Here is a 57,671-nt window from a genome sequence, read left to right as displayed (position 1 = left end):
ACCGACAGGGTTTGCTGAACTGGACCGAATGACAGCAGGGTTCCAACGTAATGACCTCATCATAGTGGGGGCCCGTCCTTCGGTTGGTAAAACCGCTTTTGCATTGAATATCGCTCAAAACGTTGCGACCAAAACGGAGGAGAATGTAGCGATTTTCAGTCTTGAAATGGGTGCAGAGCAACTCGTTATGCGTATGCTCTGTGCTGAAGGGAATATCAACGCCCAGAATTTACGGACAGGTTCCTTAACTGATGAGGATTGGCGTAAACTGACGATGGCAATGGGAAGCTTGTCTAATGCCGGCATTTATATCGATGATACGCCAGGTGTGAGGATTGGTGAAATTCGTTCTAAATGCCGTCGTTTGAAGCAGGAACATGGCCTTGGCATGATATTGATCGATTACCTGCAGTTAATTCAAGGCGATGGTCGTTCAGGCGATAACCGTCAGCAAGAGGTATCCGAGATTTCGCGTTCACTCAAAGCGCTCGCTCGTGAACTTAAAGTGCCCGTCATCGCCCTTTCACAGCTATCGCGGGGAGTGGAGCAGCGTCAGGATAAGCGTCCGATGATGTCTGATATCAGGGAATCCGGAAGTATCGAGCAAGATGCCGATATCGTCGCATTCTTATACCGTGATGATTATTATGATAAAGAATCCGAGAATAAAAATATTATCGAAATCATTATAGCGAAACAGCGTAATGGTCCAGTAGGCACGGTTTCGCTTGCATTCGTAAAAGAATATAATAAATTCGTCAACCTTGAACGCCGCTTCGATGATGATTCGATGTCTCCCGGCGCATAGGGAACGGCCTGCCATTTTTGCAATGGCGGGCTTTCTCTGTTTTTGGAAAAAGAAAAGGCCTTTGATAATAGAAAAATAAATCAACGGGTACAATAATGATTGACAATCCAAAACCAAATGTAAAGCCGGAAAGAATTTTCTCATATTTACGAACAAAGTATTTACTAAAAAGTATATTGTTCGGATTTTGTATTGACTTCCAGTTTGGATTATTGATAAAATAGGTTTGTTTGATAAGAACCGGTTAAAATGATCGGTATTACGTGAACCTTTGGAGGTGCTTTATTCAGATGTCATCAGTTGTAGTAGTCGGTACACAATGGGGAGACGAAGGTAAAGGTAAAATAACAGATTTTCTATCCCAGAATGCGGAAGCCATCGCTCGTTATCAAGGTGGGAATAATGCAGGGCATACAATAAAATTTAACGGCGTTACCTATAAACTGCATTTAATTCCGTCAGGGATTTTTTATAGTGATAAGATTTGTGTCATTGGAAATGGTATGGTGGTTGATCCAAAAGCTCTTGTAGAGGAGCTTGCTTATTTACATAGCCACGGGGTGAGTACGGATAATCTTCGTATTTCGAACCGTGCACATGTCATTCTTCCTTACCATATTAAATTGGATGAAGTCGAAGAAGACCGTAAAGGCGCCAACAAAATTGGAACGACTAAAAAGGGAATCGGCCCTGCATATATGGACAAAGCTGCTCGTAACGGAATCCGCATGGCAGACCTATTGGACCGTGAAATTTTCGAGGAAAAATTGTCTCAAAATCTTGTCGAAAAAAATCGTATGTTTGAACGTTTCTATGAAACGGAAGGTTTCAAGATTGAAGATATCTTGGAAGAATACTATGAGTACGGACAACAAGTGCAGAAATATGTTTGTGATACATCCGTTGTATTGAATGACGCACTTGATGAAGGAAAACGGGTATTATTCGAAGGGGCACAAGGTGTCATGCTTGATATCGATCAAGGAACATACCCATTCGTCACTTCATCTAACCCGGTTGCAGGTGGAGTTACAATCGGTTCTGGTGTAGGTCCTACGAAAATCAACCATGTGGTTGGAGTATGTAAAGCATACACAAGCCGTGTGGGCGATGGTCCTTTCCCTACAGAATTGCATGATGAAGTCGGCAATCAAATCCGGGAAGTTGGCCGTGAATATGGTACAACTACAGGCAGACCGCGCCGTGTAGGCTGGTTCGATGCTGTTGTCGTTCGCCATGCTCGCCGTGTCAGCGGGATTACCGATTTATCATTGAACTCGATTGACGTATTATCAGGTCTTGATACGGTCAAAATTTGTGTGGCTTATGAATACAAAGGCGAGATCATTCATGAAGTTCCAGCGACTTTGAAAGCGATTGGCGAATGTAAACCAGTCTATGAAGAACTACCAGGCTGGTCAGAAGACATTACAGGTTGCAAATCATTGGATGAGCTTCCAGAGAACGCTCGCCACTATGTAGAGCGCGTATCTCAATTGGTTGGCATTCCTTTGACTACTTTCTCTGTCGGTCCTGACCGTAACCAAACAAATGTCGTGAGAAGCCCTTGGCGTCTAGCGTAATTCTTGAAAAGGAGCTGGCTTTTTTGCCGGCTCTTCTTTCGTTATTAATATCCATCCATTATATGTCACGTTCGGGAGGTCCCGGATGCCGAATGAATGGATTAGACTGTTGGAAAATGAAAAAAATAAGAAAAAAATAATTTTATTTCAAAAAAATTATTGCCTAAACTATATGAACCATGATATTATAAAAAGCGTCGTCACAATAGAAGTTAACATCTTGAAAAGAAACATTACATTAGTACGAGCCATTAGCTCAGTTGGTAGAGCATCTGACTTTTAATCAGAGGGTCGAAGGTTCGAATCCTTCATGGCTCACCATTTTTTCCGGCCCATTGGTCAAGCGGTTAAGACACCGCCCTTTCACGGCGGTAACACGGGTTCGAATCCCGTATGGGTCACTTCTTTATATAAAAGCTTTACTGGTCCCGTGGTGTAGCGGTTAACATGCCTGCCTGTCACGCAGGAGATCGCGGGTTCGATTCCCGTCGGGACCGCCATTTTATTTTTCCTAAAATAGAATATTTGGCTCAGTAGCTCAGTCGGTAGAGCAAAGGACTGAAAATCCTTGTGTCGGCGGTTCGATTCCGTCCTGAGCCATCCTTTTATAAACGCCTTTCTTTTAGGGCGTTTTTTGTTTTGTTTCCAGATGTATTTTGAATGAAATCTTGTTAATAGATTGTTAACAATTTGTAATATACCAATTGTGTCCAGTTCGGCATATAACTCGCTTTTAACCTTACTGGGCCTAGGCCCACTCCTTTTTCTGCAGTTTATTGAACTTACCCCATTCCTATATTTATTGGTACATGTTGTCACCATTTATACAGTTCCATTACATTATGAAGTCTGTTTCTTGTTTTTTTTCTTAATATGGTAGAGTTATGAGTGATAAAAATCATTATAGAAATCAGTCATATGCATGTGGATATTTAAATTGGACTAATAATTCTCGAAATAAAATTGATTAGTTTCTTAATTGGTGACTGAGCCGTTAAGGAGGACAATATATGTTTAGCTCAAAGGGCAAGGGGATCATCCTGTTGACGGTTTCCGTCATTTTAATGCTTGCAGGAAACCGGGCAACTGCTGCTGGGATATCGGAAACTACAACCACCATTCAGCATGTTTATCTTAACGATGAGTTCGTTGGAAGTGTTACGGATGAAACGGAAATTGAAAAGATCGTAGCCGATAAGGTAGAGGCAGCACAGGAAGATTATCCGGACTTTACATTCGATAAAGAGACACAGCTAATGTTTGTACCTGAAGAGGTATTCGATGAAGAGGTAAAAGAGGAACAGGCTGTTAAGGGAATTCAAGATCAGTTGAATGTGAAGGCAGAGGCGTATGAAATCGACATAGATAATCAGGCGGTCGCTTATGTTGCGTCAAAGGAAGATGCCGAGGCCGTTATGGAGAAAATCACTCTATTATATGTGAATGAAGAGGAATACGCTGAATATGAATCAGGTAAAAAGGAAAGTGAAAAAGATGCAGGTCCGTTAAAAGAGCCAGGAAGTAGAATTCTGGACATCGAATTTTCACTGCCCGTCACATTTAAAGAGACAATGGTATATCCAGACAAAATCAAGAGCGTCGATGAAACCCTTTCCATGATAGAAGAAGGAAAGGAAGGGACGATGATCTATGAGGCTAAGGAAGATGAGGATCTTGAAACGATTGCCACTAGGCATGATATGGACCTGGATCAACTGCTGGAGCTAAATCCGGGACAGGATGAGAACAAAGGTGTTAAAGAGGGCGAGCGGCTCTATGTGACCCAACGTATCCCCTTTGTGAACGTAAGGGTAGAAAGAGAAATATATAAGGAAGAGAGGATTCCTTTTGAAAAGAAAGTGAAGGAGGATGACGAACTTCCAAAGGGCGAGCTCATTACTGAACAAAAAGGGAATGAGGGGATTCTTGCGTTCACCTATAATGTATCCGAAACAAATGGAAAGAAAATCAGTGAAACGATTGCAAAAAAAGAAGTCACGGAAAAAGCCAAAACAGAAATCACCAGAAAAGGAACCAAGGTCATTCCTTCACAGGGCAGCGGTACATATTCCTGGCCTGCGGATGGGGGCTATATTTCCAGTAAGCAGGGTCAGCGCTGGGGGAAACTGCATAAAGGTATAGATATTGCCCGGCCAACCACCAGGATGATAACTGCAGCAGATCATGGGATAATCGAAACTGCCGGAAACTCCGGAGGATATGGAAATAAGATAACGATCAATCATAATAACGGGTATAAGACAGTGTATGCCCATTTGGACTCAATAGATGTACAAGCAGGACAAAAGATTGAAAAAGGCATGAAAATTGGCATGATGGGTTCAACGGGGAACTCGACCGGTGTCCACCTCCATTTTGAAATATATAAAAACGGGTCTCTCGTTAATCCGCTAAACTATATAAGCCAGTAATCGATGGAAGTCTTCGAAAATTATTCGAAGACTTCTTTGCTTCATACATAGATGAGAATAATAGGAAAAAGGTGATTTAATGCCTATAAAATGATAAAGTAGAATAGAGACAATTTGCTTTCATTCCGGTGTTCAGCCCCCCTTTTATTGGGTATATATATGTAACTTTGCTTAAAATTAGGTTGCCGGCGTTGTGCAAGCAGAAGGAAAAGTGAATAAGGTCCCGGATAAGGACACGGTTTTTAATAGATTCAGTTCAGTTATTATAAAGGAGATAAGTACATGGATAAAAAGATTCTGGTAGTGGATGACGAAAAGCCAATTGCTGATATATTACAATTCAATCTGAAAAAAGAAGGCTATGAAGTTTTTTGTGCTTATGATGGCAATGAAGCCCTCAAAATGGTAGAAGAACGGCAACCCGATTTGATTTTACTTGATATCATGCTACCGCAGCGCGATGGCATGGAAGTTTGCAGGGAAGTAAGGAAGAAGTATGAAACGCCGATCATCATGTTAACGGCAAAAGATTCAGAGATTGATAAGGTCTTAGGGTTGGAGCTTGGTGCAGACGACTATGTGACAAAACCATTTAGTACCCGGGAAATAATTGCCCGCGTTAAGGCGAACCTAAGACGTCAGCAAGCTGTTCCGGTTCCCGATCAAGAAAATGAACCGAAGGAAATTACGATAGGAACGCTCACTATCCATCCGGATGCCTATGTAGTATCCAAGCGGGGCGATACGATTGAATTAACGCATCGCGAATTTGAGTTGCTTCATTACTTAGCGAAGCACATCGGTCAGGTCATGACAAGGGAGCACTTATTACAAACCGTGTGGGGCTATGATTATTTTGGTGATGTGCGGACGGTCGATGTAACGGTCAGACGTCTTCGTGAGAAGATTGAAGACAATCCAAGCCATCCTGGCTGGATTGTAACTAGAAGAGGGGTCGGTTATTACCTGCGTAACCCTGAACAGGAGTAGTTTCTATGAAAAAGGTTGGTTTTTTTCGCTCAATTCATTTTAAATTTGTTCTGATTTATGTATTGCTCATTTTCGTAGCTATGCAAATAATCGGGGTATATTTTGTTGGGGAATTGGAAGAAAATCTTGTCGGGAACTTTACGAAATCAATAAAAGGCCACGTTAACCTGCTTACCTACAGTATTGGTGAAGAAATGGAAAAAGAGAGGGGAGAGGAAGACCCAACCCTCGAAGAAGCGATTGATACGATATTGAAAGACCGGGATAATTCATCGAATGATATTTCGGAAGTACGTGTCATCGACACCCGCAGCAGACGCGTGATCGGGACTTCAGCTCCAAGTAACCAGGATATTGTAGGGAAGAAGACAACGGAGGTCCTTATTAAGAATACGCTCATTTATGGAAAAGAAGATAGTGATATATTTCGGGACAAGAAAACAGGCAGGCGGCTCTGGGTCCTTTCGACACCCATTGAAGCAAATGGGGAGGTCATTGGCGCCGTCTATGTAATAGCAGAGATGGAAAATGTCTTTGAGCAGATGGATGAAATCAATAGCATCTTCATGACGGGTACGGCCATCGCCCTAGCCATTACGGCCATCTTGGGGATCCTGCTCGCACGAACGATCACAAGGCCGATGTCCGATATGAGAAAACAGGCCCTGGTGATGGCGAAAGGGAATTTCTCCAGAAAAGTTAGGGTATATGGCGATGATGAAATTGGTCAGCTTGCCGTCACTTTCAATAATTTGACCAAAAAGCTTCAAGAGTCGCAATCAAGCACAGAAGGAGAGCGGCGCAAGCTTTCTTCTGTACTTTCCAATATGACCGATGGCGTAATTTCAACGGATAGGCGCGGTCGGGTGAACTTGATCAATGAACCGGCGGCACAATTATTGGATGTCTCGAGTGAAACCGTCATGAACCAACCGATCATTGAGGTTTTGGGTCTTGAAGAAGAATATAAATTTGAGGATTTACTGGAAGAGCGAGAGTCCATTATCCTTGATTACAGCAAAAAAAATCGGCCTTTCATTTTGAGGGGAAACTTTTCGGTCATTCAAAAGGAAACGGGATTCGTCAATGGTTTGATTACTGTTTTGCATGATATAACAGAGCAGGAAAAAATCGAGAGCGAACGCAGGGAGTTTGTTGCCAATGTATCACATGAACTGCGAACACCGTTAACGACGATGAGAAGTTACCTGGAAGCATTGGCTGAAGGTGCATGGAAGGACGAGGAAATCGCTCCATCCTTTTTAAGCGTTACCCAAAATGAAACGGAGCGAATGATCAGGCTTGTTAATGATCTGTTACAGCTTTCGAAAATGGACAGTAAAGATTACAGGCTTAAAACGGGCTGGGTGAATTTCAATAAATTCTATGACCACATCATCGATCGTTTTGAAATGTCGAAAAATGATGACATAACGTTTAAACGTGATTTGCCGAAGGAAGCTTATTTTGTGGATATTGATGAAGATAAAATCACCCAGGTTCTCTATAATGTAATCTCCAACTCCTTAAAGTACTCACCTGAAGGGGGTCAAGTGACTTTCCGCGTCAGGGCATCTGATGGCTTTATCATTGTGAGCATTACAGATCAAGGAGTGGGTATCCCGAAAAACGTCATTGATAAAATATTTGACCGCTTCTACCGTGTGGATAAAGCAAGGGCCCGTAACTTAGGCGGGACAGGACTTGGTTTAGCCATTGCAAAAGAGATGGTCGTGGCGCATGGCGGGAAAATATGGGCGGAAAGTGTGGATGGAAAAGGAACTACCGTGTTCTTTACACTTCCTTACGAACAGGAAGAAGAGGATGATTGGTCATGAATTTTGAACGTGCAAAAAGTATCATACTGACTATTTTGGTTGGGACAAGCATTTTTTTGACATGGAGCATTTGGACGTACGAGCCTGAATATGACCAATTTGACCAATCGAATTATATAAAGATTAAAAGCGATGTCCAGATTGTCAGTGATGTCATTAAACCAGTCAGTATCCTTTTCCATGGCAGTGGGCAGCATTTCCAGACTTCCAATCCGGCAGAAATGAATGAAATGGAAAAGGAATTTTCGCAATGGCGTTTCAGAGGCTTAAAAGAGGTATCCGTAAAAAGGCTGCAAAGGAAATTTGACGATTTTGTCCATGAAGATGGGTCGATTGAAATCGAATTTTCCGATGATATACCCATCGCCCTTTATAAAACGGTATTGAATATAACGGATAAGGAAGTGCCTGAATTTTCATTTGATCGAATGATCATTAAACAAAAGGATATCAGCGGTAAGGAATCTCCCGTTTATTTTGTTTCCTATGATCATGAGAAGATTTATCAAGGTATGGTCGACACTAAAAAACTAAGGAATTTCATGGATTCATTTTATAAGGGTTCATACGATAAGCACCCTGAATATATGGCCGAAACGATAAACAGCAAAAGGACGCTGTTCGTCCCGGAAAACCCAGTGGAGATCAACAGACTTGAATATTATATTGACGATTTGGATATTGGAAACTTGAAAAATGCGTTATTTAATTATCCGAAGTTCGTACGCCAGGAATCCGTTTCGGTCGGTGAGGAATACACGGATGGAACAAGACTTATGACGGTCAATAAAGAGAATTACTTAATTTCTTATATCAATCCAGCACAAAAGAGCAAGCCATTTGGCCGTTCCAGTGACCTTTTGCAAAAAAGCATCGATTTCATCAATGATCATGCCGGCTGGGAAGATAACAATTACCGCTTTGCCTATATGTCGGAGAATGAACAACGAGTGGTATTCCGCTTATTCATAAACGGTTATCCGGCCTTCAATGAATCGGGAATGACAGAAATCGAGCAAATTTGGGGGAAAGAAGAAATTTATAGTTATGACCGCCCATACTTTTCACTTGACTCAGTCCTCCCGTCAGAAGGAGCGGCAGTGATCTTACCAAGCGGAAAAGAAGTATTGAATAAGCTGAAATCGAAAGATAATATCGATTTCAAAAGCGTGGAGGACATCTCGATTGGTTATAGATTGAATAAATCCCTCGATTCCAAACTTGTAACACTAGTTACACTCGATCCCACTTGGTATTATCGTGTAGGCGATAAATGGTTTATTGTGCCTTTTGAAGAAGGAGGCGATCAAAGTGGATTGGAATAATACAAAGTCGATTTTCATCATGGTATTCTTCGTTTTGAATATTTTTCTTCTTTATCAATTCCTTGAAAAGATTAATGACTCCCAATTAGAAAGCTTTACGGAGCCCCTTACGGATGAACTTTTGAAAGAAGACGAGATTTCAATAGAAATACCACTTCCAAAACAAAAGTTGAAGGATCAATTCCTGATTGCCCAAAGCAAGAATTTCGAGAAGAAGGATATACAGCACCTGAAAAACCAAAAAGCAAAAATCATCGATGATAAGAAGCTTGTGGGTACATTTAAGATACCAGTTGGCATGAAATCGGAAATTAATGCTGCAGACCTTGATATATTCCTGAAGGAGTATATTTTAAATGGTAGTGAGTATCATTTTTGGAGCTATGATGAAATCAGCCAGACCATCATCTGCTATCAAGTGGCAGATAAGAAGATGTTTTATAATAATAGTAAGGGGAAGGTCACTTTATATCTGAATAAGAAGGGTGAAATCGTTTCCTATGAACAGATGTATTTGGAGGGAATTGAAAAATTCAATAAACCTAAAGAATTGGTATCTGCTTTAAATGCTATTGGAGAATTGTATCAGAATGGCGATATTGATCCAAAAAGCAAAGTCACGAATGTGCAACTGGGTTTTTATAATTCGCTGCAGACGACATCTGTGTCACATTTACTTGTGCCAACATGGTGGGTGGTCATTGATGACGAAACGGATCTCTTCGTGAATGCTTTTGATGGAGAGGTCATTGAATTGAATACAGAAGAAAAAATACTGGAGTGAGTAAAGATGACAATGCATTTTAGTGTTCTCGCAAGCGGGAGTACAGGAAATGCCCTTTTCGTGGAAACGGGGGATCAATCATTCCTTGTCGATGCTGGCTTAAGCGGTAAAGCCCTGGAAGCATTGTTTCAGGATATAGGCCGTGATATGTCGAAGCTATCCGGTATCCTCGTTACCCATGAACACAGCGACCATATTAAAGGTCTTGGCGTTGTTGCCAGAAAACATAAACTCCCGATATATGCGAATGCAAAAACATGGAATGCCATGGATCGATCAATCGGTGAAATTGCAACCGAACAAAAATTCACATTTGAAATGGAACAGGTCAAAACGTTCGGCAGTCTTGATATAGAATCTTTTGGCGTTTCACATGATGCGGCAGAGCCGATGTTTTATGTCTTTCATCATGAGGATAAGAAACTTGTGGTCATCACCGATACAGGGTACGTAAGTGATCGGATGAAAGGAATCATCTCGAATGCCGATGCTTATGTATTTGAAAGTAACCATGATGTGTCCATGCTGAGGATGGGAAAATATCCATGGAGCATCAAGCGCCGGATTTTAAGTGATGTCGGACATGTTTGTAATGAAGACGCTGCCCTTGCAATGAGTGAAGTGGCCGGTGATAAGACCAAGCGGATTTACTTGGCCCACTTAAGCCTTGATAACAATATGAAGGATCTAGCAAGAATGTCGGTGGAACAGACGTTAAAGACAAAGGGGATCATCGTTGGCGAACAATTTTCCTTATATGATACTGATCCGAAAAGACCAACGGAACTTGTTACGTTATAAATAAAAGGAATGGACGAGGGGTACCTTGTTCATTCCTTTTTTGTTTTTAAAAAATTCGATTCGCAAGTTACGAATCGGATTAAAAGGGGTATCGTTTGGTTAGAACTGTATAAGTAAAAGGAAAATGGCTGTATACCCTAAAAAAAGCATACATTTTTTTAGAAAAAATTCGGTAATTGAGTATAATTGAGGGAGGATGCCAAACAATAGAATTGCTATAATTCATTCCTAAAATGAGAGGATGGAGCGGTCTTGGGTTATTATGATCAGAATGATGAGAACCAAAATAAACGGAAAAAAGGCCATATGGGCTATTTTCTAGCAGGCTTGGGGGGCGTCATCATCGGGGCCTTACTTATTTTACTGGGAAGTGGGCAGTTAAATAACGATGATAACGAAATTACAACGGAGAAATCAACGGAGAATGGGCCTGCGGAGCAGTCACAGCAAAACCTTACCCTTGATGTAACAAGTGCTGTCACCAATGCTGTTGATAAGGCCAGTGACGCAGTGGTCGGGATAACTAACATTCAGGAAACGAACTTCTGGAGTCAAGGGAGCAACGCCGGGGATAATTCGGCAGAAGCCGGCACTGGTTCTGGAGTCGTCTACAAAAAAGATGGGGGCAAAGCCTATATCGTCACGAATAATCACGTCATTGAAGGCGCTAATGAACTGGAAGTGACATTAAGTGATGGCACTAAATTGCCAGCTGAACTACAAGGTAGTGACCCATGGACAGATTTAGCTGTCATTGTCGTGAATGGTGATAAAATCAAAACCATTGCTGAATTCGGAAAATCCAGCAAATTGAAACCTGGTGAGCCTGTAATTGCCATTGGCAATCCATTAGGCCTCCAATTCTCTGGATCGATCACACAAGGGATCATCTCAGGCTTGGAGCGTACGATAGAGGTGGATATCAATGAGGACGGGCAAGTCGATTGGAATGCGGAGGTCATCCAGACTGATGCGGCGATTAACCCAGGTAATAGCGGTGGGGCACTCGTCAATATGTCAGGACAGGTCATCGGAATAAATTCGATGAAGATTGCGGAAAATGCAGTGGAAGGAATCGGTCTTTCCATTCCAATCGATTCAGTTATACCAATTATTAACGATATAGAGGAATTTGGTGAAGTGAAACGTGCCTTCTTGGGTGTGAACTTGGCATCTGTAGAAGAGATTTCCCAATATCATCAACAAAATACATTAAAGTTACCAAGGAAAGTTACATCTGGCGTTGCAATAACAGGCGTTCAAAGCAATTCTCCAGCATCCAAAGCAGGATTGAAGGAATTTGACGTCGTTGTTGGAATGGATAATGAAAAAATTCATGACGTCGTGGAATTACGAAAATACCTTTACAACGAAAAGAAAATCGGAGATAAAGTTAAAATCATTTATTACCGTGACGGAAAGAAAGAAACTACGGAAGTCAAACTTTCAAGCAGCGAAATTTAAAAACAAAAAGGACAGGGGGAAAAATGCCCCCTGTCCTTTCTATTTCCTTGCGATTTTCTTATTTTTTGTTACGATTACCTGTGGATATATACTTAAATTAAAGATCTCAAGTAACTTGTGGATAATTGTGAATAGAAGTGCTGGGAATAATGAGTGGGAAAGGAGATATGAAAGATGAAATTGTATTGCTGTCAGGAACACGTGGACATGGCGCTGGATGAAGTGGTATACGAATGTGAAACTTATCCTGTTTTAACGCTGGTTCCTGAAGAAAATCAGTTATCAACAACCTGTGAATATTGTCGAAACGTGGCAATATATCTAGTAGGGAACTAATATTCCCATACAAGATGTGGATAGATTTTGTGGATATGTGGATAACTTTTGTGGATAACATGTTCGTAACCTGTTCTTAACATGTTCTTAACATTTTCCGAAGAATGAAGCGGCGGGTGGGATGGTTTAGATTCAAGCTTTTGGTTGTATGAAAATCAACATAATTCTTCATCGGATCTGAACTAAGTCCGCACGATTTCTTCAATACACATTAAAAAATAATGAAAGTTACCGTTGCCGCTTTCAGGGGCAGCGGTTTTTATTATAAAAGCATTAAAAATTGGAAAGGATATGCTTGTTTTGCTTATAGGCCACTGTAAGGTATGATAATAGGTAGGCAAATCCAACAATTGATAGTAAAAACATAATGAAAGCTAGAGGATATATATGAAAATAACGATTATTACTGTTGGCAAGCTAAAGGAAAAATACTTAAAGCAAGGAATTGCTGAATATACAAAAAGGTTAAGCGCCTATGCTAATATAGAACTTGTCGAAGTACCGGATGAAAAAGCTCCGGAGAACCTGAGTGCAGCGGACATGGACATTGTTAAGCAAAAGGAGGGTGAACGAATCCTGGCGAAAGTCAGTCCGGACACCTATGTAATTACGCTTGAGATCAATGGAAAACAGCTTACTTCAGAGCAGCTGGCCACTCATTTGGATCAGCTCGCCACCTATGGAAAGAGCAAAATTGCGTTTATTATTGGCGGGTCGCTTGGGCTTGGCACCGATGTGTTATCAAGAAGTGATTATGCCCTTTCCTTCTCGAAAATGACCTTTCCGCACCAATTAATGAAACTGGTTCTAGTGGAGCAGATATATCGGGCTTTTCGGATAAATAGAAATGAACCATATCATAAATGAACTGAACTGAACTGAACTGATTCCTGGGGAATTCCCCGTAAGGTTAATGGGATAACATATTAAATCTTAATGTAATGAAAAGAGGGTAACGAATGAATAAAGAGTCCATTTATGGTTTAACATTCGAACAATTGACAGCGTGGCTTTCGGACCATGGCCATAAAAAATTCAGAGCTTCCCAAGTCTGGGAGTGGCTTTATAGAACACGTGTGACAAGTTTCTCTGAAATGACGGATGTTAATAAAGAGTGCATAAAATTACTTGAAGAGCACTTTGTCATCCAGACTTTGACTGAGCACGTCAAGCAAGAATCAGCGGATGGCACGATCAAGTTCTTGTTTAAATTACAGGATGGAAACCTTATCGAAACGGTCATGATGAGACATAAATACGGAATATCGGTTTGTGTCACCACCCAAGTGGGCTGCAATATTGGCTGCAGTTTCTGTGCCAGTGGATTATTGGCCAAAAGCCGTGATTTATCCAGCGGGGAAATAGTGGAACAAATCATGAACGTTCAACTTCATCTGGATAAATTGGAACAAGAGGATGTTGTAAGCCATGTTGTTGTAATGGGTATTGGCGAACCGTTCGATAACTTTGAAAATATGTTGGACTTTTTGAAGGTGCTCATGGACCATAAGGGACTTGCTATAGCGGGCAGGCGCATCACTGTTTCGACGAGCGGTCTTGCCAATAAGATTTATGAATTCACAGATACCCAATTACAGGTGAATCTGGCCATCTCATTGCATGCGCCGAATAATGAGCTCAGGACACAGATCATGAAAATAAACCGAGGTATCCCGATAGAAAAATTGATGAAATCTCTTGATTATTATTTAGAGAAAACGAATAGGAGAATTACGATTGAATATATCCTATTGAAAGATGTCAATGACCACCAAGAAGAAGCCGAGCAACTCGCCACTCTTCTTGAGGACAAAAAACATCGGCTCTATGTCAACCTGATTCCATATAATCCTGTAGATGAGCATAGTCAATACCAAAGAAGTGAAAAAGAGTCCGTTCTCGCATTTTATGATACGCTGAAAAAGAGAGGCGTAAATTGTAAAATCCGCCAAGAACATGGAACGGATATTGATGCAGCTTGCGGCCAGCTTAGAAGCAAGCAAATCAAGAAAGCTGAAGCCCAGTAATTCACTAAGAGAAAACAACAAAAAGAGGCCGCATATTTTGCGGCCTCTTTTTGTGTGATTTTATTATTTAGCTATTTCCTTTACAGAGGCGACTTCATACGTTGTAAGCTCGCTGCCTAGGATTGGAGATTCTTTTTTCGCTTCACCGGAACCTGGCTCAGGCCGTTTATGTGCAGCCTTGAATGCATCGCTATTTCTCCAAGCGGTAAAGTTATCAAGGTTTTCCCAGTACATATTAACGCTCAGTTCGTCGTGGTCCGACAAATTCTGCGTTAATAATACTTCAACTTTTACGAAGCCTTCCGTAGTATCAAGTGGACCTGGTGCAGTAAATCCTGGGGCCATGACTGCACCCATCCCTTTTTTGACTCTGATTCTATTCGTTACGATTATCATAAATCAGCACTCCTTTTGGACATCAGTTTAGAAACTACACCCTATTTCGGCTTTTATACTATACATATTTTAGCATATTGAAAGAAGCAGGGTCCATTTTGATTATCTCAGATCATGATATCCTGATGACCATTGTTTTAATGAAGCCGAACGTTTCATTATATTGAAATAAGGCAATTGAATTGGGTTATTTCAAGGTTTATCGATGCATATCGCGTATAATAGAACCTTGTATAAGGAAATTACGATTATGGAAACAATAAAGCAACATACTAAACAACAAAAGAGGCTGTCATATGAATGAATTGAGTTTTACTGATTATACATTAAGCGATGAAATTGTAAGGGCATTAAAAAGCTTGGGATATCAACGTCCAACAGAAGTACAGCGTGAGGTGATACCAGTGGCACTGGAAAAAAAGGATCTTGTCGTTAAATCCCAAACGGGAAGTGGCAAGACCGCTTCATTCGGCATACCGATCTGCGAAATGGTCGATTGGGAGGAGAATAAGCCTCAGGCGCTTATTTTAACACCGACACGTGAGTTGGCTGTACAAGTAAAAGAGGATATTACGAATATAGGCAGATTTAAAAGGATAAAGGCTACTGCGGTTTATGGAAAGCATCCTTTCGCACTCCAAAAAGCGGAATTGAAACAAAAGAGCCATGTAGTCGTCGGAACCCCGGGGCGTGTCCTGGATCATATCGAGAAAGGGACATTTGCCTTGGAACGTTTAACTCATTTGGTCATTGATGAAGCCGATGAAATGCTGAATATGGGCTTCATCAAACAAGTGGAAGCCATTATTAAAGAGCTTCCGAAAGATAGAGTAACCATGCTGTTCTCTGCTACGTTACCTGAGAGTATAAAAAAGCTTTGCAAGCAATATATGAAAGATCCTTTGGATATTGAAATCAAAGCAAAGGGTGTAACGACGGAGAAAATTGAACATGCTCTTATTGAAGTGAAGGAAGACGATAAGTTTTCCCTGCTTAGAGACGTCACCATCACGGAAAACCCTGATAGCTGCATCATTTTCTGTCGGACGAAGGATAGGGTAGACCAAGTATGTGAACAGCTGATGGAACTGGAATATCCGTGTGATATGATTCACGGCGGCATGCTTCAGGAAGATCGCCTTGCAGTGATGAATGAATTCAGAAGAGGTGAATTCCGCTATTTGGTTGCGACAGATGTTGCTGCCCGTGGAATTGACATCGACAATATAACCCATGTGATTAACTATGACCTGCCAATGGAAAAAGAAAGTTATGTACATCGAACTGGAAGAACGGGCCGTGCTGGTAAAAAAGGAAAAGCCATTACTTTTGTCACGCCGTACGAAGTTAAATTCCTTGCTGAGATTCAAGAATATATCGGTTTTGAAATCCCTAAGATGACTGTTCCCTCAAAAGAGGAAGTCTCCAATAAAAAAGTGGAATTCGAAGCGAAACTGGGAGCTCGTCCAAAAATCAAAAAAGATAAAAGTGAACAGTTGAATAAACAAATCATGAAGCTGTATTTTAATGGCGGCAAGAAAAAGAAACTCAGGGCAGTAGATTTTGTCGGAACCATCGCAAAGATTGATGGAGTGAATGCAGAGGATATCGGGATCATTACGATCCAGGACAATGTGTCTTATGTGGAAATATTGAATGAAAAGGGACCGCTTGTCTTGAAAGTGATGAAAAATACGAAAGTAAAAGGGAAACTTTTGAAGGTTTCAGAGGCTTTTAAAAAGTAAGGTGTTGAATGGAAAGAAGCGGGAAGACCGAAATATCGGTCTTTCCGCTTCTTTTTTATATGTTTTTCTTTCCGTCCCCAGTGTTTCAAAACTGGGGACGGGAAGAATTCGACCTACACCAAAATAATTTTACCTACCGTGAACTTTCTTTTTCCGAATTCTGTTTATCTGTCAAAACAGAGTGGTATATGAGGAAGGATGATGCAATTATTTTGAATCAAATAAATACATACAACACGATTTAATCTGAATTCTTAGACATGGAGGGGAATGAGCGGTATGACAAAAGCAAATGAAAACGGAAGAATCGATGAGCAAAGTAAGCAGAGACAGCTGGATCAATATCGAGTGGACGATAATGGGAAAAAGATGACGACTAACCAAGGTTTGCGTATTTCCGAGGATGAGCATTCTTTAAAGGCGGGCACACGTGGTCCAACTTTGATGGAGGACTTTCATTTCCGGGAAAAAATGACTCATTTTGACCATGAGCGTATTCCTGAGCGGATTGTCCATGCCCGTGGATCTGGTGCTCATGGATATTTTCAGGTATATGAACCGATGGGAGAATATACAAAGGCCAAGTTTCTTCAAGACCCTTCAGTCAAGACACCGGTATTCGTTCGTTACTCCACGGTGGCAGGTTCCCGCGGATCGGCAGACTCGGTCCGTGATGTAAGGGGATTTTCGACAAAGTTTTATACGGAGGAAGGAAACTATGATTTGGTCGGAAATAATATTCCGGTATTTTTTATCCAGGATGCCATTAAGTTCCCGGATTTAATTCATGCGGTTAAACCGGAGCCTCATAACGAAATACCTCAGGCTGCGTCTGCCCATGATACTTTTTGGGACTTCGTCGCCAACAATGAAGAAACGGCTCATATGGTCATGTGGCATCTTTCTGATAGGGCCATACCGAGAAGTTTCCGGATGATGGAAGGGTTTGGTGTCCACACATTCCGTTTTGTAAATGAACAAGGCGTGGCCCATTTCGTTAAATTCCATTGGAAGCCTGTACTGGGAGTTAAATCCCTTGTCTGGGATGAGGCACAGAAAATTGCAGGGAAGAATCCTGACTTTCACCGCCAAGATCTTTGGGAAGCGATAGATACCGGAAATTATCCTGAATTTGAATTTGGCGTGCAAATGATTAAGGAGGAAGATGAATTCAAATTCGACTTTGATATCCTTGATCCTACTAAACTATGGCCTGAAGAACAGGTCCCGGTGAAAATAATCGGAAAAATGGTATTGAATCAAAATACGGATAACTTTTTTGCAGAGACGGAACAGATAGCATTCCATCCGGGGCATGTCGTACCGGGCATTGATTTTTCAAATGATCCTTTGCTCCAGGGACGTTTATTCTCATACACCGATACCCAGCTATCCCGATTGGGAGGACCTAATTTCCATGAGCTTCCGATTAATAGGACGGTTGCCCCCGTTCATAATAATCAGCGCGATGGCATGCACCGAATGTCAATAAATCCAGGACAGGTCAGCTACCACAAAAATTCCCTTGCAGGCAACTCCCCCGAACCTGCTTCGGAAGAGGAGGGCGGCTATGCACATTACCAGGAAAAAGTCGATGGCAGGAAGGTCCGACAACGCAGTGAAAGCTTCAAGGATCATTACAGCCAGGCTAAATTATTTTGGAATAGCATGACGGAAGTGGAGAAGGAGCATATTATTCAGGCTTTCCACTTTGAAGTGGGAAAAGTGAAAAGTAAGGACGTTCAGCAGCAAATCGTCGAGATGTTCAGCAATGTAGATGTCGAGCTAGCTAAAACGATCGCCATTGGAGTGGGCGTGAATCCTCCAGCCAATAAAAGCGAGGTCAAAATGGATTTGGCTTCTCCGGCTTTAAGCCAGGAGCAAATGAAAGTGAACACGGCCGCAACAAGGAAAGTGGCAATCTTGGCTGCAGATGGTTTCAACGGGTCAGAGGTTAATCAAGTCTTGGAATCATTTAAATCGGCAGGGATAACGGCTGAAATCATCAGTCTTAATCGTGGAGTGATTACAAGTTCTGAAGGACAGCAGGCCGAGGTGAATCAGACATTCCTGACAGCCGATTCGGTACTTTTCGATGCTGTATATGTGGCAGGAGGCCAGGAGAGTGTCGATGCTTTAAAGGCATCCAAGGAACCAATTTACTTTGTTGATGAAGCCTATAATCATTTCAAAGCGATTGGTGCAGGAAAAGAAGGTGCCGAGATCTTATCGAAGGCAGGCATCGTTTCCAATGATCCAGCTTCAGGCATTGTAGCCGTTACGGATAAGAATAGTGGTACTGCCTTTATCGAGGCAATTGCCAAGCACCGTCACTGGAATCGCGCTTAATATTGGATGAAAAACCCCCAGACTTGGAGTCGGGGGTTTTTCAATAAAGGCATTTCTATCAAGCTACTTTGCTTTTTCTTCAAAAAGCGATGCAATGCCGACGATCACCTTGGTGGCCAGGATCATATTATCGACCGAAATAAATTCATATTTACCATGAAAGTTCTCCCCGCCCGTGAAGATGTTGGGGGTTGGCAGGCCCATATACGATAATTGAGAACCGTCCGTACCACCGCGTATTGGCGAAATTTTCGGTTTTATATCGAGTTTCTCCATTGCTTCGTGGGCAATATCCACGATTTCCTTCACGGGCTCGATTTTCTCCTTCATGTTGAAGTATTGGTCGTGTAATTCAAGCTGAATACGGTTTTGCCCATATTTTTCTTTTAAATCTTCGATTACTTTTGTTATATATTCCTTGCGTTCAATGAATTTTTGGCGGTCGAAATCCCTGATGATATAAGAAAGCTTGGTCTCTTCCACATCACCGTGAAAAGAAATCAGATGATAAAATCCTTCGTAACCTTCCGTATATTCCGGTGCTTCTGCCACTGGGAGTTCATTATGGAATTCCATGGCGATTTTAGCGGAGTTGACCATTTTTCCTTTAGCCGTACCAGGGTGTATATTCGTCCCTTTGATCAGGATTTTGGCTGACGCTGCATTGAAGCTCTCATATTCAAGTTCTCCAAGTGGTCCACCATCCACGGTGTAGGCAAATTGGGCATCAAAAGCATCTACGTCAAACTTATGGGGCCCCCTGCCGATTTCCTCATCGGGAGTAAAAGCAACCCGGATTTTTCCATGCTTGATTTCCGGATGCTGGATCAAATAATCCATGGCAGTCATGATTTCAGCAATTCCAGCCTTATTATCGGCACCCAACAGGGTTGTCCCATCCGTTGTAATCAAGGTATGCCCTATATAGTTCTTAAGCGAAGGAAAATCATCAGGTGAAAGAATGACATCCAATTTTTCATGTAAAGTAAGATCGTTGCCATCATAGTTGTCAACGACTTGCGGTTTTACATCTTTTCCAGTGAAATCCGTTGCTGTATCGACATGGGCCAAGAAACCGATTGTCGGGACATCCTTATTTGAATTGGCTGGCAATGTTGCCATGACATATCCGTTCTGGTCAATTGTCACTTCCTTCATCCCAATGGATTGAAGTTCCTTGACCAATGCATTTGCCAAGGTCAACTGTCCGGGTGTAGAGGGGCATGATGGATTTTCCTCATTCGATTGGGTATCCACTTTCACATAAGAAGTGAATCTTTCAATGATTTCATTTTTCACTTTTCCTTCAACTCCTTTTTCCCTTATCTTACCATGATTGAACGGAATGGAAAAATTATCTTTCCCTATGTGAGACATACAGACTTATTTTCCAAATCTTTAACGGTGGTGTCCTCAGCAAAGAACAGCATATCCGAAATGACATGCCGTTCTTTGCTTTCCTTTTTAAAGTGGATTATTCAAGGCCCATACCGAAACGCTTTTCCCATGAACGGGGAAGGTCGCGAAACCATCTTCTTCAATGGTGATGTGGTCATCTCTATGACAAGTTAAATCACTCCAGATTTCACCAGCACGATGTTCACCGACGAACATCCTTTTTTCACTGTTGTGATCTCCATTCGAGATTATGACGGCGCACCCCGAGCCTTCTAGCTCTTCAACTCCGTGCCGGACCCAGCCTATCGTATTTGGGTCATCAAAGTAGTCCGTCTGTTCTCCATAAGCTTTTTCATATCTAGCATATAAGAGGCGATCTAGAATGTCCTTTTTTCCAGGCACCGGAGAAGGCCCGCCAATTCCATAATAGTCTCCGTAAAAGACACATGGATAACCGCAAAGTCTAAGCAAGGTAAGTGCATATGCCGATGGTTTGAACCAGTCCTTTACCCAAGATTCCAGTGATTCATGAGGCTGGGAGTCATGGTTGTCGACAAAAGTGACGGCCTGTGCCGGATTGGTTTGGACGAGGGTATCATCAAAGATGGTTGAGAGGTCGAAGTCAGTTCCTGCGTTTGAGGCCTCATGAAATTTATAATGCAGGGAAACATCGAACAAGTTGAGGTCATGCTTGGTTTGCTCTAAGTATGTTTGACAAGCTTTAACATCCGCCTTCCAAAATTCGCCGACCATGAAGAAGTGTTCCTTTGTATAAGGGATGAGCTCTTGGAGAAATTCATTGATGAATTCATAATCGATATGTTTAACGGCGTCCAAACGAAAACCATCACACTTTAACGTATCAACCATCCATTTTCCCCAGCTAATCATTTCCTGACGAACTTCCGGCAGGCTGTAATCAATGTTGGCAAACATTAAATAATCATAGTTTCCGAATTCATCGATGACATGCTGATTCCAGTGCTTGTTTTCGCCTGTGATTCGATATACACCCATTTTGTCGTTTTCGGCATCATAGTCTGTACCATTAAAATGAGTATGGTTCCACTTAAAATCAGAGTATTTATTTTTACGGCCTGGAAAATCGAATTTTGTCCAGCCTTCCATTTCAAATGGTTCTGAGATATCTTCCATACGGTTTTCTGGATTGACTTCAATCACTTCAAATTTTTCGGTTCCATCGGCTCCTGCTTTATGGTTCATGACTAAATCGATATAAACGCAAAGCCCGTAGTTATGACAGGTGGCTATTGCTTGCAGCAATTCATCTTTGGTCCCGTATTTGGTACGAACTGTACCTTTTTGGTCAAATTCCCCCAAATCGTATCCGTCGTATATTCCATATCCATTATCCCCAACGGATTGCCCTTTCGTAACTGGCGGAAGCCAAACGCAGTCAATTCCTATATCTTTCAACTTGGAGGCTGCAAATTTCAATCTCTCCCAATGTGAACCATCTGCTTCAAGATGCCACTCAAAAAATTGCATCATCGTATGATTTCTTTTCATCCGTTTCCCCCCTGACACCGACCCGTTTTTAACAAAAGTGAAACTGTACGATCGGAAAAAGTAATAATGGAAATCTTTACCCCCTAAATTCAATTGATAAACAAGTGAATAACCCTCTTGATTGAGGTTCATTTACCTCTCTATTTTACTATTTTATACCAAATAAGGGTATTTTATATTGGTTAGCAGCTAAAAATTAATAAAAAGTGGAGGAGTAACCCGGAAGAGGCCATACGCCAATTCAATAAAAAAGGTATTCTGAATATTTTGGGATACCTCAGACTATAGATAAATCGAAGAAAAGCAGTTTGCCTACCGTTTTCTTTAAAGGTTGTTTTCGCATACTTTGTTGCTATTTACCATGTAAAGCGGTGTGGTTGATTTCCCCTCCAGATGCTCGCTTTCCGCCGGGCGGTGAGCCTCCTCGGCGGAAACGCCCTGAACTTATCCCTGTGATAAAATCCCTCTGTTTTTTCCCTCAAGGTTTTATTATCAAAGTTATCGAAATAAACACTATGAATTAAATATTTCCCATCTAGCCCATGGGGATCAAGCCTCATGAAGTTTTGCAGATTTTTTCTTAATAAATGACAATCCGCTTTGGTGATTGCATGTTTGAGTTCCCGCCTTCCTATTTTCCATGATTTTTGACTGCGTTCAGCTTATAAACAGACTCTTAATAAAACCTTAAGAACATTTTTTATATTCAATAGTTAAATAGAGAATAGGTCCCAGTTTTAACCTTTTCTTTATTTTGTTGGAATTTAATAACAGAAAAATGAGTGGATTTACTCATTGAGAATAATTATCATTATCAGTAAAATGAATTCCATGATAATGATAATTATTCTCAATTAATTCAATATATGGAGGTACACTATGGTAACTAACACGCTTACAAAAAATGATCAATTACTGGAACAACAAAATACAAGGGAATCAAATGCCCGATCATATCCTAGAAGATTACCCATGGCGATCGATCAAGCGGAGGGGATTTACTTAACAGACATGGATGGAAAGCGATATATTGATTTTCTTGCGGGGGCTGGAACATTAGCGCTGGGACACAATCATCCGGCAGTGCTGGAGGCAATGGAAAAAATTCTTAAGGACAAGCGCCCTTTGCATACTTTGGACTTTACGACGCCGATCAAAGAGCGGTTCGTCGATGAAATTTTTGAATGCCTGCCTGAGGAATTCAGGAAAAATGCAAAAATTCAATTCTGTGGTCCTACTGGCGGAGACGCCATTGAGGCAGCACTTAAACTGGTAAAAACAGCGACAGGCAATAGAAGCATATTATCCTTCCAAGGTGCTTACCACGGGGCAACGCATGCAACCATGTCAATCAGCGGCAATGCAAAGCCAAAGGAAAAAATACAAGGGTTAATCCCAGATGTACAATTCCTGCCGTATCCTTATCAATATCGCTGTCCCTTTGGAATAGGCGGAGAAGAAAGCCATAAAATCAGCAGCCAGTATATCGAAAATCTATTGAACGATCCTGAGTCCGGATTATTGCCGCCTGCAGGAATGATTTTAGAGGCAGTACAAGGCGAGGGAGGCTCCATTCCAGCTCCAATTCCATGGCTTAAGGAAATCAGGAGAATAACAAAAGAAAAGGGCATTCCGCTAATTATCGACGAAGTTCAATCAGGTATCGGCCGTACAGGGAAAATGTTTGCCTTTGAACATGCAGGAATCATTCCGGATGTTCTTGTACTATCCAAAGCAATAGGCGGAAGCCTTCCATTATCGGTGGTGATTTATAACAAAGAGCTTGACCTATGGTCACCAGGTGCACATATCGGTACGTTCCGCGGAAATCAAATGGCAATGGCAGCAGGAACAGCTACTTTAAAATACATGAAAGAGACGAATCTTGTGGAGCATGCCGCTAAAATGGGAGAAATCTTAAAGGATATTCTTAAAGATTTGCAAAAAGATATTAAGCAGATCGGTGATGTCAGGGGCCGGGGATTAATGGTCGGTGTGGAAATGATCAATCCTGAAGAACCGCAAAATGCGAATGGAAGCCATCCTGCTGATTCGCAACTTGCCAGTGCCATTCAACAGGAGTGTTTTCAAAGAGGGTTGATACTGGAAGTTGGCGGCAGACATGGAAGTGTAGTGAGGTTCTTGCCTCCATTGATCGTAACGGAATCCCAGCTTCGCGAAGCCACTGCAATTTTTGAACAAGCTGTTCGTGCAGCTGTTGCAAGAGGGTGAATGATCAATGATCGAAATGATGAATAAAACGGATTTTGCTTATTCTCGATTGTTCTTGAATAACGAAGAAGGTTTCAATAACTATAGCCAGTCATTAAAAATCATTGAAAAAAAGCTGACGGACTTTTTAAAAGGGAATGATTTACCATACTCTGGGAAAAAACCGTATGAAATCGAAGCAAGATTAAACGAGCTGTCCCTTGCTTCTCTAAAAGGGAAGACAATGGAAGCGGTAGCGGATGAGTTGGCAGAGTTTGTTATTAACGACAGCATCAATGTACACAGCCCCACTTGTATCGGACATTTGCATTGCCCGACATTAATACCTGCCGTGGCTGCCGAAGTGATTATAGGTACGTTGAATCAATCCATGGATTCATGGGACCAAAGCTCGGCCGCCACCTTCGTTGAAGAGCGTTTAATAGATTGGCTGTGCAGCCAGGTGGGGTTACCTGAACAAGCGGATGGGATTTTCACAAGCGGTGGAACCCAATCTAATTATATGGGACTGCTATTGGCGAGGGACGCTTATTGTAAGCGTTTCTGGGGTGTGGATGTTCAGCAGCAAGGTTTGCCAGTCGAGGCGAAAAAATTGCGGATCTTATGTTCCGAGGCTGCACACTTTACGGTCCGTAAATCAGCGGCACAGCTGGGGCTTGGTGAACAGGCTGTAGTCACGATTAAAACGGATTCAAATCACCGTCTGTCCATAGATGAATTAAATCATCAAATGTCGATTTTAGAGGAACAGGGTTTACTGCCATTTGCCATCGTTGCAACTTGTGGAACAACGGATTTCGGTTCAATCGATCCATTACACGAATTGTCCGAAGTGGCAAGGAAGAATGGAATATGGCTGCATGTGGACGCTGCATATGGAGGCGCGATGATTTTAAGTAAGGATTACAAAGAGTTAATCAGCGGAATGGAACGGGCCGACTCGATTACGGTTGATTTTCACAAATTATTCTATCAACCCATCAGTTGTGGTGCTTTTCTTGTCTCTGACAGCAACTCATTTCAATATATCCAGCATCACGCCGATTACTTGAATCCTCAGGAAGATGAAGCCGAGGGCATGGTTCACTTAGTCAATAAATCGGTTCAAACGACGAGAAGGTTCGACGCATTGAAACTCTGGATGTCATTGAAGGTCGTTGGACTGGATACCTTTGCCGAAATGATCGACTATACTTGTCATCTTGCACGTGAAGTGGCAGCGAAGATCGATAAGCAGGAAGGGTTCACAGTATTAAATAAAGAACCTGAATTGAATGCGGTTGTATTCCGTTATAATCCCGAGGGAGAAAGTGATCAGTTAGTAAATCTATTAAATAAACAGGTTCAGCAAGAATTACTGAAAAGCGGACGGGCATTTTTAGCAAAAACGCGTTTTGACGGACAGGTATATTTAAAAATGACACTATTGAATCCAATGACAAGCCTTGAACACATAGAGGGAATTTTAGACGAAATCCGAGTATTAGGTGAAATGTTCAAGATAATGGAGGAATGAAGATGAATGGTAAGCAAATAGCTGAAAGGGCGACAATGCAAAGCTTTCTGAATTGTTATTTCCGGGAAACCGGAAATTTCAGTTTAGAAGAAACGAAAAACTGGCCGAATTTGGATGGGGCGACCCCGGATTCATTAGTAGTCGGTAAGCTCATGTCCCAAGATATTGCATTGCTTGTTCCCCTTAAATATTGGTCGGAAACGGGGCGTCATATTTTCAACTTCCCGATTTACTATCAGACGGCATCCAAGCAAGTACATGAATTAGATTACGTGACAATGGTCTCGATCGTTTCTAAAGAATTATTAAATGAGCAGGGCCGGAGCGATAGTGAAGATGAATTGATGCTGCGTGTCATCCTAAGCAGCCAAAATATTCAACGGTATGTTGAAGCAAGGACGGAAGATATTGATGCACTTCAAAATCCTGATTTCACCTACATCGAAGCAGAGCAGTCACTTTTATTCGGGCACCTGTTCCACCCGACGCCGAAAAGCAAGCAGGGCATTTCAGAAAAGGAAGAATGGATCTATTCACCCGAATTAAAAGGGGAGTTTCAGCTGCACTACTTCCTGGCAGAACCTTCGATTGTCATCCAGGATTCCAGTGAAGTCCGATCGGCAAGTGAGATCATTAAACAGGAATTAGCCGGTGACTTGGAGATTTCCAGTGAATTCAGAGGCACGTATTGCAAAAAGGAAAGCAAATTCATCATCATCCCGGCACATCCGCTCCAGGCAAAAGTGCTTATCGAAAAAGAAGAGGTCAAGAGGCAGATCGAGCAAGGGACACTAGTTTATGCAGGACCGCTTGGGAAAAAATTCACGGCCACCTCTTCCTTTAGAACGGTATATAATGCCACATCGAGATATATGTACAAATTTTCCGTTCCGGTTAAAATCACTAATTCCTTACGTGCAAATCTGCAAAAAGAATTGGATCGCGGTGTGGAAATTGCTAAATTAATAGATTCTAAAGTGGGCGACGATCTAAAAGAACGGCATCCCTCCTTCCGTATCATCAAGGACCCGGCTTACCTAACGATCAAAACAACCGAGCAAGAATCGGGATTCGATGTCGATATCAGGGAAAACCCTTTTTATGAAAACGATAAACAAGCAAGCCTGCTTGCCGGCTTATGTCAGGATAATGCCTATGGTGCACCATCAAGGCTTGGAGCGATCATCCGCAAATTATCAGCTGAAGAAAACCGCAGTACCGAAGAAGTAAGTAAGGATTGGTTCAAAACCTATCTGTCAATGACATTAAAACCGATGCTTTGGCTTTTTGAAGAGTATGGGATTGTTTTGGAAGCCCATCAACAAAACTCCATCATTCAACTTCAAGATGGTTATCCAGCCACTTTTTACTATCGGGATAATCAAGGGTATTACTATTGTGAGTCCAAAGTGGACAGGCTGCTGAAGATCTTGCCTGAACTAAGTGAAAAAAGCTTCACGATTTGTTCTGATGAAATCGCTGAAGAAAGACTGCAATACTATTTCTTTTTTAATCACTTATTAGGCTTAATCAATAATTTTGGTACGGAAGGATTAGTATCAGAGAACAAACTGTTACAGCTCGTTCAGGAACAACTGGAAACATGCAGCAGGGAAAGCGAAGATGAAGGGATGAAACGAGTTGTTTCAAAGTTGCTTCATGCCCGTGAATCATCGTGTAAGGCTAATTTACTGACACGATTCCATGATATGGATGAGCTTGTTGGTTCATTAGAGACACAATCCGTTTATACAACGATTGATAATCCGTTTGCGCAGGGGGTTATGGCCGTCCATGAAAAATAGTTATGAAGAAATGCTGAAGGACCGCAATCAACAGCTTTCATTTGTCAAAGTTGAATTTGAGAGGGATTTGGATACATTGCATAAATGGATGCATGAAGGTCATGTGATACCCTACTGGAATTTGAATTTCACAAAAGAAAAATTCGCCGTTCATTTAAAAAAGGCATTGGCTGATACACATCAAACACTCTATTTAGGCTGTCTGGACTCCATTCCCATGAGCTATTGGGAATCGTATTGGGTAAAAGGCGATATCATCGAAGATTATTATGAATCCGAAGAGGGAGATCAAGGCATACATTTACTCATAGGTGATCCGGAATATCTAGGAAAAGGACTGGCTTTACCATTTTTACGTGCAATGGTGAAATACCAATTGCTTTCTTCGAATACAAAAAAAGTGATGGCTGAACCGGATATTCGAAATGCAAAGATGATTTACTTATTTGAAAAGTGCGGGTTTACCCCAATTAAAGAAATTGAGCTCCCTGATAAAACAGCATTACTTATGTCATGTACACGGGAGAACTTCGAGAGGAAGTGGAAGTATGGAGAAGCAACAATCTATTTATGACCTGGTAGGGATTGGGATAGGCCCCTTTAACCTTGGACTTGCGGCCCTTTTGGAGAAAACCCCGGAGCTGAATGCCGTCTTTTTTGAGAAAAAGCGGGAATTTAATTGGCATGAAGGGATGCTGTTGGAAGGGACAACTTTACAGGTACCTTTCTTTGCCGATCTAGTTAGCATGGCAGATGTGACAAGCCCATATAGTTACCTGAATTATTTACAGCAGCATGATCGGCTTTATCATTTCTACTTTCTTGAAAAATTCTTGATTCCACGAAAAGAATATAACGACTATTGCCGCTGGACTGCCCATCAACTTGATAGCTGCCGTTTTGGAAAAGCGGTGGAGGCGGTTGAATATATAGGGGATCAAGGTGAACCCTGCTATCAAATCAGTGTAAGGGATGCACAAACACAAAAAATCGAAGTCTATTATAGCCGCCATGTAGTCATGGGAATTGGCAGCGCCCCGATTGTTCCATCGGCCTTTCATCCATATTTGGGAGAGAGCATCCTGCATTCGGCCGATTATTTACGGAATAAAGCAAATGTCTTAAAGAAAAAATCCATAACGGTTGTCGGGTCTGGACAGAGTGCAGCAGAGGTCTTTCTGGATCTGCTAAATGAGCAGGAAGAAAATGGCTACCAGCTAAACTGGTATACAAGATCCAAGGGGTTTTTCCCTATGGAATATTCTAAACTCGGTTTGGAATACTTCACTCCGGATTACCTTGATTTCTTTTATCGGCTGCCACAGGAAAAGAAGGATGAAATCCTGCCGAAACAGGATTTATTGTATAAAGGGATCAGTGCTACGACAATTGCAGCAATTTTTGACAAAATGTATGAAAAATCGATTGGAAATGCCGAACTTTCCATCGAACTTCGGGCCATGACGGAAGTCGCGGCCGTTACCCCCGCCGAAGATGGCTGGAGTTTGAAATGCCGACAGTGGGTAGAAGATAGCGAATTTGATGTGGACACAGAGGCGATCGTTTTTGGAACGGGCTATAAATCAACCCTCCCGGCATTCCTTGAAACCATGGAGGACCATTTAGTCCGCGATGATTTAGGGCGTCTTGCAATAACGAAAGACTATCGGGTAGGAACGGACATCCCTACACTGAATCACCTTTTCATTCAAAATGGCGAGATACATACACATGGTGTGGGTGCTCCGGATCTAGGCTTGGGAGCATTCCGAAATTCGATTATCATCAATCAATTGGCAGGTAAAGAAGTTTATCCATCCGAGCCAAAGGGTGCATTTCAGTCATTCCGTGTAAAAACACCTGTCATGGCTTACTAAGAGAAGGGAAGGGGAGAATTATATGCAGTTCATAAATGAGGTGGAACAGGCGGTTTCAGAAAACAATTGGTCGATAGTAAACCAAAACCTGCTGGCCAAGATGATTTCTGAGTATATGTATGAAGATATGATCCATCCAGCTATTCTGAACGAAAATGCAACGGGAAACCTATATGAGTTAAAAATAAATGAGGGGAAATCTTATCAATTTTTGGCATCGCCCCGTCTTTTTGACAGCTATGAAGTACAGGGCGAGTCGATCCAGGTATGTGAAAAGGAAGGCTTTACACAGGCCAATGATGCCATTCAATTCATTTTAGACATCCAGCCATTAATTGGGATGACTGCAGAAACTACAGGACATTTAATCAAGGAATTCCATCATACGCTGCTTGCGGATCTCCAATTGCTATCCAAACCTGAACAAGATGCAGATGATTTAGTCGAACTGGATTATGCATTACTTGAAGGAGAAATGAGCGGTCACCCTTGGATTGCTTATAACAAGGGAAGAATCGGTTTCGGTTATGATGATTATTTGAAGTTCGCTCCAGAAAACCAGAAGGAAGTTCAGTTATCTTGGATTGCCGTCCATAAAACGAGGGGTGAGTTCAATTCAGTCGAAACGTTATCCTATAAGCAATTGATGGAGAATGAACTGGATGGGGAAACCCAAAAATCATTTGCAAAGATATTGACGGAAAAAGGGCTGAACGCAGAAAACTATTACTACCTCCCAGTCCATGAATGGCAGTGGAAGAATGTAATCATCCAGAACTTTACCGATGACTTGGCCAAAGGGCTGATAGTAGCTTTGGGAAATGGTCCTGATAAGTATCTGCCGCAACAATCCATCCGTACATTCGTTAATGTATCGAATAAGGATAAACACCACGTCAAACTGCCGATGAGCATTTTAAATACGCTGGTCTACCGTGGATTGCCAGCTGAACGCACGGTCATTGCCCCAAAAATCACAACGTATATAAAGAACATTTATGAAAATGATTCATTCTTGAAAGAACAATGCAAAGTAGTGCTTCCTGGTGAAGTGGCCAGTTTAAATGTTGATCACCCGTATTATTCCAAACTAGAGAATGTACCCTATCAATATTTAGAGATGCTGGGTGGAATTTGGAGAGAAAGTATATACACTTATATGGAAGATGGCGAAAAGCCCATTACGCTTGCGTCCCTTTTACATGTGGACAGCAAAGGGAAACCATATGTAGAAAGCCTTATTGAAAAATCGGGATTGACTGCAGAAGCCTGGACAGCTCAATTATTCGACGTCATCCTATCACCATTACTACATTTTATCTATCAATATGGATTGGTCTTCTCGCCGCATGGTCAAAATACCATTTTAGTTTTGAAGGATTACAAGCCTCACCGTTTGGCCATCAAGGATTTTGTGGATGATGTGAATGTCAGTGATCGGCCGCTTCCTGAATTAAGCAAGCTTCCTGATGATTTAAGGAAAGTACTAAGAAGTGAGACTCCCGAGGGGCTGGTTCAATTCATTTTCACGGGACTATTCATCTGTCATTTCCGATACTTGTCAACACTCCTGATGAAGAGGTCCCTTTTGGATGAGAATGCTTTTTGGGAAGGCGTAGCTCAAACAATCCTTACGCATCAGAAAAAATTCCCTATGTTACAGGATCGTTTCGATACTTTCAATTTCTTTGCGCCAAAATTAACGAAACTCTGCCTGAATAGAAATCGGATGCTTCAATATGGATATAGCGATGGTGAAGACCGTCCGCATGCATCTGAATTCGGGCATGTGAATAATGCCCTTTATGAAAAGTTACCTGCAAAAACGCTATAAAATTAAACTGGCTCAGACTTTTTGGGCCAGTTTTCTTTTGGCTTTTACAAATTGACCGTTGATTTCCGCTCTAGGCACTCGATTTCCATGGCGGAGCCCGCGGTGTCTCCCCAGACGCACTTTTCCTGCAGGAGTCTCGTACACCTGTTCCAATCAACTTTGTTATAAAGTTTATAAAGCGGTAATGGTTAATAAAATATACGCATAAATAAGATTATGTTATCCTATTTGGTTCTAATTACCTAAAAATTATCTTCGGAATAGGGCTTGCCGTTCATATAATTTGGTGATAAGCTATGTGTAAACGGTTACACAAAATTATTGAGGGTGATATATTGGCAACTATTCGGGATGTGGCAAAGGAAGCTGGGGTTTCTGTGGCAACGGTTTCCAGAGTTATGAATGGCAGTGGTTATGCACATGAGGACACAAAAAAGGTGGTCATGGCAGCTGTTGAAAAATTAAATTATAAACCGAATGAAGTGGCAAGATCCCTTTACAAACGTAAATCCAAATTGGTTGGTTTGATTTTGCCGGACATTACGAATCCCTTCTTCCCAGAAATGGCAAGGGGTGTCGAGGATTATCTGCAGCAATTTGGATATCGGTTAATTTTTGGAAATAGTGATGAAAAGAGAGATAAAGAAATAGAATATATTGACACTTTTCTGCAAAATAATGTAGTGGGCATGATTGCTTCCACTAGTGAAGAAGCCAATGAAAATTTCGATAATCTGGATATTCCAGTAGTCCTTCTCGACCGTACGGGAGAGAAATTACCAGCTGTTTATTCCGATCAAAAAACAGGCGGTAAACTGGCAGCACGCGTATTGCTGGATAGAGGCAGTACGAATATCGTCCTCATTAGGGGGCCAGTAGAAATAAAGCCTGTATATGAACGGTACATGGCAGCACTGGAGGAATTAAAACAAGCAAAAGTGAACGTGCAAGTCATGGATTCATCCCTAACACTTCAGGGCGGCCAAACTTGCGTGAAGCAGCTGTTCGAGAAATATCCGGAAACTGATGGAATCATTGCTTGTAATGATATTGTTGCAGCTGCCGCACTTCAAGAGATTTTAAAACGGGGAATACGAATACCGGAAGACATACAATTGATCGGCTATGATGATATCTCCTTCACGGCGTTATTGCACCCACCGTTATCGACAATTCGGCAGCCAGCCTATGAGATGGGGGCACAAGCGGCAGAAATGCTAATTAAAAAGATCGATCAAGAAAAAGTGGAAGTAACACATAAAAAGCTCCCTGTTTCTTTTGTGGAGAGACAAACAACGAGAAGGAAGGCGGAGAAGACATGATTAGAATTGCAGTAGTGGGAAGTTCTTCAATGGATTTAGTGGTGACATCGACTAAGAGGCCAATGGCCGGGGAAACGGTTTTAGGAGAGTCATTTATCACGGTCCCTGGAGGAAAGGGAGCCAATCAGGCTGTTGCAGCGGCACGTCTTGGTGCAGAAGTGTCAATGGTTGGATGTGTAGGGGATGATGTCTATGGAGAGATCATCTTAGAAAACCTGAAAAAAAATCATGTAAATACGGAGTATGTGGAACCGGTTACAGGTTCCGCTTCCGGGACAGCACACATTACCCTTTCGGAAGGTGATAACAGCATTATTGTTGTTAAAGGTGCGAATGATTTCATTACTCCCGAATATGTACAAAAGGCGAAAAAGGTGATAGAGGAATCGGATATCGTGATGGTTCAGCAGGAAATACCAGAGGAAACCGTGGAATATCTGGCTGAAATGTGCAACAGGCTTCAAATGAGATTACTATTGAACCCAGCTCCCGCCCGCAAGCTAAGCGAGGCTGTCATTCAGCAGGCGTCATTCCTTACTCCGAATGAACATGAATTCGAGATTCTATTCAATGGGAGAGATAGAACGAAAGTCTTGACTGAGTATCCCAATAAATTATTCATTACCGAAGGAAAAAATGGCGTCCGTTATTTTGACGGACATGAAGAAAAGGTTGTTCCAAGCTTTGAAGTCGAAGCGGTGGATACAACAGGCGCAGGGGATACATTCAATGCTGCCTTTGCCGTGGCGGTTGCAGAAGGAAAAAGTTTTGACGAATGTTTGTCATTCGCGAACCGGGCAGCCTCCATTTCCGTGACGAAGTTAGGCGCTCAAGGTGGCATGCCGCAAAGATTAGAGGTCGAGAGGGGCTTTGAAGCATGAAACGACAAGGAATCATCAACAGTTCAATAGCCAAGGTCCTGGTTGACCTTGGTCATACCGATTATATTGTCGTAGGTGATGCCGGGCTGCCGGTACCACCGGGAGTTTGCAAGATAGACTTAGCATTGACGCCTGGAACACCATCATTTCAAGATGTCGTCCGGGCGGTTCACGAAGATATGGTTGTTGAAAAAGTTATCGCTGCCACAGAAGTGAAGGTTAAAAACCCTGAACAGCATCAATACATGGAGCAGCAATTCGGAGCAGCGATTGAATATGTTTCCCATGAGGATTTTAAAAGGCTGACAAGTAACGCGAAAGCAATAATCCGGACCGGGGAGACGACGCCATATTCAAATTGCATATTGCAGTCTGGAGTATTCTTTTAAAGAAATGAGATGATGAGCATGCAAATCGAAATGCACAATATTTATAAAGCATTTGGTCAAAACAAGGTATTGGAAGGTGTTCATTTTTCTTTAGAGGCTGGGGAAGTACATGCACTAATGGGGGAAAATGGAGCGGGGAAATCAACCTTGATGAACATTTTGACCGGGCTGCACAAACAAGATCAAGGAACGATTGAGATTAACGGTAAAGAAACCTCATTCAAGGATTCAAAGGAAGCGGAAGAGGCGGGAATGGCCTTTATCCGTCAAGAATTGAATATTTGGCCGGAAATGACTGTGCTTGAGAATCTCTTTATCGGCAGGGAAATGGTGAATGCCTTCGGTGTCCTGAAGACGAAGCAAATGAAAGCGCGTGCAAACGAGATTTTTAAAACACTTAATATTTCCCTTCCTTTTGATAAGGAAGCCGGACTTTGTTCTGTCGGGGAACAGCAAATGATTGAAATTGCCAAGGCGCTCATGACGGATGCCGAAGTCATCATCATGGACGAGCCCACAGCCGCTTTAACTGATAGAGAAATAGAGAAGCTCTTTGAAGTGATGAAGGGACTTACCAAAAAGGGAGTATCGCTTGTTTATATTTCTCACCGAATGGAAGAAATATTCGCCATTTGTGACAGGATCACCGTAATGCGTGACGGTAAAACAGTCGATACGAAAAGAATTGCAGATACAAATTTCGATGAAGTCGTTCAGAAAATGGTCGGGCGGGAGCTGGAGGATCGGTTTCCTCATCGTGAAGCGAATGCTGGAGACATAGTCCTTGATGTAAAAGGTTTAACTAAAAAGGGGCTTTTTGAAGATATCCATTTCTCGGTTCGGCAAGGTGAGATTGTCGGTGTAGCCGGATTAATGGGAGCAGGCAGAACAGAAATAATGCGCGCCCTATTTGGTGTCGATCAAATAGACAGTGGTGAAATTACCATTGAGGGCAAAAAAGTTTCCATACGGAAACCAACTGATGCAGTTCGGCACGGCCTGGCTTTCATTACGGAAAATCGTAAAGAAGAGGGGTTAATCCTGGACTTTTCTGTAAGGGAAAATATCGGCTTGCCGAATCTCAAGAGTTTTGCTCCTGGCGGAATCGTAAAAACGGAAGATGAGATGAACTTTGCCGAAATGATGATTAAGCGACTTCATGTGAAGACATCTTCTGCCGAAACGGTCATCGGCAATCTATCCGGAGGAAATCAACAGAAGGTGGTAATAGCCAAGTGGATCGGCACTTCCCCTAAAGTTTTAATCATGGATGAACCGACCCGGGGCATAGATGTTGGTGCGAAACGTGAAATTTATGAATTGATGAATGAATTGACGGAGCGGGGCATAGCCATCATCATGGTTTCGTCAGAACTTCCCGAAATCATTGGAATGAGTGATAGAATCCTTGTGGTTCACGAAGGTGAAATTGCTGGGGAATTGTTAAAGCAGGAAGCGACACAAGAAAAAATTATGGCTCTGGCGACAGGAGGGAACTAGGATGAAACTTGAGGCTACAGGGAAAAGCGGGATCTGGCAGAAATTTGGTCCGTTACTCGCCCTGGTACTTTTATTTATCGTAATAACCGTTTTAAATCCATCATTCATGGAACCGAATAATATTTTGAATTTATTGCGTCAAACCTCCATCAATGCACTTATTGCATTTGGAATGACTTTTATCATATTGACAGGTGGCATCGACTTGTCCGTCGGTTCCATTTTAGCTCTATCCAGCGCACTTATGGCTGGTATGATGGTCTCGGGATTAGATCCGATTTTAGCTATACTAGTAGGGATTCTACTAGGTGCAATAATGGGTGTAATCAATGGGATTCTCGTTTCAAAGGGAAAAATGGCCCCTTTCATCGTGACACTGGCAACCATGACGATTTTCCGGGGATTAACGCTTGTGTATACAGATGGAAAGCCGATTACTGGAATCGGTGATTCTGAAATGTTCCAGATGCTTGGGAGAGGTTACTTCCTGGGACTGCCAGTACCTGCCGTGGTGATGGTCATCGCTTTCTTGATCCTATGGTTCCTGCTTCATAAAACATCCTTTGGCCGTAAAACATATGCCATTGGGGGAAATGAAAAGGCTTCCCGTATTTCAGGGATTAAAGTTGACCGAGTCAAGGTGGCCATATATGGTCTGGCCGGTACGATGGCGGCAATCGCTGGTGCCATTTTAACATCCCGTCTGAATTCGGCACAGCCGACTGCAGGCCAATCCTATGAAATGGATGCCATTGCAGCCGTGGTGCTAGGCGGAACGAGCCTTTCAGGCGGTAAAGGGCGGTTGTTCGGTACGCTGGTGGGTGTCCTGATCATCGGTACCTTGAATAACGGCATGAATTTACTTGGTGTATCCTCTTTCTACCAGCAAGTGGTAAAGGGTGCAGTTATATTAATCGCGGTCTTACTTGACCGTAAAAAATCATAAGAAGAGGTGTAATCAATGAAAAAAATAGTATCAATTATCCTGGTTCTTTCTTTAATGGTCTTGGCTGCCTGTTCAATGGACTCTGGTTTATCGGATGATAAAAAAGAAAAGAAAGGCTCCATGAAAGACGTGAAAGTCGGAGTCAGCATCTCTACTTTAAACAACCCATTCTTCGTTTCCTTAAAAGATGGCATTGAAAAAGAAGCAAAAGAAAAAGGCATGAAAGTCACAGTTGTTGACGCCCAAGATGATACGGCAAAACAAATTAGCGGAATTGAAGATTTAATTCTTCAAAAGGTTGATGTCCTTCTTGTGAATCCTACTGACTCTGCGGCAATATCTTCAGCCGTTCAATCAGCAAATGAAGCAGGCATTCCAGTTATCACGATTGACCGCTCTTCAGACGAAGGTGACATTGAAACATTCATCGCTTCCGACAATGTGGCTGGCGGGGAAATGGCTGCAGAATATCTAGTTAAGGAGCTTGGCGATAAAGCGAAAGTAGTGGAGCTTGAAGGGGTATCCGGAGCATCCGCAACTCGTGAACGCGGGAAAGGTTTCCACAATATTGCGGACAAGCAGTTAGATGTCCTGACAAGCCAAACGGCGGAATTCGACCGGACAAAAGGGCTTAATGTCATGGAAAATATCCTGCAAGGCAATAAAGACATCCAAGCGGTATTCGCCCATAATGATGAAATGGCACTAGGAGCCATTGAAGCAATCAAGGCAGCAGGAAAAGACATCATCGTGGTTGGTTTTGACGGAAATGATGATGCATTGAAAGCAGTTGAAAACGGTGAACTAAAAGCTACAATCGCCCAACAACCGGCACTTATCGGTGAAGAAGCGGTTAATGCGGCTGAAAAAATCCTAAAAGGTGACAAAGTGGATGACACAATATCCGTTCCATTGAAATTGGTCACAAAAGAATGATTGTCTTTCAACAAAAAGAGTGCCGGAACTTTTCCGGCACTCTTTTTTGTCGTAAGAAAGAAATGTTTTTAATCCAATTGATGTTATCTAATTGTGGATACCCAGCTTGAATTGAAATGAATGAGTGGGATAAGAAAGTGAAAACGCTCTTTTACAAAAGTAAGGCGGTCCTTGTCGGAACCGCCTCCTAAATCAACTGATTGCTAGAGTATACCTTGAGTCAGCATCGCATCCGCCACTTTAAGGAATCCGGCAATATTGGCCCCGACAACTAAGTTGCCAGGCACACCATATGCCTCTGCGGCCTCTACACTATTTTTATAGATGTTTTTCATGATCTCGTGCAGCTTGGCATCGACATCTTCAAAAGTCCAAGGCATTCTGGCACTGTTTTGGGCCATTTCAAGTGCAGACACGGCAACGCCGCCTGCATTGGCCGCTTTTGCTGGTCCAAAAAGGATGCCGTTATTAAGGAATACATCAATGGCCTCGAGGGTTGAGGGCATATTAGCACCCTCACCAACTGCCTTCACATTGTTTTTGACCAGTAATTTTGCTGCTTCTTCATCGATTTCATTTTGTGTGGCACAAGGCAGTGCGATGTCACATGGTACAGACCAAATGCCATAGCTTCCTTCATGGTATACGGCTTCCGGGTGAGCATCGACATACTCGCTCAAACGTTTTCGTTCCACTTCTTTTAGACGTCGAACTGTGTCAAGGTTCAGACCATTTTCATCATATATATAGCCATTGGAGTCGCTGCATGCAACAACTTTTGCGCCTAGCTGTGTAGCTTTTTCAATGGCATAAATGGATACATTGCCAGATCCGGAGATAACGACAGTGCTGCCATGGAATTGTAATCCTTTGTCTTTTAGCATTTCTTCGACGAAGTAAACCGTTCCATAACCAGTCGCTTCTGTACGGGCCAAACTTCCGCCGTAACTTATGCCTTTACCGGTTAAGACACCAGCATGGTAGCTGCCTTGCATCTTTTTATACTGACCGAACAGGTAACCGATCTCCCTTGCACCGACTCCGATATCTCCAGCCGGTACATCTGTATCAGGTCCGATATAGCGAGCTAGTTCTGTCATGAAACTTTGGCAAAAACGCATGATTTCCGCGTCCGATTTTCCTTTAGGATCGAAGTCCGATCCGCCTTTTCCCCCACCGATCGGCTGGCCAGTAAGAGAGTTTTTAAAGATTTGCTCGAAACCAAGAAACTTAATGATGCTGGAATTGACAGTGGGATGGAATCGAAGACCGCCTTTGAATGGCCCGATTGCACTGTTGAATTGTACACGAAAACCACGGTTAACTTGAACATTTCCCAGGTCATCAACCCATGAAACACGGAAGGTGATCATTCTTTCGGGTTCAACCAGCCTCTCCAATATTCCGCTTTTCATATATTCAGGATGTTTTGCAAAAACGGGGACCAATGAAAGGAATATCTCTTTTACGGCTTGATGGAACTCACTTTCGTGGGGATTGCGCTCCTTCACCTGTGCATATACTTGACTTACGAACTCTTTGGCAACTTGTAATTCCGTATGCTCGACTTCTTGTGAAGTGGTCATTGTTCTCTCTCCCTTAAGGTAATTTATTCTTAAAATACAATTGAATAAGATATCAGTCTTTATACGATACTTTCATGATATAATTTAAAAATAAAACAAACAATCTGAATATTAGATAAGTAACATGCTGTTTTGATATGGAAGAGGGAGCTTAGAGTGGAATTAAGGCAAATCGAATATTTCATTGAAGTGGCAAAGCGTGAACATATGACGGAAGCAGCGGTGAACTTGCATGTTGCCCAGTCGGCAGTCAGTCGTCAAATCTACAATTTAGAAGAAGAATTAGGTGTTCCCCTATTTATCCGGGAAGGCCGAAAGATCAGATTGACGCCTATAGGACATACATTTTTAATGAATATGGAACAAGCTATGGATATAATCGATCGTGCCAAGCGTGAGATGGCTGAAAGTCTGGATCCAGAAAAAGGGACAATCCGCATTGGCTTTCCCAGCAGTTTGGCTTCTTATGTATTGCCAAGGGTCATTTCCGAATTCAGGGAAAGTTATCCGCAGGCAAAGTTCACTTTGAAACAAGGCTCATATCGATACCTGATAGATTCGGTAATAAAAGGTAATATTAACATGGCCTTGATCGGTCCTCTGCCGACGAATGAAAAGAAAATCAAAGGTGAAACGCTATTTATTGAGAACTTAGTTGCCCTTTTACCAGAAAGTCATCCTTTGGCCTTGAAGAAATCACTATGCTTGAATGAGCTTAAAGGAAATCCGTTCATCCTATCTCCAAAGGGCTATGTTTTAAGGGATCTTGTCATGAAAGCTTGCAAACTGCATGGTTTTGAACCGGAAGTGGCATTTGAAGGAAAAGATACTGATGCTATAAAAGGCCTGGTGGGGGCAGGGTTGGGTATAACCTTGATACCTGAGATTTCCTTGATTGATAGCTTGCCACGTTTTACGGTTAAATTGCCGCTGGAGGAACCGTCGGTAACCAGGGCTGTAGGGGTCATCGTTCCAACTGATAGGGAACTTATGCCAACGGAGAAATTGTTTTACCAATTTTTGAAGGACACTTTTGCAACATTGGAAGGTTTTCAATAAGAATAAGGTGGGTCTCTATTAGAGCGAGATATCCAGCTAGTGAGAGAATCCTTGAATCGGGTTCTTTTTTTTGTCGCAAATGTCTCGAAATATCTTCCATGTAGCACATCCTAAAAAAGGAAAATCTATTTTGGAATAATATAATATTAGTATTTTCTTGTATAATAATGGGTTAAACCTTTATTTTTGAAAACGCTTTTATTTTATTAGAATAAAAATACTTCTTACATTATCAGAAAATTCATGTTATTATACGAGCAGACGTTATAGGAAGCGGTGCAATATACTTAATAGGCTTTTAAAATGAAGACCTTTATTTTTTTTGCATTTTACAAAATTGAATATTTTGATAATTAATAAGGAGTGGAGATATAGTGAGCAGGAAAGAATACTTCAGCGATCGAATGTACAAGGCATCGACAGGGATAGCCAACGCTGTTTTGGTTACATTAGGGATCGGGTTATTGTTTGAATCCATAGGGGGATATTTAGATTGGGAGGTCTTCCTGGCAATAGGCGGGGCCGCAAAGGTCTTGCTGGCACCGGCTTTAGGAGCAGGCATCGCATATCAGCTAGGTGGAAATTCATTAATTATCTTTAGCGCCATGGCTTCAAGTACTGTTGGGGGTGCTGCCATTCATAGAACTGCTGAGGGTGCTTTCACGATTGTTACGGGTCAGCCGCTAAGTGCTGTCTTGGCAGCAGTAATTGCAACATATATAGGTAAGCGCCTAATCGGCAAAACGAAGTTGGACATCATGGCCATCCCAATGGGAGCAGTTCTTGTCGGTGGAGTTTCGGGATATGGCCTGGCTCTTGTCACCACTCCGCTCCTAACATGGATAAGCAGCCAAACCACCGCTGCGGTCGCAGGTTCTCCCTTAATCGGTTCAATGGTCATTGCCTTGGTATGGAGCATTTTATTGATGACACCGGCGTCTTCCGCTGCACTGGCGATCGCTCTGCAATTAGATCCCGTTTCCAGTGCTGCAGCTCTAATCGGATGTACCGTTCAGTTTGTAGGGTTCACTGTCATGTCTTATAAAGATAATGATATGGGCGGGTTCCTGGCACAGATGATCGTTACGCCAAAAGTTCAATTTCCTAACTTAATCAAGAAACCATTATATGCCGTTCCGCCTTTTGTGGCTGCAATCATCTGTGCGCCTATCGCTACCTTGGCATTCGATTTTCAAGTGCCGTATGAGCTTGGAGGCATGGGGTTAAGTTCAATGATTGCCCCGATTGCCATAATAACTGGTCAGGGGTTGTACACGTTCCTGGTTTATGTGGCAGTGGGTATGGTATTGCCAGCTTTGATCACACTTGCATTGCATCGGGTATTGAAGATGATGGGTAAAGTTAAGCCAGGAGATCTTCATTTGGAAGTTTCATAATCAAAGTTTTCTAGAAACCAGCCTGGTTAAGGAACCGGGCTGGTTTTTATTTATAAAGGGATTAGGGTAAAATGGGGAGGAAAGCATATGCATAGATAGGATGATAAATATGGGAAAAGAAATAGATATAAAAGTGAAAGCTAAGTTCGTGAGTAAAATCGCCAAGGGTTTTCCCTTGATTGTTAAAGAGTCGATAGCCAACCTTAATGACCTTAGGGAAGAGGGGTCATTGGTGCATTTGGTGGATGAAAACAACCGGTTTCTGGCAAAAGGATATTATGGTAAACAGAATAAGGGCTATGGCTGGGTATTGACCCAAAGAGAAGATGAAAAGATTGATCAAGCCTTCTTTACCGGCAAAATCCAGGCAGCATGCGAATTCCGAAAGTCATTTTTTGAAGATGGGGAGACTACCGCTTTCCGCTTGTTTAATGGGGAAGGTGACGGAATTGGCGGTTTAATCATTGATCATTATGATGGTCACTATGTCATTAGCTGGTATAGCAAAGGAATATATTCCTTTAAAGACTACATCATTAAGGCATTGCAGGAAACGGTCGAGGTTAAATCGATTTATCAGAAGAAACGCTTTGATACAAAGGGGCAGTACGTGGATGAAGACGATTTTGTCATGGGCGAACAGCCGGCATTTCCGCTTCTTGTAAAGGAAAATGGAGTCCACTTCGCTGTTTATCTGAATGATGGGGCAATGGTCGGTGTCTTCCTTGATCAACGCGATGTCAGAAAGAAAATCCGGGATGAATATTCAAAAGGGAAAACGGTGTTGAATATGTTCTCCTATACGGGGGCATTCTCCGTGTTTGCCGCTTTAGGCGGTGCAGTTAAAACAACGAGTGTTGACCTGGCGAATCGCAGTTTACCAAAGACGATCGAGCAGTTCAGTGTGAATGGCATAGATCCTGAAGCTCACAATATCGTGGTGATGGATGTTTTCAAGTATTTTAAATATGCGGTGAAGAAAGCATTGAAATTTGAAATGGTCATCCTTGATCCGCCCAGCTTTGCCAAATCGAAGAAGTTTACTTTTAGTGCCGGGAAAGACTATACGAATCTATTGAAGGATACCATTTCCATTACGGAAGACAATGGGATCATTATCGCCTCAACTAATTGCAGTACGTTCGACATGAAAAAATTCAAGAGCTTCATTGATGTTGCTTTCAAGGAAATGAATGGAAAGTATGAGATCATGGAACAATTCTCATTACCGGCTGATTTTAAAACAAGCAGGGAATATAAGGAAGGTGATTATTTAAAAGTAGTCTTCATTAAGAAAATTAAAGGTTGAAAAAGGGCGTCCACAGTTCCATTAGAGCTGTGGATGCCTTTTTTAATCAAAAATTGTTTCATGTGAAACGAACGGGTATTCGGGGTTCAAAGGTTTGGCCGTTCACTTTGCAAATCTTTCGATAACTGGAAAGAAGGTTTCATGCGAATGCTGTTAGCGATGCAAAACTGGGCTGCATAGTAGGTAAGCATGATCAGTGGTCCAGAATAGGCAACATCATCGATGAATTTGTTCCAAGATAAAATGGAGTCGGAAATCACGAACAGGACCCCGCCGATGATGACGGCCGCATTGCCGGTCATGAATGCCGCCCAGCCCATGAAGGAGATGACCGTTACATAACAGATTACAGGGATGATGAGGTCATGTTCACCTTTTTCAATTAACGAATGTACAATTTCACGTCCAATCCAAGTGGAGTAAATGCTAATCGGAAGAATCACAGCAAATCGGAGCCATGAAAAGTTCCACAGTCTAAAGAATGCTGAAATATAGAAAAGGTGGCCGATCAAGAAGGCACAAAGCCCGATGACGAACCAGATTAACAAAGCATCTCCAAGCATGCAAAAGAATAGACCAAGAAGTATGAAGGATTGGTATCGATCCCGTCTTCCCACATTTGTGAAGGCGTAGAGCAAAATTAATAACATGGGAATGACCTTGAACATGATTTTAATGATTAAAGGCTCTTCCGGTATAAAAAAAATATATAATAGTCCCGTGATAAGGATTGCGGCAGGTAAACATTTCATTAACATTCAAATCCCTCCTTCAGTCTTTAATTCTATGTAAGGGATAGGAACCCCTTGTCAATTAAAGTACTGTTTGAAAGAAAGTCGCAAAAATGAAAAAACTGGCTCCTGTTTTAACCAGGAGCCAGTCAGTTATAAGAATCATACAGCTTCTTTAATGAATGCTTGTTTTAACCATTTTTTTCCCTCAACTAGCCTTGTGACAAGCATGGCACAAACGGTGTTTCCTGTTGAGTTAAGCAGTGTGGCAGGAGCATCGATGATCGTAGATATAACGGCAATGATCGGCAGGACTTCAACAGGGAAGCCGAATACACTCAGAATCAGCATTTCCCCAATCATGCCGCCCCCAGGAATGGCACCCATAACGGCTCCAACCAAAAAGGCAACAGCCAGTATACTTAAAATGCTTGATATGCTTGTCATATCTTTTCCAAATAAGCTGAATAGGAAAACGATTTTCAATACCCCGCCGAATACCGAACCATCTTTATGAGTGTTGGCTCCGAGTGGGATGACAGTCTCCGCTATATCCTTAGGCACGCCCATTTTCTTGACTGATTCCAGATTGACTGGAATGGATGCGGCACTAGAACAAGTTGCAATGGCTGTAATGGATGGTGTCAGGGCGTTTTTCCAAAATAGTTTAACTCCATCTTTCCCGCCTGCGATAAAGGCATACAAAGTGAAGAAGCCGAAATAATAAATCAAGGCCAAGACTAGATAAAGAATGAAAGTGCGAGCGTAGCCTTCTAAAATCTGCGGCCCAAGCTGCCCGATTATCGCCGCAAAATAAGCACCAAGTCCAATTGGAGCATAGTACATGACGATTTTGACGACCTTCATCATGACAGCTGTACCCGCTGTCAAAAACTCGGTAATCGGTCTTGCTTTCTCCCCGACCAGTGCAGTGGAAAGTCCGATTAATACCGAGAAAACGATAAGCTGAAGCATATTGCTTCTAGAGAACAGTTCTGGGAAATCGGAAACGGTTACAGTGTTGACCAGCTGACTGAAGAAAGAAACTTCTTCGATGGTCTCTTCAGGGGAACTGTTTTCCATCAGTTCCTTAATGGCTGTCGTATCTGTGCCTTCCAACGGATTTACGATGGTTGTCCCAATAAATCCAATGACGGCAGCTAAAGCGGCTGTTGTCAGGAAAACGAGAACGATGCTTCCCATGATTTTTCCGAGACGCTTCATTCCGCTCATATTGGCAATCGCTGAAGCAATGCTGAAAAATACCAATGGCACGATGATCGTGAACATCAGATTTAAGAATAAGTCCCCTAGCGGCTGTAAGACCGAGGTTTTTTCCCCGAAAACCACGCCAGCTATCCCACCGATAATAATGGCAGTCAGTAATATTAAAGAGGATCGATAGTTTTTGATAAAGCTCTTCATTAAATTTCCGTCCTTTCAGGATGAAGATATCAATAAAATATACTTCATTATCAACTCTAAAATCAGGTTTGACAATATATTTTTATAGGAAGGAATGTTAAAAGATGAAACGCAATAAATAATAGGGAATGGATTTGAAAATATCGTGGAGGAGGGATGGAATGGCATTTATTGAGGTGGAAGAGGGCGTTCGGTTGTTTTATGAAGAAAAGGGCCAGGGAAGACCGGTTATTTTTATCCATGGTGTGTGGATGAGCAGCCGGTTCTTTAAAAGGCAGCTTCCGTACTTTTCAGAGAAATATAGAACAATCTTACTTGATTTAAGAAGCCATGGTCAGTCAAACCATGTACATTACGGAAATACGGTCTCCGTTTATGCAAAAGATCTTCAATCATTCATAGGTAAACTGGGGTTAAAGGATGTCATACTTGTAGGCTGGTCCATGGGCGCATTTGTCGTCTGGGATTATCTTAAGCAATTCGGTGAGGGAAATATTCATTCAACCGTGATTGTGGATGAATTGGCCTCTGATTTTAAGTGGCACGATTTTAATATCGGTGCATTTGATATGGACACGTTGATTGCCTTCATGACTGAAATTCAAACGAATCGTGCCCCATTTTTACAAAGCTTCCTTGCTTCCATGTTCAACAATGAATTATCTGTAGGGGATGCAAGCTGGATGCTTAGGGAAGTGACCAAAATGCCGGAATCCATTGCCAGTAGCATTCTATTTGACCAATCGATTGTAGACTATCGTGAATTCTTGCCAAAAATCAATATTCCGACACTTCTCTGTTTTGGAAGGCATGAAAAAGTAATTCCTGTTGCAGCAGGGGAACATTTGCATGAAAATATTCCGAATTCCAAACTAGTAATCTTTGAAGATAGTTGCCATTGTCCATTTATGGAAGAAAGCGATTTGTTTAATGAAACCGTGGATTGCTTCATTCAAAAGGGCGTATAGTCATACTGGACGGGAAAAAGGGGATGCAGGGTTCGTGCCCGCACTCCTTTTATTTATGGTTATAAATGAATCTTTCTGTTAACTAAACGGTTTCGGCAAGAAATAAGGGGAATACTGGTACTAAGGAAGTCTGAAGTGGCGGTTAATGGAATTGATAAATTAAATAGGTAATATTTTTATATCCTTTTCACGGGAATTGGGCTATTATGAGGTGGATTTAACTTGGTATGATCGTTATCTGTTATAGAGGGAAACTCATGCAGGAAGTGATGGAGAGGATAAAATGGATGAACGTTTACTATACAATGAAATTATAGATGTATGTTTACTTGCGGGAAAAATCATGCTTCAGAACGGAGCGGAAACTTCACGGGTGGAAGATACGATGGTAAGAATCGCTGCAGCGTTTGGATGCGGTGACTCACATAGTTTTTCGACCCCTACAGGAATTATTTTTTCGCTGGATGGCATGCACCCGGCTTCAAAATTAATTCGAGTTTCCCAACGATCTACAGATTTACATAAGGTGACGCTGGTCAACAGTATATCCCGAAGCATTTCCAGCAAGGAAATGACACCGGAGGAAGCTTATTTACAGTTAAAACAAATCGAAAAGGCAGGGATGGGGTATCCCATGTGGGTACAGGTCTTTGCTGCGTTTATATCGAGCGGCTGCTTTTTAATCATGTTCCAAGGCCAGTGGAATGATTTCATCTGGTCCTGTATAGCTGGAGGAATGGGTTTCTCATGCCTGTTTTATTTGCACCGGTTACTGGAAGTTCGTTTTTTTGCTGAATTCATCGCCTCATTAGTCGTAGGTCTAGCAGCTATGTTCTTTGTCCAGATTGGAGTCGGAAGTCATTTGGACAAGATAATCATTGGAGCGGTGATGCCGCTTGTGCCAGGGCTGTTAATTACGAATGCAGCAAGGGATTTAATTGCAGGACATTTGGTTTCGGGCCTATCCAAGGGTGTTGATGCAGGTTTGACTGCTTTAGCCATTGGGGCAGGAATATCGGCTGCGTTTGTTTTCTTATGATTTAAGGGGAGGTAGAATGATGATTGCACAGCTTATTACAAGTTTCATTGCCTCAGCCGCCTTTGGAGTCATCTTCAATGTACCAAAAAATTCATTGTTACAATGTGGTTTCGTAGGGATGTTAGGATGGATCTTATACTTTTTTCTGGTTGAAAATAAGATAAACAGCATCATGGCAACATTAGCGGCTGCATTTATCGTTGCGGTTATCAGTCAGTATTTTGCTAAAAGGTATAAAACGCCGATCACAATTTTCAATATATCAGGAATCATCCCGCTCGTGCCTGGAGGTTTGTCGTATGATGCGATGAAGCATTTTGTCGGAAATGATTTTTATGTTGCCGTTCAGTTGGCCGCCAAGGTCTTCATGCTGGCTGGTGCCATTGCGATGGGGCTGATCTTTGCAGAAGTTATGAACCAGTTAGTAACTAAGTACAATAGAAGGAAGTTAAGATTGAGAAGTTAGCAGGAATCTTCTTGATATATGTTTCTAAATAAAGAGAAAGGAGATCAGGCCGAACCCTAATCTCCTTTCTCTTTTTAGTATTTTAAAATAATAAGTAAGCTAGCTTATATAGGATCTTTCATCCCAGTGTTGGCTGTAACCAAAATTTCGTCGAATTTTTTTGCATCAGCTTTCTTGCTTGACAGAAGTGTTCCGGCGATGGCTGCGATAAAACCAATCGGGATGGAGATGATGCCTGGATTGGCAAGCGGGAATAATGGCTCCCCGACGAATATTGCTGCTCCCTCCACCGGTGACCAGACATTGGGACTCAGGAACACAAGCAATAAAGAACTGACCAGTCCAACTAACATGCCCGTGACAGCCCCAGCTGTGTTAAAACGTTTCCAGAATACCGTGAAGACAATGATGGGCAGATTGGCACTGGCAGCGACAGCAAAGGCAAGTGAAACAAGGAAGGCGACATTCATGTTTTGGGCAAATAAGGCAAGGATGATGGAGAGGACGGACACCCCGATCGATGCCCAACGAGCAGCAACGACTTGTTCCTTGTCAGTGGCTTGGCCCTTCCGGATGATGTGGCCATAGAAGTCATGGGCAAAAGCAGATGCTGCCGATAGAACGAGGCCTGCTACAACCGCTAAAATGGTAGCGAAAGCAACTGCAGAGACAAAGGCGAACAGGAAGTCACCCCCAATGGCTTCGGCAAGCAGCGGGGCAGCCATATTCCCAGCCGCATTCGCGCCAATGATTTTGTCGTATCCAACAAAAGCTGCCGCTCCAAATCCCAGGAAAATGGTCATTATATAAAAGATGCCAATGATCCAAGTGGCATATACTACGGACTTTCGGGCTGTGATGGCGTCTTTCACCGTAAAGAAACGGATGAGAATGTGAGGAAGTCCTGCTGTACCGAGTACAAGCGCTAAATTAAGGGATAAGGTATCCAAGGGATCCTTGAATTTGTTACCGGGGTTGAGGAAATCCCCGCCCAAAGGAGTGGCTGTTTTCATCTGCTTGAACATCTCGATCACGCTAAAGTCGAATTTCGCCAATACGATGATGGAGATGATGAATGTACCTGCCATCAATAAAACGGCTTTGACGATTTGGACCCAACTGGTGGCCGTCATACCGCCAAATACGACGTATACGGTCATTAAAATGCCTACAATGATGACGGAGTAAAGATAATCAATTCCAAGTAAGAGTTTTATAAGGGCACCTGCACCGACTAATTGGGCGATCATATAAAAGGTTGAAATGGAAATGGTGTTAAGGGCAGCGACCCCGCGTACTTTCTTTTCATTGAAACGGGCAGCAATCATGTCCGCCAATGTATACTTGCCAAGGTTACGGAGCGGTTCGGCCACGATATAAAGAACGACCAGATATGCAACCAGAAAACCTATGCTATAGAAAAAACCATCAAATCCAGAGAGTGCGACCATGCCGGCTATCCCCAAAAACGAGGCAGCGGACATATAATCCCCCGCAATGGCCCAGCCATTCTGCCACCCGGTAAGGCTGCTGTCCGCCGTATAAAAGTCCGCGGTCGTTTTGGTGCGCCGCGAAGCAAAATAGGTAATGACCAATGTTAGCCCGACAATGATTAGAAATAATATAAAAGCAAGTATATTCATTGTGAATTCACCTTTTATCCTTTCGCTTCTTTAACGATTTTTTTCACTAATCGGTCAAATGTCGCAGCTTTTTTCGAATAGAGGATGCATAATGTCCAGGTCATGATAAATTGAGCGAAGGCAAAAATCCAGGCCCAGCTGATTGCCCCGAAAGCATAGGAGTTAAGAACTTTAGAATAGGAAGTTAGTATAGGTAGGGTGAAATAAAAGACCATGAAAAAGATGGATAGCGGGACGATGAAATTGCGTTTTTTCCTTAACAGTTCTTGAAAAGATTGTGATTGGACGATCTTGGTGTAGTCCGTGGAAGCGCTTGCCTCGGTTTCCTTAGCGATTGAATCGTTTGATGCCAAGTTGGTTCCCCCTTCATCATCATTGATTTAGATTTCATTACTAATTTCCGATAACAGTATCAGTATATAATTTTCAGAATATATTGTAAATTTAAATGCTGAAATTAAATCTTTTTTCGTTCGACACCGTTTTAATTTGTTCGTACAAGCAAGGACGTGTGCCATGCGTACGGAAGATCATGGAAATCAAACGCATGGCCATTAAGGAAAAGTTAAGCTTCTTTCACGATACTGGTTTCAATGAAGGAAATCTGAAAGGAGAAAAGTGATGAAAAAGTGGATAATGATATGTACGGTTTTAGTGCTGGCGATTGGGGGATGCGCTTGGTTTTTCATGAAGGACAGTGCTGAGCCTGTCATCGCAAAGTCGGTAACCGCAACAGTTGAAAAGGGAGATCTTGAAGTTCAAATAAGCGGTTCCGGATCGGTCGCCGCAATCAATAGTGAGGACATCACTTCCTCTGTAACGGGTGAAGTGGATGAAGTCCTTGTAGAGAAGAATGAATTGGTTGAGAAAGGTGATGAACTTATTACCTTCACGGATGGAAGTGACCCGATAACTGCCCCATTCGATGGTACCGTTACAACAATGGATGTTGAAGAAGGCGATCGTGTATCAAGCGGTGAAGTTTTGGCACATGTTACGGATTATAAAAAATTGAAAACCACGATCAGTGTAGATGAATTGGATGTTCCAAGTGTTAAAAAAGGACAAACGGTTGAAATTAAAGCCAGTGCTTTTGAAGATGAAACGTTTACGGGGGAAGTGACCAGTGTAGCAAAGGAAGGTACATATGAGAATGGAGTTTCTTCGTTCGATGTTACGATCAAAATTGACAAACCCGGCGATATAAAAATTGGGATGTCGACTGAAGTGAGCATTTTGACGAATAGTGTTAAAGATGCTTTATATGTTCCGATTGAAGCAGTCCAAATGGATGGTGAAGAGAAATATGTAAATATACAACAATCCGGTACAACTGAAGGAACTGCCAGTACAAAGAAAGCGGTTGAGACTGGGATCAGCAATGATAGGTATATTGAAATAACTTCGGGACTTGAAGAGGGCCAGTTTGTTTCCTTGCCCATCACCATCAATGAAAGCTCGACTGGAAGTGGCGGTGAAGGAATGAGGGGAGGCCAAGGAGGCGAAATGCGAATGCCGAGCGGCGGGATGCCAAACGGTGGCGGAATGCCAAGCGGCAAGGGAGGTCAGTAAAATGGCGAAACCCATCATAGAAATTAGGAACATGTCTAAATCATATGAATTAGGCGGTGAAACGGTTAAGGCACTTCAAGATGTCTGTCTTACAATCGATAAAGGCGATTTCATTTCGATCATCGGTCCTTCTGGGTCAGGAAAATCGACATTCATGAATATGATTGGCTGCCTTGACAAGCCTGACATAGGTGAATATCTTCTTGATGGAAAAGAAGTGGAAAAGATGAAGGATAATGAGTTAGCTGCCATTCGTAATATTAAAATAGGATTTATCTTTCAAAATTTTAACCTGTTGGCAAAACTGACAGCGTTGGAAAATGTCGAACTTCCCCTGGTTTATAGAGGGGCAAGCGTGAAGGAAAGAAGAAAAGTGGCCAATGCATGCCTTGATATGGTAGGCCTGAGTGACAGGAAGAATCATCTGCCGAACCAACTGTCGGGCGGACAACAGCAAAGAGTTGCGATTGCAAGGGCACTTGCCGGTGACCCGCCCGTTCTATTGGCGGATGAGCCGACGGGGGCCTTGGATAGTAAAACGAGTAAAGAAGTGCTGCAGATGCTGAAAGAATTGAACGAAAAGGGACAAACAATCATTCTAATAACCCATGACTTGGAAGTGGCAAAAGAAGCGACTCGTGTCGTCCGGATACAGGATGGTCAGCTATTTGAGAACGGAGGTGATTGGATTGAACCTGAGCGAATCAATGATAATGGCTATACGCAGTATCAAAACCAATAAAGTCAGAGCATTTTTAACCATGCTTGGGATCATAATTGGAGTTGCCTCCGTAATCGTTCTGGTTTCGATCGGGCAGGGTTCCTCACAGTCCGTTCAGGATGAGATCAATAGCCTTGGAACGAACTTGATAACGGTAAGTGTCACGGATACCGACTCCGTGGAGCTGACGGATGATACAATTGAACAGTTTAAAGAGCTGAACGGGATATCGGAAGTGGCGCCTGTGGTCACCGGACGCGTTTATGCTAAAAACGGAGAAGCTTCGGCACAGGTTTCAATGACCGGTGCAACTTCATCCTACTTATCGGTTAGGGATCTGGAGCTCAGTCAAGGCCGATTTTTGACTGATATGGAAACGGAATTAAGATCCAAGGTCGTCGTCCTGGGGTCGGATACAGCCAGCACGCTTTTTGAAAATCAAAAAGCTGTGGACCAGAAAGTGCTTATCGGCGGAGTTTCCTATCGCGTGATTGGTGTGCTGAAATCGGTAGGCACCTCAATGGGGTCGAACGGGGATGATGTAATCATTGCACCGATCACCACTGCCGAAAGGGCTACAGGCAGCACAACAATCGGAACCGTGTATTTAAAAGCGGAGAACGAGAAAATCATGGATAGGGCGATGTACCAGGTACAAGGTACGATGACCACATCATTCCCAGAACAGAGTGATAATTATTCGGTGTCCAATCAAGAAGATCTGATGGATACAATGAGCTCTGTGTCGGATACGTTCACACTCATGCTTGGCGGTATAGCCAGTATTTCGTTACTGGTGGGCGGAATCGGGATCATGAATATCATGTTGGTTTCCGTATCAGAAAGGACCAAGGAAATCGGGATTAGAAAAGCAATTGGGGCAAATCGGAAATCGATTCTTCTTCAGTTTTTGATTGAAGCGATGGTCCTGAGCTGCTTCGGGGGATTGTTGGGGGTTGGAATCGGATTGGGAATCGCAAAATTGATTTCAGTTTTTTCAAGCTTAACGATCAGTTATTCATGGTCGGTAACACTGTTTGCTTTCTTATTCTCCATTTTAATCGGGATAATGTTTGGTGTATTTCCTGCCAATAAGGCATCCAAATTAAATCCAATCCAGGCACTGCGTCACGAATGAACACACAATTTGAAAGAAAGCAGGCGATTAAAAGCCCGCTTTCTTTTGCATATGAAAAAGGATAAAATCAACATATATCACTATTGAGGCGGTTGGGAGGTACCCTGCATGAAGGTTTTGGTGGTAGAAGATAATGTTTCATTATTAGAGTCGATCCGACAGATTCTGACGGATGAGTATGAAGTGGATACTGCGGATAATGGGGAAGATGGGCTATTCATGGCTCAGCAAAGTATATACGATATCATCATTTTGGATGTAATGCTTCCGGGAATCGATGGATTTGAAATCGTACGGAAAATCAGGGAAGCAAAAATAGATACAAGTGTCTTGTTTTTGACGGCAAAAGATGCACTTGAGGATCGTGTCAGAGGATTGGAAATGGGTGGCGATGATTATTTAGTCAAGCCGTTTCAGGCACCGGAACTTAAGGCTAGGATTCGTGCCCTGCTTCGAAGGAGTGGCATTTTATCGCTTGAGCAGCATGTGAAATACCGTAATATTGAACTGTTGGAAAAAGAAAAGGATATTTTAATTGATGGGAAGGTCATTAAAATGACCTTGAAACAGTTTGAATTACTGGAATACCTAATTCAAAATAATGGGAAAATATTGACCCGTGAGCAGATTTTCGACCGCATTTGGGGGTTTGATTCAGATACGACGATTGCCATTGTGGAAGTGTTCATCCATCACCTTAGAAAAAAATTGGAACCTTTCAATTACCATAAAGATATTCAAACCGTCCGGGGGATTGGTTATATGCTAAAACAACCATAAGGGGATCATTATGTTCCAAAAAACACGCCTTCAACTAACCATATTGAATTCTATTGTCTTTATTGTCTTAATAGCCATTTTAAGCAGAACAATTTATTTTTATACGGAAAATCAGATTTATAGGGATGTCAATGATTCACTTCAACAGGATTACAGGGATTTCAATAATGGCGGCAGGCCAGGCGGACGTCCGCAAGGTGAGTTTCTCTTAGGACCGGGACCGAGCGTCATCATTTGGGGGCCGGATGATACGATCATTGAGCCAAGACTAAGTGCAGACAATTTCTATAAGGTCAATGAATTGGAATTTTACCCTGAAAGATTTGAAGAGATTGAAGAAATATCGGTGAATGGATACACGTACCGTGCACTTTCCACCAAGGTCGATACGGAGTATGGAAAGATGACCGTACAATTCATCAGGAATGTGGATACAGAAAAGGAAATGCTCGATCGCTTGCTGCTCATCTTGTTTGTTGGTGGAGGAATTGGAAGTTTGGTGGCGGTAGGCGCAGGCTATCTTCTGGCAGGACGGGCCCTGATCCCTGTCAAGAAATCCTGGGATCAGCAGCAGCAGTTTGTCTCGGATGCTTCGCATGAAATTCGCACGCCGCTTGCTGTCATTCAATCGCGGGCTGATTTGCTATTTCAATCACCGAACGCGACCATCGAGGAAAAGGCCGTTGATATATCCATCATTTCTAAAGAAGTCCGGCGATTGAATAAACTTGTTAACGGACTTTTAACCTTGACCAGAACGGATTCGAATCAAATCGAGGTTAAGAAATCGAACTTTTTCCTTGATGACTTACTAATGGATATCGTGGAACAGTATAGGGATATAGCCTCTTTTCAAGAGAAATCAATCATTAGCCATGCTCCTGAACAGGTGGTGTTTCATGGGGATAAAGAGAGAATTCATCAGCTATTGGTGATCTTGGTGGATAATGCCATGAAATTTACCGAGGAAGGCGGGGAGATTTCCCTATCCTGCATCAAGAATGCTTCATCCATCATTCTTACTGTTGAGGATAATGGAGAAGGCATTCCGCAGGAAGATCTCCCTTTGATTTTTAACCGTTTTTACCAAGTCGAGCAATCCCGTTCAGCAAATGAAGGCTCCGGCTTAGGTTTATCCATAGCCAAATGGATTGTAAACACACATCAAGGGAACATCAAGGTTACGAGTGAACAAAATGAACGCACCCGGTTTGAAATCACTTTTCCGAGAAATCAAAAGAAAACTTAATCCAACAATAATGCCATCCAATACGAAAAGGACCCTTACTTTTTTCCTTGTTGCTTAAGGAAAAATTAAGGGTCTTTTTAGATAATCATCTTATAAATACATTTATTTTCGGAGGCGAAAACCATTGATGAAAAGACTTGGTAAGTTACACTTTTTGGTTGGAATATTGGCATCGGTCCTTTTAATGGCCCAAGCAGTCATCGGGATCATGATGTATGTGGATGGCAGCGGCAATGAACCCGTGAATCGACAGGCTATGATGGGTCAGCCTGCCGACCGCACCACAGAATCGGATGATAAAGAAGAATCGGCTAATAGCAGTACGGAAACCAACGATTCAACTTCAACTACGGGAACGGCATCAAATGATATGCAGGGCACTCCACAAGGCGGTCCTAAGGGTTCCGGGACTCCAGGAGAGATGCAAAACGGTGGCGGTTTCCAAGGCAGAGACTCTTTTGCAGGGAAATTGATCGGCTTTTATCAAGGGGCAGGTGGCTTGGCCGCATCCACCATCATCTTTATCGTTGGAGGCGCTGGATTAGCGATGTCGGTGATATCCAGAAAAACAGCAGCCTAAAAAGTCAATGATACTTGAAGAAAGAGAAGGCTCCTTTCGAAGGGGAGCCTTCTTTTTTAATTCATGAACCCATTATTGTCACTAATTGTTATTTCAAAAAAGGGAAATAATAATTGCACTTAAAAAAATATTAGTTTAATATAGACTTCTAGAGAGGTACGTACATGTATTTTGGATAAAAGAGAAAACGTTTGCATAATTTTTTTGAGGGTAACCTACTAGTAATGCACGATCATAAAATTCACCCTTAGTGGAGGCAGAATATATGAAATTTCTGATTGCAATTTTAGGGCTGCTTATTGTTTTTGGACTAGCTTTATTAGCCAGCAGTGACCGGAAGAAAGTTAAAATTAAACCGATCATCCTCATGGTGATCATTCAGCTTATTTTAACTTATTTATTATTGAATACGAAGTTTGGTTTAGTGATCATCAATTCGATTGCCGATGGTTTCGGAAAACTTTTAGAATGGGCAAATGAAGGGATCACATTTGTATTTGGCGGGATTGTAAATGAAGGAGCATCGCCATTCTTTTTAAATGTCCTTCTTCCAATCGTCTTCATCTCGGCATTAATCGGGATTTTACAGCACTTCAAGATCCTTCCGTTCATCATGAAGTGGATTGGATTCGTTCTAAGTAAGGTTAATGGGATGGGTAAATTGGAATCTTACAATGCGGTTGCATCAGCAATAGTGGGCCAATCCGAGGTTTTCATAACCTTGAAAAAGCAACTCGGAGCCATTCCGCCATCTCGCATGTATACGCTTTGTGCATCAGCCATGTCAACTGTATCGATGTCGATCGTCGGTGCATATATGACGATGATTGAACCAAAGTACGTTGTGACGGCAATTGTTATTAACATGTTCGGTGGATTTATCATTGCATCCATTATCAATCCTTATACCGTAACGGATGAAGAGGATATTCTCCCTATTGAAGAAGGGGCAGAGAAGCAGTCTTTCTTCGAAATGCTTGGGGAATATATCATGGATGGATTTAAGGTTGCTATCACTGTGGCAGCGATGTTAATTGGTTTCGTTGCATTAATCGCAGGAATCAACAGCGTGTTCGACATGATCTTCGGAATCAGCTTCCAAGACATCATGGGGTATATCTTTGCACCGTTTGCCTTTATCATGGGTGTACCGATATCAGAAACCGTGACTGCTGGCGGAATCATGGCGACGAAGCTGGTAACCAATGAATTCGTTGCCATGCTGAGCCTAGGGGAAGCATCAGCAGCCTTGAGCGATAGGACGATAGGGATCGTTTCGGTTTTCTTGGTTTCATTCGCTAATTTCTCATCTATTGGAATCATTGCCGGTGCAGTCAAAGGACTTCATGAAAAACAGGGTAATGTTGTAGCCCGTTTCGGCTTGAAGCTGTTATACGGTGCGACTCTTGTCAGCATCCTATCAGCGATCATTGTAAGCGTGATACTTTAATTAACGGATCTAACACAAAAGGGCACTTGGGTTTACTCCTAAGTGCCTCTTTTTATATTTGTGCAGCAAAAAGAGAAAAATAATTTTTGAATTTGAAGGCGTTTGGCTTGCTGGTATATAATACATAAAATGACAAGCGTGAAAGGGGAGTTTTAGGATGACGATGGCTGGAAAAGAAACGGCTGTCTTTGCAGGAGGCTGTTTTTGGTGCATGGTTGCTCCCTTTGATGAAATGGATGGCATTATTTCAGTGACATCAGGTTATACAGGCGGAGAATTTGCCGCGCCCAGTTATAAACAAGTGATTACCGGTGCGACTGATCATGTTGAAGCGGTTCAAGTGGTATTCGATCCATCAATCATTTCATATAAAACGTTATTAGAGATATTCTGGCGCCAAGTCGACCCTACGGATGACGAAGGACAATTCGCGGATAGGGGAAAGCAATACAGGGCAGCCATTTTCTATCTCAATGAACGTCAGAAACAGGAGGCAAAACAATCGAAGGAAGATTTAATGATGAGCGGGCGGTTTAAGAAACCTATCGTTACGGGTATTCTACCCTCGGGGAAATTTTACGTGGCTGAGGAATATCATCAAGAATTCTATCGAAAAAATCAGTTTCGCTATGCATTGTATCGTAAAGGGTCAGGCCGTGATGCTTTCATTAAAGAAAATTGGCCTAAGGATAATGCACATCTTAGAAAGACCTTAACGGAGAGTCAGTTTCATGTCACCCAGGAAAATGGCACGGAGCCGCCTTTCGATAATGCTTATTGGGATCACTTTGAAGAGGGCATCTATGTGGATGTCGTTTCTGGGGAGCCTCTATTCAGTTCACGGGATAAGTATGATAGCGGCTGTGGGTGGCCAAGCTTCACCAAGCCCGTCATGTCCGCAAGTGTCAATGAAAAAATGGATCTCAGCCACCGTATGACCCGGACCGAGGTACGCAGCAGGGACGCCGATTCACACCTTGGACATGTTTTTCCTGATGGCCCAAGTCCCAAAGGCAAGAGATATTGCATAAACTCTGCGGCCCTTCGATTCATTCCTAAAAGTGAAATGGAGAGAGAGGGATATGGAGACTTTTTATTACTTTTTAAAATGAAATAACTAGTGAGATAGGGGAACACAAATGGATAAAATAGATGAAAATTTATATCGATATATCCTTGATAATTCATCCAAGATTACGGAAAACTGGCTGGCTTTAAGGGAAAAGCAGTCCGGATCCATCTATTCAATGGACTCCAATGGGGAAATAGAAAAGCTTCTTAGAGAACAGAATACATTGACCATCAAGACAGTGACAAGTGCTTTACTTGAAGATAAAAATGCTTTTATTGCAACGATGGAGCAGTGGGCCACACTTGTCGCGAAGAGCAGGGTTGAATCGTACACCCCCATTTACGAAGTGTTGGAAGCGCTTAATAAGGTTCGTGAAACATATTGGGCCTTTATCACTGATTATATGTTAAAGGATACGGGGATAACGAAGGATACAATCATC

At 42.3% G+C, this 57,671-nt stretch carries 50 protein-coding genes and 4 tRNA genes (2 of these 54 running past the window's edge); 45 read left to right on the top strand and 9 right to left on the bottom strand.

Going from position 1 to position 57,671, the window contains the following annotated elements:
* The 16 genes from dnaB to rlmN all read left to right on the top strand — a co-directional run.
* Positions 1–808, top strand: partial view of a replicative DNA helicase gene (dnaB, locus tag ACQKFG_RS16620; RefSeq protein WP_063234298.1) — the 3' portion only. It extends 557 nt beyond the left edge of the window; the window shows 808 of its 1,365 coding nt (coding positions 558–1,365); its start codon lies off the left edge, out of view; the stop codon is at positions 806–808.
* 290 nt (positions 809–1,098) lie between these two features.
* Complete coding sequence (locus tag ACQKFG_RS16615) at positions 1,099–2,391, top strand: adenylosuccinate synthase (protein WP_192207363.1); 1,293 nt, start codon at positions 1,099–1,101, stop codon at positions 2,389–2,391.
* A gap of 245 nt (positions 2,392–2,636) precedes the next feature.
* Positions 2,637–2,712 (top strand) — tRNA-Lys (locus ACQKFG_RS16610).
* 8 nt (positions 2,713–2,720) lie between these two features.
* A tRNA-Glu gene (locus ACQKFG_RS16605) sits at positions 2,721–2,792 on the top strand.
* 23 nt (positions 2,793–2,815) lie between these two features.
* Positions 2,816–2,891: transfer RNA gene (locus tag ACQKFG_RS16600), tRNA-Asp, on the top strand.
* Between the two features lie 27 nt (positions 2,892–2,918).
* Positions 2,919–2,991, top strand: a tRNA-Phe gene (locus ACQKFG_RS16595).
* 410 nt (positions 2,992–3,401) lie between these two features.
* A complete protein-coding gene (locus ACQKFG_RS16590; protein WP_427560739.1) occupies positions 3,402–4,823 on the top strand; it encodes a peptidoglycan DD-metalloendopeptidase family protein in 1,422 nt (473 codons plus the stop codon).
* Positions 4,824–5,105: 282 nt separating this feature from the next.
* Positions 5,106–5,813 carry a response regulator YycF gene (gene yycF, locus ACQKFG_RS16585; RefSeq protein WP_034316131.1) on the top strand — a complete coding sequence of 236 codons (708 nt, stop codon included), beginning with the start codon at positions 5,106–5,108 and terminating at the stop codon, positions 5,811–5,813.
* Between the two features lie 5 nt (positions 5,814–5,818).
* Complete coding sequence (gene walK, locus ACQKFG_RS16580) at positions 5,819–7,651, top strand: cell wall metabolism sensor histidine kinase WalK (protein WP_192207361.1); 1,833 nt, start codon at positions 5,819–5,821, stop codon at positions 7,649–7,651.
* Positions 7,648–8,976 (top strand): YycH family regulatory protein, encoded by a 1,329-nt coding sequence (locus ACQKFG_RS16575; RefSeq protein ID WP_427560736.1) that lies wholly within the window; start codon positions 7,648–7,650, stop codon positions 8,974–8,976. Before walK ends, ACQKFG_RS16575 begins: the two co-directional genes overlap by 4 nt.
* Positions 8,963–9,760 carry a two-component system regulatory protein YycI gene (locus ACQKFG_RS16570; protein WP_427560733.1) on the top strand — a complete coding sequence of 266 codons (798 nt, stop codon included), beginning with the start codon at positions 8,963–8,965 and terminating at the stop codon, positions 9,758–9,760. Before ACQKFG_RS16575 ends, ACQKFG_RS16570 begins: the two co-directional genes overlap by 14 nt.
* A 6-nt stretch (positions 9,761–9,766) precedes the next feature.
* The gene (locus ACQKFG_RS16565) at positions 9,767–10,561 is read left to right on the top strand and encodes an MBL fold metallo-hydrolase (RefSeq protein ID WP_192207358.1); all 795 of its coding nucleotides are present in this window, start codon (positions 9,767–9,769) and stop codon (positions 10,559–10,561) included.
* A 252-nt stretch (positions 10,562–10,813) separates the two neighbouring features.
* Complete coding sequence (locus ACQKFG_RS16560; protein WP_349728597.1) at positions 10,814–12,025, top strand: S1C family serine protease; 1,212 nt, start codon at positions 10,814–10,816, stop codon at positions 12,023–12,025.
* A gap of 174 nt (positions 12,026–12,199) precedes the next feature.
* Positions 12,200–12,361 (top strand): CxxH/CxxC protein, encoded by a 162-nt coding sequence (locus ACQKFG_RS16555; protein ID WP_065310847.1) that lies wholly within the window; start codon positions 12,200–12,202, stop codon positions 12,359–12,361.
* A 387-nt stretch (positions 12,362–12,748) separates the two neighbouring features.
* On the top strand, positions 12,749–13,228 hold the full coding sequence (rlmH, locus tag ACQKFG_RS16550) for a 23S rRNA (pseudouridine(1915)-N(3))-methyltransferase RlmH (protein WP_349728599.1): 480 nt from the start codon (positions 12,749–12,751) through the stop codon (positions 13,226–13,228).
* A gap of 92 nt (positions 13,229–13,320) precedes the next feature.
* On the top strand, positions 13,321–14,388 hold the full coding sequence (gene rlmN, locus ACQKFG_RS16545) for a 23S rRNA (adenine(2503)-C(2))-methyltransferase RlmN (protein WP_076368486.1): 1,068 nt from the start codon (positions 13,321–13,323) through the stop codon (positions 14,386–14,388).
* Positions 14,389–14,451: 63 nt separating this feature from the next.
* Here the strand turns inward: rlmN and ACQKFG_RS16540 are convergent, their stop codons facing one another.
* A complete protein-coding gene (locus ACQKFG_RS16540; protein WP_063234288.1) occupies positions 14,452–14,784 on the bottom strand; it encodes a heme oxygenase in 333 nt (110 codons plus the stop codon).
* Positions 14,785–15,080: 296 nt separating this feature from the next.
* On the opposite strand from ACQKFG_RS16540, the gene ACQKFG_RS16535 reads away from it, so the two are divergent.
* Positions 15,081–16,529, top strand: a complete 1,449-nt coding sequence (locus tag ACQKFG_RS16535; protein WP_427560727.1) for a DEAD/DEAH box helicase — start codon at positions 15,081–15,083, stop codon at positions 16,527–16,529.
* A gap of 279 nt (positions 16,530–16,808) precedes the next feature.
* Positions 16,809–18,878, top strand: coding sequence for a catalase (locus ACQKFG_RS16530; protein WP_427560724.1), 2,070 nt, complete (start codon positions 16,809–16,811; stop codon positions 18,876–18,878).
* A 63-nt stretch (positions 18,879–18,941) separates the two neighbouring features.
* Here ACQKFG_RS16530 and pepT read toward each other — a convergent pair whose 3' ends face one another.
* From pepT to ACQKFG_RS16515, 3 genes are all read right to left on the bottom strand, one after another.
* On the bottom strand, positions 18,942–20,177 hold the full coding sequence (gene pepT, locus ACQKFG_RS16525) for a peptidase T (protein ID WP_192208107.1): 1,236 nt from the start codon (positions 20,175–20,177) through the stop codon (positions 18,942–18,944).
* A gap of 165 nt (positions 20,178–20,342) precedes the next feature.
* Complete coding sequence (locus ACQKFG_RS16520) at positions 20,343–21,806, bottom strand: alpha-amylase (protein ID WP_192207351.1); 1,464 nt, start codon at positions 21,804–21,806, stop codon at positions 20,343–20,345.
* Between the two features lie 356 nt (positions 21,807–22,162).
* A complete protein-coding gene (locus ACQKFG_RS16515; protein ID WP_427560816.1) occupies positions 22,163–22,441 on the bottom strand; it encodes a VTC domain-containing protein in 279 nt (92 codons plus the stop codon).
* 244 nt (positions 22,442–22,685) lie between these two features.
* Here ACQKFG_RS16515 and ACQKFG_RS16510 point away from each other — a divergent pair, with 244 nt between their 5' ends.
* From ACQKFG_RS16510 to rbsB, 12 genes are all read left to right on the top strand, one after another.
* A complete protein-coding gene (locus ACQKFG_RS16510) occupies positions 22,686–24,038 on the top strand; it encodes an aspartate aminotransferase family protein (protein ID WP_427560719.1) in 1,353 nt (450 codons plus the stop codon).
* A gap of 7 nt (positions 24,039–24,045) precedes the next feature.
* Positions 24,046–25,554, top strand: a complete 1,509-nt coding sequence (locus ACQKFG_RS16505) for a pyridoxal phosphate-dependent decarboxylase family protein (RefSeq protein ID WP_427560717.1) — start codon at positions 24,046–24,048, stop codon at positions 25,552–25,554.
* A 2-nt stretch (positions 25,555–25,556) separates the two neighbouring features.
* Positions 25,557–27,359 (top strand): IucA/IucC family protein, encoded by a 1,803-nt coding sequence (locus tag ACQKFG_RS16500; protein ID WP_427560714.1) that lies wholly within the window; start codon positions 25,557–25,559, stop codon positions 27,357–27,359.
* Positions 27,349–27,933 (top strand): GNAT family N-acetyltransferase, encoded by a 585-nt coding sequence (locus tag ACQKFG_RS16495; RefSeq protein ID WP_349728606.1) that lies wholly within the window; start codon positions 27,349–27,351, stop codon positions 27,931–27,933. Before ACQKFG_RS16500 ends, ACQKFG_RS16495 begins: the two co-directional genes overlap by 11 nt.
* Entirely contained in the window at positions 27,908–29,236 is a 1,329-nt protein-coding gene (locus tag ACQKFG_RS16490; protein ID WP_427560711.1) for a lysine N(6)-hydroxylase/L-ornithine N(5)-oxygenase family protein, read from the top strand. Before ACQKFG_RS16495 ends, ACQKFG_RS16490 begins: the two co-directional genes overlap by 26 nt.
* Before the next feature lie 22 nt (positions 29,237–29,258).
* Positions 29,259–31,070 carry an IucA/IucC family protein gene (locus ACQKFG_RS16485; protein ID WP_427560708.1) on the top strand — a complete coding sequence of 604 codons (1,812 nt, stop codon included), beginning with the start codon at positions 29,259–29,261 and terminating at the stop codon, positions 31,068–31,070.
* A gap of 335 nt (positions 31,071–31,405) precedes the next feature.
* Positions 31,406–32,392, top strand: coding sequence for a LacI family DNA-binding transcriptional regulator (locus ACQKFG_RS16480; protein WP_427560705.1), 987 nt, complete (start codon positions 31,406–31,408; stop codon positions 32,390–32,392).
* Positions 32,389–33,273 carry a ribokinase gene (gene rbsK, locus ACQKFG_RS16475; RefSeq protein WP_427560702.1) on the top strand — a complete coding sequence of 295 codons (885 nt, stop codon included), beginning with the start codon at positions 32,389–32,391 and terminating at the stop codon, positions 33,271–33,273. Before ACQKFG_RS16480 ends, rbsK begins: the two co-directional genes overlap by 4 nt.
* Complete coding sequence (gene rbsD / locus ACQKFG_RS16470) at positions 33,270–33,662, top strand: D-ribose pyranase (protein ID WP_034316088.1); 393 nt, start codon at positions 33,270–33,272, stop codon at positions 33,660–33,662. The genes rbsK and rbsD overlap by 4 nt, the downstream gene beginning before the upstream one ends.
* 18 nt (positions 33,663–33,680) lie before the next feature.
* On the top strand, positions 33,681–35,162 hold the full coding sequence (locus tag ACQKFG_RS16465) for a sugar ABC transporter ATP-binding protein (RefSeq protein ID WP_192207344.1): 1,482 nt from the start codon (positions 33,681–33,683) through the stop codon (positions 35,160–35,162).
* Between the two features lies 1 nt (position 35,163).
* Positions 35,164–36,108: an ABC transporter permease gene (locus ACQKFG_RS16460; RefSeq protein WP_192207343.1), complete on the top strand. Its 945-nt coding sequence runs from the start codon at positions 35,164–35,166 to the stop codon at positions 36,106–36,108.
* Positions 36,109–36,123: 15 nt separating this feature from the next.
* Positions 36,124–37,044 carry a ribose ABC transporter substrate-binding protein RbsB gene (gene rbsB / locus ACQKFG_RS16455; RefSeq protein WP_427560697.1) on the top strand — a complete coding sequence of 307 codons (921 nt, stop codon included), beginning with the start codon at positions 36,124–36,126 and terminating at the stop codon, positions 37,042–37,044.
* A 203-nt stretch (positions 37,045–37,247) separates the two neighbouring features.
* Here rbsB and gdhA read toward each other — a convergent pair whose 3' ends face one another.
* Positions 37,248–38,630 (bottom strand): NADP-specific glutamate dehydrogenase, encoded by a 1,383-nt coding sequence (gene gdhA, locus ACQKFG_RS16450; RefSeq protein ID WP_192207341.1) that lies wholly within the window; start codon positions 38,628–38,630, stop codon positions 37,248–37,250.
* A gap of 156 nt (positions 38,631–38,786) precedes the next feature.
* On the opposite strand from gdhA, the gene ACQKFG_RS16445 reads away from it, so the two are divergent.
* The 3 genes from ACQKFG_RS16445 to ACQKFG_RS16435 all read left to right on the top strand — a co-directional run bounded on the left by ACQKFG_RS16445 (position 38,787) and on the right by ACQKFG_RS16435 (position 42,395).
* Positions 38,787–39,689, top strand: a complete 903-nt coding sequence (locus ACQKFG_RS16445) for a LysR family transcriptional regulator (RefSeq protein ID WP_192207340.1) — start codon at positions 38,787–38,789, stop codon at positions 39,687–39,689.
* A gap of 404 nt (positions 39,690–40,093) precedes the next feature.
* Entirely contained in the window at positions 40,094–41,086 is a 993-nt protein-coding gene (locus tag ACQKFG_RS16440; RefSeq protein WP_427560813.1) for a PTS transporter subunit IIC, read from the top strand.
* A 109-nt stretch (positions 41,087–41,195) separates the two neighbouring features.
* Positions 41,196–42,395 carry a class I SAM-dependent rRNA methyltransferase gene (locus ACQKFG_RS16435; protein WP_192207339.1) on the top strand — a complete coding sequence of 400 codons (1,200 nt, stop codon included), beginning with the start codon at positions 41,196–41,198 and terminating at the stop codon, positions 42,393–42,395.
* 86 nt (positions 42,396–42,481) lie between these two features.
* On the opposite strand, the gene ACQKFG_RS16430 is transcribed toward ACQKFG_RS16435, so the two are convergent.
* Entirely contained in the window at positions 42,482–43,153 is a 672-nt protein-coding gene (locus ACQKFG_RS16430; protein ID WP_427560692.1) for a lysoplasmalogenase, read from the bottom strand.
* 135 nt (positions 43,154–43,288) lie between these two features.
* Positions 43,289–44,551 (bottom strand): dicarboxylate/amino acid:cation symporter, encoded by a 1,263-nt coding sequence (locus ACQKFG_RS16425; RefSeq protein ID WP_192207337.1) that lies wholly within the window; start codon positions 44,549–44,551, stop codon positions 43,289–43,291.
* Positions 44,552–44,712: 161 nt separating this feature from the next.
* Here ACQKFG_RS16425 and ACQKFG_RS16420 point away from each other — a divergent pair, with 161 nt between their 5' ends.
* The 3 genes from ACQKFG_RS16420 to ACQKFG_RS16410 all read left to right on the top strand — a co-directional run bounded on the left by ACQKFG_RS16420 (position 44,713) and on the right by ACQKFG_RS16410 (position 47,024).
* On the top strand, positions 44,713–45,519 hold the full coding sequence (locus tag ACQKFG_RS16420; protein WP_427560688.1) for an alpha/beta fold hydrolase: 807 nt from the start codon (positions 44,713–44,715) through the stop codon (positions 45,517–45,519).
* Positions 45,520–45,802: 283 nt separating this feature from the next.
* Positions 45,803–46,558 carry a threonine/serine exporter family protein gene (locus tag ACQKFG_RS16415; RefSeq protein ID WP_192207335.1) on the top strand — a complete coding sequence of 252 codons (756 nt, stop codon included), beginning with the start codon at positions 45,803–45,805 and terminating at the stop codon, positions 46,556–46,558.
* Positions 46,559–46,574: 16 nt separating this feature from the next.
* On the top strand, positions 46,575–47,024 hold the full coding sequence (locus ACQKFG_RS16410; protein ID WP_427560684.1) for a threonine/serine exporter family protein: 450 nt from the start codon (positions 46,575–46,577) through the stop codon (positions 47,022–47,024).
* Positions 47,025–47,128: 104 nt separating this feature from the next.
* Here the strand turns inward: ACQKFG_RS16410 and ACQKFG_RS16405 are convergent, their stop codons facing one another.
* Positions 47,129–48,667 (bottom strand): solute symporter family protein, encoded by a 1,539-nt coding sequence (locus tag ACQKFG_RS16405; protein ID WP_098370283.1) that lies wholly within the window; start codon positions 48,665–48,667, stop codon positions 47,129–47,131.
* A gap of 14 nt (positions 48,668–48,681) precedes the next feature.
* Positions 48,682–49,020 (bottom strand): DUF485 domain-containing protein, encoded by a 339-nt coding sequence (locus tag ACQKFG_RS16400; RefSeq protein ID WP_349728614.1) that lies wholly within the window; start codon positions 49,018–49,020, stop codon positions 48,682–48,684.
* 268 nt (positions 49,021–49,288) lie between these two features.
* Here ACQKFG_RS16400 and ACQKFG_RS16395 point away from each other — a divergent pair, with 268 nt between their 5' ends.
* From ACQKFG_RS16395 to ACQKFG_RS16355, 9 genes are all read left to right on the top strand, one after another.
* Positions 49,289–50,239 (top strand): efflux RND transporter periplasmic adaptor subunit, encoded by a 951-nt coding sequence (locus tag ACQKFG_RS16395; protein ID WP_192207332.1) that lies wholly within the window; start codon positions 49,289–49,291, stop codon positions 50,237–50,239.
* 1 nt (position 50,240) lies between these two features.
* Positions 50,241–50,981: an ABC transporter ATP-binding protein gene (locus ACQKFG_RS16390; RefSeq protein ID WP_342614863.1), complete on the top strand. Its 741-nt coding sequence runs from the start codon at positions 50,241–50,243 to the stop codon at positions 50,979–50,981.
* Positions 50,929–52,098, top strand: coding sequence for an ABC transporter permease (locus ACQKFG_RS16385; RefSeq protein ID WP_427560679.1), 1,170 nt, complete (start codon positions 50,929–50,931; stop codon positions 52,096–52,098). Before ACQKFG_RS16390 ends, ACQKFG_RS16385 begins: the two co-directional genes overlap by 53 nt.
* Positions 52,099–52,206: 108 nt before the next feature.
* The gene (locus ACQKFG_RS16380) at positions 52,207–52,878 is read left to right on the top strand and encodes a response regulator transcription factor (RefSeq protein WP_192207331.1); all 672 of its coding nucleotides are present in this window, start codon (positions 52,207–52,209) and stop codon (positions 52,876–52,878) included.
* A gap of 10 nt (positions 52,879–52,888) precedes the next feature.
* Entirely contained in the window at positions 52,889–54,127 is a 1,239-nt protein-coding gene (locus tag ACQKFG_RS16375; RefSeq protein WP_427560675.1) for a sensor histidine kinase, read from the top strand.
* A 124-nt stretch (positions 54,128–54,251) separates the two neighbouring features.
* Positions 54,252–54,707 (top strand): hypothetical protein, encoded by a 456-nt coding sequence (locus ACQKFG_RS16370; RefSeq protein WP_427560672.1) that lies wholly within the window; start codon positions 54,252–54,254, stop codon positions 54,705–54,707.
* A 265-nt stretch (positions 54,708–54,972) separates the two neighbouring features.
* Positions 54,973–56,157, top strand: a complete 1,185-nt coding sequence (locus ACQKFG_RS16365) for a NupC/NupG family nucleoside CNT transporter (RefSeq protein ID WP_427560669.1) — start codon at positions 54,973–54,975, stop codon at positions 56,155–56,157.
* 157 nt (positions 56,158–56,314) lie between these two features.
* A complete protein-coding gene (gene msrB, locus ACQKFG_RS16360) occupies positions 56,315–57,274 on the top strand; it encodes a peptide-methionine (R)-S-oxide reductase MsrB (RefSeq protein ID WP_192207327.1) in 960 nt (319 codons plus the stop codon).
* Between the two features lie 22 nt (positions 57,275–57,296).
* On the top strand, positions 57,297–57,671 hold the 5' portion of the coding sequence (locus tag ACQKFG_RS16355; protein ID WP_427560664.1) for an STAS domain-containing protein. 480 nt of this gene lie beyond the right edge of the window; 375 of the gene's 855 nt are visible here — the first part of the coding sequence; the start codon lies at positions 57,297–57,299; the stop codon falls past the right edge of the window.

The sequence above is a fragment of the Peribacillus sp. NPDC076916 genome (genome assembly GCF_050269675.1).
Lineage (GTDB): Bacteria > Bacillota > Bacilli > Bacillales > DSM-1321 > Peribacillus > Peribacillus aracenensis.
Note: the sequence above shows the minus strand (reverse complement) of the source record. Positions and strands in the feature narration are given on the sequence as shown.

What these genes read in the sequence shown, in the direction of transcription:
- ACQKFG_RS16500 (WP_427560714.1), top strand. Translation starts at nt 25,557, where the DNA reads ATGAATGGTAAGCAAATAGCTGAAAGGGCGACAATGCAAAGCTTTCTG.
- ACQKFG_RS16425 (WP_192207337.1), bottom strand. Translation starts at nt 44,551, where the DNA reads ATGAAGAGCTTTATCAAAAACTATCGATCCTCTTTAATATTACTGACT.
- ACQKFG_RS16440 (WP_427560813.1), top strand. Translation starts at nt 40,094, where the DNA reads ATGTACAAGGCATCGACAGGGATAGCCAACGCTGTTTTGGTTACATTA.
- ACQKFG_RS16420 (WP_427560688.1), top strand. Translation starts at nt 44,713, where the DNA reads ATGGCATTTATTGAGGTGGAAGAGGGCGTTCGGTTGTTTTATGAAGAA.
- rbsK (WP_427560702.1), top strand. Translation starts at nt 32,389, where the DNA reads ATGATTAGAATTGCAGTAGTGGGAAGTTCTTCAATGGATTTAGTGGTG.
- ACQKFG_RS16490 (WP_427560711.1), top strand. Translation starts at nt 27,908, where the DNA reads ATGGAGAAGCAACAATCTATTTATGACCTGGTAGGGATTGGGATAGGC.
- ACQKFG_RS16410 (WP_427560684.1), top strand. Translation starts at nt 46,575, where the DNA reads ATGATGATTGCACAGCTTATTACAAGTTTCATTGCCTCAGCCGCCTTT.
- walK (WP_192207361.1), top strand. Translation starts at nt 5,819, where the DNA reads ATGAAAAAGGTTGGTTTTTTTCGCTCAATTCATTTTAAATTTGTTCTG.
- gdhA (WP_192207341.1), bottom strand. Translation starts at nt 38,630, where the DNA reads ATGACCACTTCACAAGAAGTCGAGCATACGGAATTACAAGTTGCCAAA.
- rlmH (WP_349728599.1), top strand. Translation starts at nt 12,749, where the DNA reads ATGAAAATAACGATTATTACTGTTGGCAAGCTAAAGGAAAAATACTTA.
- ACQKFG_RS16535 (WP_427560727.1), top strand. Translation starts at nt 15,081, where the DNA reads ATGAATGAATTGAGTTTTACTGATTATACATTAAGCGATGAAATTGTA.
- ACQKFG_RS16555 (WP_065310847.1), top strand. Translation starts at nt 12,200, where the DNA reads ATGAAATTGTATTGCTGTCAGGAACACGTGGACATGGCGCTGGATGAA.
- ACQKFG_RS16615 (WP_192207363.1), top strand. Translation starts at nt 1,099, where the DNA reads ATGTCATCAGTTGTAGTAGTCGGTACACAATGGGGAGACGAAGGTAAA.
- ACQKFG_RS16575 (WP_427560736.1), top strand. Translation starts at nt 7,648, where the DNA reads ATGAATTTTGAACGTGCAAAAAGTATCATACTGACTATTTTGGTTGGG.
- ACQKFG_RS16465 (WP_192207344.1), top strand. Translation starts at nt 33,681, where the DNA reads ATGCAAATCGAAATGCACAATATTTATAAAGCATTTGGTCAAAACAAG.
- ACQKFG_RS16495 (WP_349728606.1), top strand. Translation starts at nt 27,349, where the DNA reads ATGAAAAATAGTTATGAAGAAATGCTGAAGGACCGCAATCAACAGCTT.
- rlmN (WP_076368486.1), top strand. Translation starts at nt 13,321, where the DNA reads ATGAATAAAGAGTCCATTTATGGTTTAACATTCGAACAATTGACAGCG.
- ACQKFG_RS16565 (WP_192207358.1), top strand. Translation starts at nt 9,767, where the DNA reads ATGACAATGCATTTTAGTGTTCTCGCAAGCGGGAGTACAGGAAATGCC.
- ACQKFG_RS16395 (WP_192207332.1), top strand. Translation starts at nt 49,289, where the DNA reads ATGAAAAAGTGGATAATGATATGTACGGTTTTAGTGCTGGCGATTGGG.
- ACQKFG_RS16520 (WP_192207351.1), bottom strand. Translation starts at nt 21,806, where the DNA reads ATGAAAAGAAATCATACGATGATGCAATTTTTTGAGTGGCATCTTGAA.
- ACQKFG_RS16530 (WP_427560724.1), top strand. Translation starts at nt 16,809, where the DNA reads ATGACAAAAGCAAATGAAAACGGAAGAATCGATGAGCAAAGTAAGCAG.
- rbsB (WP_427560697.1), top strand. Translation starts at nt 36,124, where the DNA reads ATGAAAAAAATAGTATCAATTATCCTGGTTCTTTCTTTAATGGTCTTG.
- ACQKFG_RS16430 (WP_427560692.1), bottom strand. Translation starts at nt 43,153, where the DNA reads ATGTTAATGAAATGTTTACCTGCCGCAATCCTTATCACGGGACTATTA.
- ACQKFG_RS16435 (WP_192207339.1), top strand. Translation starts at nt 41,196, where the DNA reads ATGGGAAAAGAAATAGATATAAAAGTGAAAGCTAAGTTCGTGAGTAAA.
- ACQKFG_RS16590 (WP_427560739.1), top strand. Translation starts at nt 3,402, where the DNA reads ATGTTTAGCTCAAAGGGCAAGGGGATCATCCTGTTGACGGTTTCCGTC.
- yycF (WP_034316131.1), top strand. Translation starts at nt 5,106, where the DNA reads ATGGATAAAAAGATTCTGGTAGTGGATGACGAAAAGCCAATTGCTGAT.
- ACQKFG_RS16505 (WP_427560717.1), top strand. Translation starts at nt 24,046, where the DNA reads ATGATCGAAATGATGAATAAAACGGATTTTGCTTATTCTCGATTGTTC.
- ACQKFG_RS16510 (WP_427560719.1), top strand. Translation starts at nt 22,686, where the DNA reads ATGGTAACTAACACGCTTACAAAAAATGATCAATTACTGGAACAACAA.
- ACQKFG_RS16405 (WP_098370283.1), bottom strand. Translation starts at nt 48,667, where the DNA reads ATGAATATACTTGCTTTTATATTATTTCTAATCATTGTCGGGCTAACA.
- ACQKFG_RS16365 (WP_427560669.1), top strand. Translation starts at nt 54,973, where the DNA reads ATGAAATTTCTGATTGCAATTTTAGGGCTGCTTATTGTTTTTGGACTA.
- msrB (WP_192207327.1), top strand. Translation starts at nt 56,315, where the DNA reads ATGACGATGGCTGGAAAAGAAACGGCTGTCTTTGCAGGAGGCTGTTTT.
- rbsD (WP_034316088.1), top strand. Translation starts at nt 33,270, where the DNA reads ATGAAACGACAAGGAATCATCAACAGTTCAATAGCCAAGGTCCTGGTT.
- ACQKFG_RS16460 (WP_192207343.1), top strand. Translation starts at nt 35,164, where the DNA reads ATGAAACTTGAGGCTACAGGGAAAAGCGGGATCTGGCAGAAATTTGGT.
- ACQKFG_RS16415 (WP_192207335.1), top strand. Translation starts at nt 45,803, where the DNA reads ATGGATGAACGTTTACTATACAATGAAATTATAGATGTATGTTTACTT.
- ACQKFG_RS16390 (WP_342614863.1), top strand. Translation starts at nt 50,241, where the DNA reads ATGGCGAAACCCATCATAGAAATTAGGAACATGTCTAAATCATATGAA.
- ACQKFG_RS16380 (WP_192207331.1), top strand. Translation starts at nt 52,207, where the DNA reads ATGAAGGTTTTGGTGGTAGAAGATAATGTTTCATTATTAGAGTCGATC.
- ACQKFG_RS16485 (WP_427560708.1), top strand. Translation starts at nt 29,259, where the DNA reads ATGCAGTTCATAAATGAGGTGGAACAGGCGGTTTCAGAAAACAATTGG.
- ACQKFG_RS16375 (WP_427560675.1), top strand. Translation starts at nt 52,889, where the DNA reads ATGTTCCAAAAAACACGCCTTCAACTAACCATATTGAATTCTATTGTC.
- ACQKFG_RS16540 (WP_063234288.1), bottom strand. Translation starts at nt 14,784, where the DNA reads ATGATAATCGTAACGAATAGAATCAGAGTCAAAAAAGGGATGGGTGCA.